Origin of the sequence: Rhodoligotrophos appendicifer (assembly GCF_007474605.1) — a bacterium.
Lineage (GTDB): Bacteria > Pseudomonadota > Alphaproteobacteria > Rhizobiales > Im1 > Rhodoligotrophos > Rhodoligotrophos appendicifer.
This window is the reverse complement of the sequence record NZ_VHKL01000008.1, coordinates 1-56,643: the sequence shown is the minus strand read 5'-3', so window position 1 is coordinate 56,643 and position 56,643 is coordinate 1. Positions and strand designations below refer to the sequence as shown.

Genomic DNA, 56,643 nt, shown 5'->3' with positions numbered 1-56,643 from the left:
AAAGCCCAAACGTGCCGGAAATCACGGAGAGGGAGCGGAGCAGCCGACGTTCTTCGGATGGAAGTAATTCGTAGCTCCAGTCAAGCGTGGCCCTCAGTGTCTTGTGCCGCGGGACCGCGGTACGACGACCTGTCGTCAGAAGGGCAAACCGGTTTCTGAGCTCGACTTGTACGGCCTCGACCCCGAGAGTTGCGGCTCGAGCCGCAGCGAACTCGATCGCCAGCGGCATGCCGTCAAGATGCCGACAGATTGAAGCAATTGCGGGCAGATCGTCATTCTGGGGTAACACAATCGGGTCCAGAACTTCCGTTCTCGCAATGAAAAGTGCAACTGCGCTGTGAGAGCGGAGTTGGTCCACCTCCGTCTGTTCCACGTCCGGTACATCCAGCGGCGGCACGCGATAGATGTACTCACCGCTGATCCGCAGGACTTCGCGGCTCGTCGTGAGGATCGTAAGATTCGGACATTGGCGAACAAGCGCCTCGGCGAGGGATGCAACTGCATCGATCACATGTTCACAATTGTCGATAAGAAGGAGAAGTTTCGTGGTTCCAATCGATCTGGCGATTGCCTCCCCCGAATTCGCGTCTCCCAGCTTGAGGCCGAGCGCAGATGCGATGGTCGATGGAACAAGGCTAGGATCCGATAACGAGGCCAGCTCGACAAGCCAGGTGCCGCCAGGGTAGTCCGAGAGCAACTCACGGGCGACATGCAATGCAAGGGTTGTCTTTCCTATTCCCCCCGCGCCGCTGAGCGTGACGATCCTGTACGCAGAAAGCAGGCCGCAAACATGTGACAATGCGGCTGCTCTACCGATCAGGTCTGTGACGAGCACCGGAAGATTGGATGTTTCCTTGGTGGTTGGCTCCTGTTGCGATTTGTTTCGGGCAGATGATGGCTGTTGAGCAGCCTCTAGCTCGATAACCCAATCGCCGAGCAGTCGGTAACCTCGCCCTGATTGCGTTTTGAGCAAGGAACGGTAGAGACCCAACGCTTTCCTGACGGCCGAAATGTGAACCTGAAGCAGGTTTTCGCTGACCGTAGCCCCGCCCCAGACTTCGTCCAGCAATGCATCTTTGGTGACGAGTTCTCCACGCACGCCACTCAGGACCTCGAGGATCTGAAAGGCGCGGCTACCGATTGGCGCAGGAACTCCAGCTATCCTGAGCTCACGCCGGCCAAGGTCGATCTCGCACTCGCCTAAAAAATAGATTGGCCGGGTGCTGTTCAATGGGGGCAAACCTAAAGCCGCAGTTGCGGTTTAAGGATAGTTCATAAAATTTCAGGTTGTCCATCAATTCAACCGGAAAGGAGCGCGATGCCTTGCGCAGTGCCCAGCGCATCAGAGCAAAACCCAACTCCGCTGCACTTGCTCTTTCGGGATCGTCGAGCATGTAGCCGAGGATCAGTTGGCAGGCGCTCTGCAGACTGGCAGCAGTGGTCCCTCACGAAATCAACTTTTTGGTGACCCCTGTTCCAGCTCTGGCTCAAGAGCCTTGGCAAGGTAACCCATGAAGTCATGAATCTCCCGCTCCAGCCAGCTGAGAGGGCCACTGGAGGCCAGTGGCGCAAGAGAGCCCTTGTAGATGCCTTCGACGACAATTCTGTCCTCGGCATTGACTTGATCGAAGAACTGGATCAGGGGCGCCAGATGAGCATCGAGGTCGTTGATGGCTGCATAATTCTCTGGTGCCAACGCAACGCCGACGCGGACCTGGACCTCGCCGGGACCCTTCGGTCTCAATGAGAGATGCCAGAGATAATCCGGCGAGCACGAGAACATATGCGAGGGAAAAATCGTGGGCATAAGAGCGGTTCTGCGCCAAAGACCCTCCAGCCGCCTGTTGTCGGGATGGGCAGTGCCGTAGGGCGCTCCTTCGGGCTTGGTGAAGGTTGAATAAGTGAATGCGGTTCGTCGTTCCTCAGGGAACCGGGTTTCCTCCAGCTTAATTCCGGCACCGACCGTGGCCTTGTGAGCAACGGGTCCGTGATAGCCCTCCATGAAGTTTTCCGTCAGCAGCTTCCAATTAGTCTGCCAGACCTGATCCTGATGGATCACCGGCACGTAGCTTGCCATCCCATAGCGGGCCAGTAAGGGATCCAGGGGGGCAAGTTCCTCCGAAATGCTAGGCGCATCGGGGTTCAGCGTGATGTAGATCCAGCCATTCCAAATTTCGGTGCGAATTTCGGGCAGGCAATATTCCTTGCGGTCGAAGCCGGTGGTCTTCTGCATATGGCCTGCGCCGATAAGGGCGCCGTCGAGATCATAGGTCCAGGCATGGTAGGGGCACATGATCTTGCGTGTGCTACCGCTGCCTTCCAGCAGTATCATCATCCGATGGAGACAGACATTCGAGAATGTTCGGATAGCGCCGTCCCTGTCACGGATGACAAATACCGGCTGATCGACAATTGAATAGGTGATGTAATCACCTGTGTTAGGGATATCGGCGGCAAATCCGGGGCAAACCCATCCCTTGCCGAAGATCTGCCGCATCTCGAGGTCATAAATTTCCTGGCTGTTATACGCGGCCGGCGGCGTGGTGCGTGTCGCGTCCAAAGGTTCAGCGGCGTAGCGGCGAAGATCAGCCAGGAGAGTGGCAGCCTCAGACGACAGGCGATGATCCGGCACCGATGCTCTCGCTTTTTTAAATATCGACCAATCGGTTTAAATTATGGTGTCTTGGTGGCTAGGTCAAGAAGTCTTGATCACTGGGATCGCGACCAATGGGTGGCTGCGAAATGCTTCCTCGATTGTTTCACGTTCGACACCTTTGGTGATGAAGACGATCCGCGATGAGTGATCTTGATCAGGCCATGCATCCAGCAAGACCGGGGGGTGCAATAGATGCTGAACAGCGTGAAGGACGACGGGCTGAGACTGACCGGAGAGGGAGAGAATGCCCTTTATGCGAAGCAAGTCCTTGCCGTGCCGAGAGATTATTGAACGAATGGTCTTGACGAAGGCGTCACTTTCGAAGGGAGCGTCGAAGGTCAGACAGAAGGACCGGATGTCCGCTTGATGAGCGGCATGGTGAGCCAAATGGTCATGATCCCTGGAGCCATCGGTATGGTCACTGTATGATTCGATTGCGAGCCAGCGCCGAACATCAGTGCTCTTCGTCTCTGGGTCGTAATAACCCGCGTTAAACAAATCGCTGGGCGCGACGACACCGTCAATTGCCTCCAGGATCGTGGCGGCCGGGTTGAGCGCCTTCATGCGGTGACGAAGGCTGCCATCAGAGAGATCCGAGGTGAGATCGGTCTTTGTCAACAATAGGCGGTCCGCCATCGCGACCTGTTTGACGGCCTCCTCGTGAGCCTCGAGCGTGGCGGCGCCCATGGCAGCGTCGACGGTGGCGAGTACGCCGTCAAGACGGTAGCAGTCGGCCAGTAATTGATCTGTGAGCAGACTGTGAATGATCGAGGCGGGATCGGCTAGTCCGGTCGTCTCCACGACCATGCGATCGAATGGGGGGACCTCGCCCGCCGCTCTTCGCACATGCAACTGCCGCAAGGTGCGGATGAGGTCATCCTTGATCGTACAGCACAAGCATCCGCTATCGAGCAGGACGGTCTGATCGTCGATCGTCCTGCCGATCAGGTGTTGGTCGAGACCGACCTCACCAAACTCATTGATCACCACAGCGGTGCGCGCCATCTCCGGCTGGCGAAGCAGATGACGCAACACCGTCGTCTTGCCGCTGCCGAGGAATCCCGTGAGAATCGAGATCGGTAGCGGACGGTTGAGATCGATCTCAGGCGACGACGGCAATGGCATCGATCTCAATCAGAAGTTCCTTCAGTACCAGATCCGCTCTCACCGTGGCGCGCGCCGGCGGGTGATCGGCAAAATAGGCGTCGAAGGCCTTGTTGAACCCTTTGTAATGCTCAAAATCAGTGATGAAGCACGTCACCTTCAGCACATCCGAAATGCTGGCCCCGGCCGCTTCAAGGGCAAGCTTGAGATTGTTCAGAGTCGCTGTCGTCTGGGCCTCGATGTCCCCGATCCCGACGATCTGCCCGTTCTTGTCGATGGCAGCCACGCCAGCGGTCGCGACGATATTGCCGCGCCGTGCAGACTGGCAATAGCTTCCAAACGGCTTCATCATTGTCGGCGGATTATGACGCGCAACGTCCATTGGCTGTCTCCTCAACTGATGGTCAACACGCGGCGGGGATTCTCGATCATGATACGGTCGATATCAGCCTGGGACAGACCTTTCCGACGCATGACCGGGATCACGTTCTCTATGATGTGCTGGTAACCCTCGCCCCCATATGGCTTCAGCCGCAGCTTGGAATCGACGTCGTGCGAGACCAGCACCTGGTCCAAGTGCCCTGCATCGGCCAGCGCCATGATGTTGTCGACCCGAATTGCGTCATTGGGCATGTCGATGTCTGACAACGGATAATGGCGTGTCTCCCAACCGAACAAATCCTGCTCGCAATAGCAGCCGGTCTTGGCAAGGCTGAGAAAGTCCTTCGTCTCGAAAATCGTCCTGTCCAGATGGCAGATGATCGTCCGCGTAGGATCTCCGCCTGCCTCCTCGACAATCCGGATCGCCTCCAGCGGTGCCTGCACGTCGCGTCCAGGATGTATGCTCAACCCCAGTCCGGTGCGCTGCTGTGCCTTGGCGGCCGCCCGCAATGCCTTGATCTCCTGGGGATGCATGGGCCAGGCCATGCCGATCTCGCCGACGATACCGGGACGGACTGCGGGTGAGCCAGCCCCCTCTTCAATGTCCTTGAGGATGACGTCAGCGATCGCCTCCTCATCCATGGTCGCAAATTCCGGCGGTTGGAAATCGCGGACGTAAAAGCCCGTTCCCATCACCACATGCAATCCGGTTGCTTCGGACATCTTCCTGAGCATGCCAGGATTTCTGCCGACACCGATCGGGGTTACCTCGACCACACAACTGCCGCCGGCTTTACGATAGTCCTGCAGAGCCGCCGTTACCAAATCCACATCCAAAAGCTGCATAGCCTCCTTCAATAGGAAGGGATTGCGGCGGACGGCATAATAATTCGACAGCGAGATCGGCTCGAACCAATCGATACCGACACTGTCGGCGCCCGCCACGGCGGCAGCATGACTCCCCTGGGCATCCAGGCCCACGGCCAGAAAATCAATGATCATATGCTCGTGCATCTGGGTGATGCCGATCGCGTCAGGCTCCACGGGGCCGAGCACGGTCATTATCTTGCCCTTGTTGGGATGCGCCATGAAATTCTCCATAGATTAAACTTTACATGCTTGCCTTCAAAGGGCCGGGAACCGACACCTGAGTTGGATCGGACGCGATGGTAGCCCCGGTCATGGTCTCGCTGGCGTTCGCCCTCAGCGGCACAACCACCGCCCGGTTCACGTCCCAGGAGACGCCAACCTCTTCGCCGAGAACGATGGAAAGCGCGTCCGCATCATCGGCGGGAGTCCGGATCAGGGCCGTCTGCCCACCCCTTAACGCCACCACATATTTGCGCGTCGTCCCCAGATAGACATGGCTTTCGACGCGCCCTCGCACTGTGGCCATGGTGCCGTCTGAGACCGTAGCGCCGACCGGCCTCAGCCGAAGCATGTCGGGTCGCAAGACGATGGCGGCGGCGTCGCCATCCCGGAGGCCGACACGCCGAACCGCTCGGTCGCCGACCGGCAAAGTCATTCCACCGCAGACCAGCGACCCGGATTGCAACACGCCTTCAAAGGTGGTGGACTCACCGATGAAGGTAGCAACGAAGAGACTTGCGGGCTTCTTGTAGACCTCTTCGGGCGTGCCGATCTGCTCGATGCGACCAGCGTTGAAGACGGCGATCCGATCGCTCATCGCCAATGCTTCTTCCTGGTCGTGTGTCACGTACAGGGCCGTATGGCCGACATCGCGGCAGATCTTCATGATCTCGATCTGCATAGATTCACGTAGTTGCCGATCGAGCGCGCCGAGAGGCTCGTCCATCAGCAGAAGTTTCGGTTCGAAGACCAGCGCTCGCGCCAAGGCGACCCGCTGCTGCTGACCGCCCGAAAGCTGCTGCGGCTTGCGCTTACCGAAACCGGAGAGATGCACGAGTTCGAGCGCCGATTCCAACTTCTGCCGGATCACCGCCTTCGACAGGCCTCGCATCTCGAGAGGGAAGGCGATGTTCCGCTCCACGGACAAGTGAGGGAACAAGGCATAATTCTGAAACACCATCCCGATGTCGCGCTTGTGCGGGGGGACGTCAGTCAGATCAGCATCATCCAGGACGACCTCACCGCTCGACGCCGCCATAAAGCCAGCGACGATACGAAGCGTCGTGGTCTTCCCGGAGCCGGAGGGTCCGAGCAGAGTAATGAATTCCCCAGCATTTGCCTCAAGGGAGACATCGCGCAGGATCTGCAGCGATCCAAAGTGCTTGTTGAGCCCCCTGATTGAGAGTTTGCCGGTCGTATTCATGAAGCCGCTCGATCGCTTGCCATGACACTGAGCCGACGGCCCGTCAGCACCGCCAGAAGCAGGATCAGCGTCACTGCGGTCAGCAGACTTGCGGCTGCGGCAATCGTGGGGTCCATGGTGAAATTCGCCTGCTGCCACATGGTAACAGGCAGCGTGCGCAAGGCCGGGGTGGTGAGAAAGAGTGCAATGACGACTTCGTCCCAGGATGTGATGAAGGCGAACAGGGCGCCGACCATGACACCCGGCATGATCAGCGGCAGAGTTATTCTGATGAAACCGCGAAGAGGGGTCGCGCCGAGGTTCTGCGCCGCGCGCTCCAAGTCTGGGTCAACGCCGTGCAGAGAAGCCGCGACGGTGATTACAACAAAGGGCAGGCCCATCACGGTGTGGGCTGCAACCAAGCCGGAGTAGGAGCTCAGTCCATAGCTCTGATAGGCGAAATACATGCCGATGGCGGTGACCACCAGGGGTGCGATCATTGGGCTAATGATGATCGCCTTGATGGCACTGCCTCCCCAAACCCGGCCGCGAACCAAAGCATAGGCAGCAAGAGTCCCCAGCACGGAGGCGATCAATGCCGACACTGCGCCGATCTGCAGGCTATTCAGGGCCGAGCCGAGCCATTGTTCAGAGCTGAAGAAATAGGCGTACCATTCGAGTCCGAAACCCGGCGGCGGGAAAGAGAGCAGCTTGCCAGCGGAGAACGACATGACAACGATAATGATCGATGGGGCGATGAGGAAAATTCCGACAAAGGCGCCAAGGACGTAGAGCCACCATTTGGGTGCTGTTGACATCGGCCTATTTCTGCCCCTGGTCGAACAGAGTTTCCAGACGGACCAGTCGGCTTCCCAGCGCCACAGCCGCTAGTACCACCAGCAACAGGATCACACCGAGGGCGCTCCCAAACCCAAAATCGAGAAGCTTGTTGACCTGCATCACGATGAGAAGACTGAAAAAGGCCGTGCGGCCGCCCAAGATGGCAGGGGTGATGTAAAATCCAACCGCCAAGACGAACACCAAAAGGCATCCCGCAAGAACACCCGGCAGGCAGAGAGGAAAGAATATGCGCCAGAATGCCGTCAATGGTGGTGCTCCAAGGCCGGATGCCGCTAGGAAAAGATTTTCATCAAAGCGCCGCATAGCCGCGATGATCGGAAGCACCATGAAGGGAAGCAGGACGTGGGTCATCCCGACGACGATCCCCAATGTGTTGCCCATCAATTTCACCGGACGATCGATGAGTCCGGTGCCGATCAGCGCCCAGTTGATCAGGCCCGAATCTCTCAACAAAATGGTCCACGCATAGGTCCGCACCAGAAGGCTTGACCAGAATGGCAGAAGAACGAGGACGATGAGAACCCACTGCCAGGTCCCGGCAAGACGGTAAGTGAGATATGCGTAAGGGAAGCCGAGCGCGAGGCATAAGGCCGTCACCAGGGCCGCCATCCATAGCGTGAAGAACATGGCACGCGGGTAGACAGAGGATTCAAAAAACCTGGAGTAGTTTTCCGGCGACGGGTCGAAGAGGCTGCGTTCCACCATCACCAGCAGCGGGATGATGAAGAAGGCCACCACGAACATCATCGCCGGCAAAATGAGCCAACCGGACGACAGGCGAAGCTTCCAATATGAGCCACGCTCTCTGGTCACCGCATTGATTGCCGGGTAGCTCACGGATCGCGCGCCCCTTCGTGTGCCGAGAGGTCCTCTCCCGATATCGGGAGAGGCTGAAGAAGTCTCAGTTCACACCGGCCAGCCATTCAGTCCAGCGTCTGTTCACTTCGGCGCGATTTTTATCATACCAGGCATCGTCCAAGAATACGGACTCCTCAGTGTAACTTGATTGTAGAAAAGGTTTTTTCTCTGGGTCGACCTTGTCGAGCGACTTGATGTTTATGGGACCATAATCAATGAAGTTCGAAAGTGTCCCATTATTGTCTGCCGCCGTGATAAAAGCGGCGAGCTTCATTGCGAGATCCTTGTTCTTGGTACCCTTTGGGATCACCAAGTAACCAGGAGAGACAATTCCTTGGTTCCATTCGACTGCGATGGGTGCTTTGGCATTCTTCATGAGATCCGTAAAGCGACCGGTCCAGCAGCCGCCCATGACGGCTTCTCCAGATGCCACCAACTCAGCGCAACCCTGATAACTGGGTGCAACGACCAGGTCATCACCGAGAGCCTCAAGCTTCTTCACTGCGCGATCAAGATCTAAGGGATACAGATCCTTTGGCGCGACACCATCACCAAGAAGAGCCTGCTCGAAGACATAAGAGCTGGCGTCGTTCATCAGCACACGCTTGCCTGGCACCTTCTCGGTATCGAAGAAATCAGCCCAATTCTTCGGCGCCTTGTCGGCAGGGACCTTGTCCGTGTTGTACCCGATCGCGAGGCCAGAATTTGAATGACCTGCGCGATAGCCTGTCGTCATGTACTTGTCGGGCTGAAGTTCGGCGCACGGGACAAGATCGCAATCAATCTTTTCAAGCATTGGTGCGTCGGATTCCATGCCGAAGTCATTTGCTACCACGGCCAGATCCCAGACGACATTTCCAGACTCAACCATGGCTTTTAGCTTGGCATAGTCAATGATGTCATAGACGATTTTGACGTCCGGATTGGCTTTCATGAAGGGCTCGAGCCACGCCTGCTGTTCTGCCTTCTGCAGGGCACCGCCGAAGCTCACATAGGTCAGTACCGTTTCGGCAAAAGTGGCAGTGGTAACGCCAAAAAAAAGAACACCTGCGACTGCGGAAGAAGCGGCAAGACGCCGGGCAAATAGACGAACTCCGCTAGAAAAACTGCTCATGGCACACTCCCCATTTCACCGACGTCGGAGTTTTTGCATATCGATCATACGGTATAAAATGCTAGGCAGGAGTTCTGATTTATGTCAAGTAACAAAGGGTGGTCGTTTTGCGAACACCACAGTGCTTCTTGTTAGAAAATCGATGTCCAATCGGCCCGGGCCAAGGGTGGGTGCTTGCGAAATCCTCGTGTGAAGATCGTGCTGAATTAGCCGGGCGGTGTTTTCCGAAAAACCGGGCATCAAAATCGAAACCGGCGCAACGGCAAGGATGGGGCGGAAGAAGGACTACATGCCGAAGCTTGGAATGGAACCCATCCGGCGGGATCAGATCAGGAAGGCCGCCAGCAAGATGATTGCAAAGCGCGGGTTCAACAAAACGACACTGGCTGACGTCGCGAAGGCGGCAAAGGTGAGTACCGGAATGGTCAACCATTACTACAAGAACAAGACCGTTCTGATGGTCGATACTCTGATCTACGCGTCCGAGTGGTTTCAGTCCTCCATGAGGACTGCGATGGCAAGAGCTCCGACACCTCTCGACAAGCTGTCCCAGATCTTCAGGGTCGGCCTGCTGGATCAAAAAGGCATGGGTTATATCGGCTCTAAGATCTGGGGCTGGGCCTTGGCGGAGGGGATGCACTCAAAGGAACTGGCGGCAGTTATCAAAGAGCGTCGGGATCTATTCGAGCAAATGATCATGGAGCTGATTTACGACATAGACCCCACGAGCAGGGCGCGGAAGACAGAAGTGCGGGAACTCGTGGCCGAGCTGGACGCCTATGTGAACGGACTCGCTCTGCACAACGTGACTGGTGCGCAAAATCTCAACCCGAGGTCCGTCGAGCGGTCACTGATGATGCTGGTCATGTCACGACTGTGTTTAGACGAGTCCGTGGTGAATGCCAGGCTTGATGGCCCTGAAACGGCGACCCCGAAATCATCATCGTTCGGAGTTCGGCAAGCTCAGGCCAGCTAGTTCATACCGGCAAACTCTCGCCGCAGACGACCTAATCCTGATCGAGCAATAGAAAGAGTCAAAGAAAGGCCAAATCTTGAAAAAACTCAGTATCATGGTGCCGGATCTCTACGATGCCGCACCCTATGCCCATGCCGTCAGGATCGACGAGATCGTTTATACATCCTGTATCGAGGCTCTAGATCGGAACAACCGGCTTATTGCTCCGGGAGACATTGTCGCCCAGGCGCGCCAGATCTACGCTAACCTGGACCGAATCCTGCAAACTGCGGGCGCACAGTGGCGAGACGTCGCGAAGGTGAATCACTTTTTCGCCCCGCCCGGTGCATCGACAGAAGAGTTCGACGGTCTAAAAACCGTCATGGCGGAATATCTGCCGCTGCGCCAGCAGGCTGGAACTGATATTTGCTTCGGGCTTGCCAAAGCTGGCAGCCGCCTCCAGGTCGAGTTGATTGCCCATGTCGGTTCCGAGAAGCGTGTCCTCGGTTCGACGGTTGACCACGATGGGCATGGCCGTGCCTGGGCTCCGGGCGTGAAAGTGGGGCGCCACGTCTATGCCGGCAGCCGCCGCGCCTACGGACAGGGTCATGGCGAGCGAGGTACCCTGGCAGCGCAAACGGCGACCATCTATGGGGAATTCGACACCATTCTGAAGGAAGCCGCGATCCCATGGCGCGATCTGGTTCGCGTCCGACAGTTTATCACCGACACCAGCGTAGACTTCAATCATGTCCGGGAAGGGCGACAGTCCTTCGTACCCGCGGGAAGGTTTACTTCCACCTCGGTGGCTTGCGACGGCTCGGATCCCAGCGGACAAGCTGGTCGAGACTGGATCATCGCCGTCGACATGGAAGCGGCCAGTGGAACGAAAGTCAGCGTGAACACCAATGCCATGGTCGATACGCCAGGGGTCCCGCATGCCCTGAAGATCGGCCGCCTGGTTCATTTGCAGGCAGAAATCGCGAATGACGACAAGGACGAGATCGTCTTTGTCGGCGACATCGAAGGACAGGCGCGCCACGTTCTTCAGTTTATGGACAAGATGCTGGACGCCGCAGGTTGCGGCTGGTCCGATGTCATCACCAGCCGCATTTTCTGTCGCGAGCGAGAGCATCTGGACATTGTCCGGAGGATCGAGCGCAATTGGGCAGGGACGGCAACCTATGCACGCTCGGACCTGTTGTGCCGTTTCTTTCATGCAGAGGCTCTGCTGGAAATCGAACTGACTGCCCATCGCCGCTGAGAGGCCCCCATGACGAATGCAAAGCTCGTCGACACGTCCCTGGAGCGCGAGTTCCGGCGCCGCACGCCCAAGTCAGCTGACTTTGCCGAGCGCGCGTCGCTGGTCCTTCCCGGCGGCAACACCCGGACCACGGTCTTTCATCCGCCCTACCCGCTGTCCTTCGCGCGCGGCGATGGCCCCTGGCTCTGGGACCTGGACGGCAACAGGTATTTCGATCTCTTCTACAACGGACTCAGCATCATCCACGGCCACAACTACGCGCCCATCAGAGAGGCGATCGCCGCAAAACTTCTCGACGGAAGTGCCTTGGGGAGCGCTTCCATTGAACTTGTCGAGTTTGCAGAGACGCTGCAGAGGCGGCTGCCCAATGCTGAATTGCTGCGATTCACCAATACGGGATCGGAGGCGGGCATGATCGCGGTGCGCGTGGCCCGTGCCGTCACCGGTCGCCCATTGTTGTTGAAGGCCGAAAGGGCATATCACGGCAGCTACCCCGACCTGGAGGCAGGCCTCTATGGCGTCGGCGACATGCCCGGACGTTCGCTGGTTGCGCCCTTCAACGATTTGCCTGCCTTCGAGACCGTCATGGCCGAGCACGGCTCTCGAGTTGCGGCCATCATCCTCGAGCCCATCATGTTCACCGGGCGCGTGGTGCCGCCGGAGCCCGGATTTCTCGAAGGGGTGCAGGCCCTCGCCCGGAAGCATGGCAGCCTCTTCATGATCGACGACTGCCTGATGTTCCGCCTTGCGGTGGGCGGTTCCGCCGAAAAATTCTCGCTTGATCCCGATATCACCATTCTGGGCAAGTTTGTCGGCGGCGGAACGCCTGTCGGCGTGGTGGCCGGCCGAAGAAGCGTCATGGAGTCGCTCGATCCCACGAAACCCGGCGCGATCTTTCATGGCGGCTCGTTCAACGGCAATCGTATCGGGGCAACCGCTGGCCATATCGCCATGCGAGATCTGACGGAGGCTGCAATCACGGGCATGGATAAGCGCATGGAGCGTCTGCGCCACAGTCTCCAGTCGAAGGCGGATGCGATCGGCTTGCCCGTGGCAGTGACCGGGGAAGGATCGGTGGCGGGGATCGCGTTCCTCACGGATCCTGTCCGTCACGAAGACGATCCTTCCGCACTCGGCCTATCGGTGCTGTTTCAGCTTGCGTGCTTCAACAATGGAGTCTCCGTCGCCCCGGGCGGCGTCATGGCACTTGCCACGATGGTGGACGACGACAGCCTCTCATTCGCGATCGGAGCCATGGAAGACGCGTTGGAGCACGTGGCGGATCTGGGTTGATGGACTATCCCAAGTGGAGAACCCCGCTACCTGACAATAAAGAAGAGGCCCGAGCGGGCGTTCCTGCTGCATCGAACGGCAACAAACGCCACGGGTTGTTCCAATAGGAGATTATTCCTCTCACTCTCGATTGGCACCGCCCATTTAAAACGAGCGCGTATGTCTGGTCGGCGATGCCGCCCAGATCATGCTGATCTTCTATACACGGGGGCATGAAAAGCTGCGCCCAAACAGTTTAGCATGAGCGGCATCATCCTGTTGCCCATCGCCGTTTCTCATCGGCAAGCATCACTCCCGATATGCACAGCCCGAATCCTGCCAGAGCTTGCCAGCGGATGTCTGAGGCGCTGGTCCGAGGCTAAAGCTCCATTTAAGTACTAAAGGCGACTCTTCTTAATTGATCGAGGCGAAGATAAGCTCACAAAATGGCTAAGCTTTAAGCTGCTTAGAAGGCAGATAAGGACGATGCGCCACGGCAGTTCTCCTGAACACATGCGGCAGGTGATCATGTGGGCTGGGATAGGGGTAATTCTCCTTATCCCTCTGCTGGCCATGCAGTTCACGGATGAGGTATCCTGGACAAGCTTTGATTTCGCCTGTGCTGCCGTTCTCCTAGGCAGCGCCGGGTTACTTTACGAAGCGGTGGTGTGGAAGACCCTAAGTAACAGATACCGTAAGAGTATCGGTGCTGCGATCATTGCCGCTGTGATCGTCATATGGGCTGAAGGAGCAGTGGGAATTCTCTAATCAATTCCCCAAGAGCCCCTATTCACCGACTGATGCCGGCATCCTTGATAAGCCGCAGCGACACATCCCAGAGCTTGGCGGCATTGCCAGGATCGAGAGCGTAGCGGGCGTATCCCCCTGTAAAATCGGTTGGACGCTTGGCGACGGGTTGAGCCTCGTTGCAGTCCTCGAAATAGCGCCCGCTGACCCCATCCAGTACAGGGGAGGCGGCCAGCAGTACAGTTGTAGCGGCGCCCTGCTCAGGCGTCTTCCGACGCTCGACTGGGGTTCTCAGGCCGCCGGTATGCTTCTGAAGTCCGGTCGCGATGGCGCCGGGGTTGAGCGCGTTCGACAGGATACCATCACCGGTCCAGTTTTGTGTGATCCCGACCGAGAGGAGCGCGGTCGCCGACTTCGACTGACCATAGGCCCCAATCGGGGTGTAAGGCACGAAGTCAAAGCCGAGGTCATCGAAAAGGACCGGGGAGAAAAAGTGGCCGCTGGAACTGACCGAGACGACGCGTGCGCCATTCGCTGCCGCCAGGAAGCGGTGCAGCCCCTGCGCCAGCGCGAAATGACCGAGATAATTGGTGCCGAATTGCAGCTCGAAGCCCTGCGGTGTCCGCTCGAGCTCCGGCACGGCCATGATACCGGCATTGTTGATCAGGACATGGACCGCGCCGGCCCAGTCATCCACAAATGAGTGGACGGAGCGGAGGTCCGACAGATCAAGCTGCCGCACCTGAATTGCCTGGTTACCGGTGGTTCGGCGCAAGTCCTCGGCGACTTCAAGCGCCGCCGCCGGCCGCCTTACAGCCAGCGTGACTTCGGCACCTGCACTGGCCAGGACACGGGCGGTCTCGAGGCCGATACCGGCGGCACCACCGGTGATGATGATCCGCTTGCCGGTGAGACCAATGTCGGCCGCAACTTCTGTGGCCGTCGACTGAAACCCGAAAGAGGTCTGGAACCGAATTGTTTCCGCGTCAGCTGGCATTCGTTCACTTCGCTCTTCATCGCCTAAACAGTCGACGTTTGATGCAGGTTTACTGAAGTGTCCTTGGCATTTGAGGGTTCGGCCCTCATCGCTCCTCGATCTCTTTCATTTTCAGCGCAAGTTCGGTTGGCGTGAGAATTCCCTTCCTGAAGAGGATATTGGCGAAGGCCACGATCCAGCGCTCATAGTAGCTGAGCTTTCCTACCATCTCGGCGCCGAGAGCCTCGACGCCGTAGCGCTTTTCTTCGGTGTTTATGATTTTGTGGAAATCCAGGACGTCGGCCAAGGCATGACAGCGCTTTTCCCAGGGCTCGAGTTCGTGATCAACCTGCTGAACAGGATCGGCCGGCAACCCACCGATATCGTTGGGCAGGCGGCGCACAATATGCTGCGTGTCAGTCATGGTGGACCTCACTGCTCAAGTCTGACGGGGATCACGCCAATCATCGCATCGCGCGTGACAAGATCGGCCAGTTGCTGCTCGCTATAGTCTCCAGTGCCGTCCGGCCGCATGGGCAACACCAGATAGCGCACGATGGCTGTTGAATCGCTCACCCGAACTTCGACGTCGTCCGGGATGTTCGTCCCGAATTCAGCGAGAACGGCGCGGGGTTCGGACACAGCGCGTGCTCTGTAGGGTTTCAGCTTGTACCAATCCGGAGGCAGGCCGAGAACAGGCCGTGGGTAGCATGAGCACAGGGTACAAACGATCAGATTATGGACGTCGGGCGTGTTTTCGAGAACGATGAGTTGGGTGTCGTCGTAGAAGCTGATGCCGAGTTCCTCGCATGCGGTGCGGCCGTTCTCCAGAAGACGCACCTTGAAGGCTGGATCAACCCAGGCCCGGGCGACGACTTTTGCACCGAGCGCCGGGGTCCTCGAGTCGATGACTTCGATCTGGCCTCGGATTTCCTCTGCACGGATCAGCTTTCGCTCGATCAGAAGCTCACGGACAGCCGTTTCCATGATGTCGTAGTAGCCTGGCTTGCCGGTCAGCGAGATCTCGTCGTGATCATGATCATGATCATGATCGCCATGGCTGTGGTTATGATCGCCCTCAACCATATTCAGATCCTCTCAAGCCAGGTCTCGAAGACTTCGATGCGCAGCCCGTCTCGGGCTGAACCCGCATAGGCGGGCCATATCTCTGTCATCGGAACCGCCACGCGATAGTAATGCCGCTTCGACCCGGCATTCCGTCCGAAGCCCTCTTCTTCGTTGTCGACTGCAGCCGGCTCGATCACAGCTTCAATGGATCCCTCCTTTCCGCGCAGATAGATCGGCACCCGATAGTGACCGATCGGATGACGCGTGAGTATCCGAACGCGCTCTCCCGGCTGGAAGCTCGGTGCTTCGCCCAAAGCGCGAACAACACTGAAATCTTCATTTCTCGACGGGTCATCCAGGGTTGGCATCCTCATGTTTTCCCCCTCTTCAATCCGCGGAATACGCCGACTGCTCGCTCAACCGCGCCTCTTTCTTCGAAAAACTGCCGACGAGTGACAAGATCCATATCCACAGCACCCACCTCCTCGATTAAGATCAAGGCCGGACCGGAACTTCGAAATGCACAGTCTTGCTGTCAATGACATGATGGGTCGGGTCGGCAAGCTCGACCAGTACCTTATGCTGACCAGGCTGCAGCCCGACCACGATGATCGTCTCTCCACTGGCATCGACGAAATGCCAGGGCGCGTCATCAACGGTGATGTGGACATGGCCGATGCGCGGCGAAACGTCGAGGGCGCCTTTCCCGAAGACCGGTACCACACGCAGATTCTCCGTGCGGTACTGAATGAAGACGAGGCCACGCGACAGGGGCTCGGACAATGGCGGGTCAACATAAAGTTTTGGGGCAGGCTCGTTTTCAATGGCGACGAGCGGTGACGGGCCCACGACCTCTTTCGCGGACTGTGCAGAAACCCCGGTGGTCATAACAACGCTTGCTGCCACGGCGATCAGATCCTTGAAAAAGAGTGTCATCGTGACATCCTTCGTTTGAGAAGTGCGGCCGACCTAGATTTGTGCCGAGCCGCCATCGACGAACAACTCGCTTCCGGTAACGAAACTGCTTTCGCTCGACGCAAGAAAAAGCGCCGCGCTAGCAGTTTCCTCTGGGTTGGCAAGTCGACCCAGCGGCGTCGTCGTCGAAACAAAGCGCATCATCTCGTCACGCTCTGATGGAGAGGCGGCAAGGCCATGCCAGCCGGGGGTCGACGTTGCTCCCGGAGAAAGGACATTTATTCATATCCCTCTGCCGCTTAGATCGAGGATCCAGCTCCGGGCAAAGTTCCGGATCGCGGCTTTGGAGGCGCTATAGACGCTGAAGTTCGGCGTCCCCATCGTGCCCGCCGTCGAACCGACAAGGATGATCGAGGAATCGCGAGTCATCAGCGGCAGCGCCTTCTGGACCGTGAAGAGGGTTCCCTTCACATTGGTCCGGAACGTTTTGTCGAAGTGCTCTTCTGTAATATCACCAAGAGCGGCAAATTCACCGCCGCCTGCGTTCGCCACGAGAACGTCGATGGCCCCGGCTTCATCCTTTACAACCGCAAACAGGCGGTCGAGATCGGCCATGTCGGCGACATCCCCTCGAACACCTCGTGCGCCATGGCCAACCTCAAGGACCGCTGCGTCCAGCTCCTTTGCTCGGCGACCAGTCAAGAAGACGCGCGCGCCTTCCCTGGCAAAACGTTTAGCCATGGCCAGTCCGATGCCGCTGGTGGCACCGGTGATGACCGCAACTTTTCCGTTGAGCCGAGCCATCACACGCCCTCGTAAACCAGTCTGGTGAAGAAGGCCGGGTCGATGACGAAGTTGCCGAACTTGGCATCGAACGCGGCCGTGGGTTTCGCTGCAACGGTCTCGTCGCGGGTGCGGCCCTCCCGCTTCAGCTCGGCGACACTGTGCCTGATCGAAACAAGCATGTCGCGGAACTCCTGAAGCTCCCTGCGATTGCTGACCGGTTGACCGTGCCCGGGAATGATGATCGTCTTGTCGGTCGTCGCAGCCAGGTTGGCATCCGATGCAGCGATCATTCCGTCGATGCTGCCGCCCGTCGAATAGTCGATGAAGGGGTAGACGCCGTTCCAGAATGTATCCGCCACGTGGACGACATCCGCCTCGGAGAAGGTGACGGAGATGTCGCTGTCGGTGTGGGCAGGACCGTAATATTTCAGCGAGATGGAGGCGCCATTGAGCTTCAGTTCAAGGTCATCTTCGAAGACTTCGCTCGGGAGACTGTCAGCCGCGAGAGGCAGGAAATTGTAGTCCCATTCCTCCACGCGCTGGACCTGCGAAAGATACTTTCGCGTGTTGTTCTGCCCGATGATCTTCGCCCCATCCGGGCCCAGCCAGGAATTTCCGTCCGCATGGTCGAAATGCCAGTGCGTATTAATCAGGTGGGTTACTGGCTCGGCTGAAATCTCCTCCAGCCTCATTGTCATCTGTGGCTTCGAAACGCTGATCCCGGCATCCACAAGCAGCTTGCCGTCCGGCCCGGTCAATACCGCAACATTGCCCCCGGACCCCTCGAACACGCTGATGTTGTTGCGGAGTTTGTGCACGGTGATCGGTGACTTTGCTGCGCTGTCTTTGATCAGGCTGACCAGTCCACGTGCTTCTGCATACGCTTCGCGCGGGCTGAGCCATCCCCCCGTGGCAGCAACAGCCGAGGCGCCTACGCAGCAGAGACAGAAGCCGCGACGTGACAGAATATGTCGGCGTGGATTTGGCACTGGTTTGATCCTTGGGCTCGCGTAAATATGCGGTGTTTTAAGAAGGTGCCGTGACGTGGCATCTCAGCAAGTCTCAACTTTTGCTCTTCGGTGTGGTCGCCACCTTGCGATCCAGGAAGTTGCGGATCAGCGGCGCCATCTCGTCGAGCTTGTCCTCGAGCGCGAAATGTCCCGTATCGATGAGATGCAGCTCTGCTTCCGGGAGGTCGCGCAGATAGGGACTGGCCCCATCAGCCGGAAAGATCTTATCGTTCTTGCCCCACACGATCAGCGTCGGCGGCTTCCGTTCGCGGAAGAATGCCTGGAAGTCGGGATAAAGCGGGACGTTGGTGCCGTAGTCGTGAAAGAGGTCAAGCTGGATGTCCTTGTTGCCCGGGCGATCGAGCAAGGCCTGGTCATGAGACCAATTGTCTGGATCGATGCGCGACAAGTCGGACACGCCGTCAGTGTATTGAAACTTCGTGGTCTCCGGAGCGACGAGGAAACTTAAGGCCTCACGGTGAGCATCCGATCCGTCCGCCCAATAGGCCTTGATCGGATCCCAGAACTGCTTGAGGCCTTCCTCATAGGCATTGCCATTTTGAATAATCAGACCAGTCACCCGCTCAGGGTGCTTGAGCGCCAGCCTGTAGCCGACAGGTGCACCGTAATCCATGACGTACATCGCATAGTTTTCCACCTTGAGCTGACTGAGTAGGCCCTCCATCAAGTCAGCGTAGTGGCCGAACGTGTACTCGAATTGCTTGTGATCGGGCGCACTGCTCAGGCCGAACCCTGGATAGTCTGGAGCGATCACATGGTACCGGTCTGCAAGCAAGGGTATGAGGTTGCGAAACATGTGCGACGATGTCGGGAAGCCGTGCAGCAGCAGAACAACTGGCCCATCGGCGGGGCCAGCTTCGCGGTAGAAAATGTTGACACCCTGGACCCTCGCGGTGCGGTAATGGATGGTCGGCGGAGCTACTTGTTCGGCAGAGTATGCGGGGTTCAGGCCAAATGACATCGGCGCCGTCGTCGACGAGAGAAGAACGGATGCGAACGCCAGAGCGGCAGTCCTCGAATTCAACGTCATGATCTGCTCCTTGCCGGCCAGCGCCCGGCGATCGTTATCCTACGGGCCGCCATGCGACGGTTCGCCCGGCGCGAATGGCGCCGACTGTAGGCTTGTCAAGATTTGATAAATGCGAGCAGCTCGTCATTCACCCGGTCCTTGAGAGTGGTGCACATTCCGTGCGGCGCGCCCTCGTAGACGACGAGTTTCGCGTCCTTGATAATCCTGTGCGAAAGAAGAGCCGAGGCGGCGATTGGGACGATCTGGTCGTCATCCCCATGCAGGACGAGGGTTGGGACATCGAAGCGTTTAAGGTCTTCGGTGAGGTCGGTTTCAGAGAAGGCCTTGATGCAGAAGTAGGAGGCGGGGAGGCCAGCCATCATGCTCTGCAGCCAGAACGACTGGCGGACTCCCTCCGAGACTATCGCGCCGGGGCGATTGTAGCCGTAGAAGGGAAGGCTGAGGTCCATCCAGAACTGCGAACGATCCGCCACAACGGCAGCACGAAGTTTGTCGAAGGCCTCCATTGGAGTGCCGCCTGGATTCTTTGCGGACTTGATCATGACCGGCGGAATCGCGCCAATCAGTGCGGCCTTGGCGACGCGTTCGGTGCCGTGCCGGCCGACATATCGCGCCACTTCTCCGCCGCCGGTGGAATGACCGATGTGGATCGCGTCTTTGAGATCGAGCGCAGCAGTCAGTTCGGCAAGGTCATCCGCATAGGTGTCGAGGTCGTTTCCGTGCCACGGCTGGCTTGAGCGCCCATGCCCACGCCGGTCATGCGCAATGCAGCGGTAGCCACGGGAGGCGAGGAAAAACATCTGATCTTCGAATGCATCCGACGAAAGCGGCCACCCGTGGCTGAAGACGATTGGCTGGCCCGATCCCCAGTCCTTGTAATAGATCTCAACGCCGTCCTTCGTCGTGACTGTGTTCATTTGTGCGGGGCCTTAATGGTGCGAGCGAACCGTTCTCGTCGGAACGGCGGCTGAAGCCTTTTGTGAAATGGAGACGCTCGTCGCTGACTTTTCTGGTGGATGAGCGTTAGCAGCCGATGTGTCTATCGGCAGTGCCGCTAATTCCGAAGTCGCGACAAGACTGCGGACCATCCTGCTGCGGCGAGGCATAGCCCAGTCGTCTCGCGGGCTGTTGTTTGGATAAGTCATGCAGAACCTCCGGCCGACACATTCGTACCGCGTTGAAGTGGAACCTGACAGGCGGTACAATCGAGAGGCAACTTCCCGAGATTTGGAAAGGCAGGACGCAGATGGACCGCCTAGAGGCGATGTCGGTGATCATCGCCGTGACCGAGAGCGGCAGCATCTCGGCCGCATCGCGTCGTCTAAATTCGCCTGTCGCGACCGTCAGCCGGAAGGTCGCGGAGCTCGAGGCACGCCTAGGAGCCCAACTTTTTCAACGCACCTCGCGGCGGATGACGTTGACCGATGCCGGACGCTCCTACATCGACGCCTGCAGGCGCATTATTGAGCAAGTTGATGACGCGGAAAGGGAGGTATCTGGCGAGTACCGAGTTCCCAAAGGGGGGCTGGCGGTGACCACGCCTTGGGGCCTCGGGCATACGCATTTGCTGCCGCTTACAGTCGAATTCCTCGAAGCCTATCCAGATATTTCGTTGCGGCTCATGTTGACCGATCGGATCGTCAATACGACGGAGGAGAACATCGACGTCGCCATACGGGTCGGCCCCCTCTCGGACAGCACCATGATCGCCACTCGTATTGGCTCGATCCGTGTCGTCGTTTGCGCGAGTCCCTCATACCTGAAGGCCCATGGCGAGCCGAAGCAGCTCAGCGATCTGGCAAATCATCATTGCATCGCCATCGATGATCACATGATCCCTTCAGCCTGGAAATTTGTACGGGGCAGACGCACCATAACAGCGCCCATCAGCTCGCGGTTGTGTGTAAATACTTCCGAAGCAGCGGTTCTAGCAGCGATCGAGGGCGCCGGATTGGCTCGGGTCATGTCTTACAAGATGGCCGCTGCGAAGCGCGCCGGAGAACTCGCTGTCGTGCTGGAAGAGTTCGAACCGGAGCCTCTTCCAGTGCATATCATTTACGCGCCGCGAAAGCCGCTGCCACTCAAGCTGCGTGTGTTTCTCAACTGGATGACGCCGCGGCTCAAGACCCGACTGACCTTGGGCTGAGGGACGAGGTCATCTCAAACTCTGAAGCACGCCACCACACATCCACAGCCCACGCGCGCAGATCGTTGCGCATCCTGCCAATCCAGCATTCAAGCCACCAATGCACTGCTGCAGCAACCGTCCGACTGTGACTATTACCACTTACAGATCCTGAGCTTCGGCAGACCCTGCTTCCGCTTTGTCAGCGTGCCGCACGGGGGTCTGTTATGTCGAGCGCTCTGGAGTTTTCTACTCTTGGATCCTTCCCGATCTTCCTGGCCTACTTGCTCTATGTTCTCACGCCTGGACCCATCATGCTGGCAATCGGCTGCATGTCATCGATGCGCGGTTTCAGGGCAGCAATGCCAATGGTCTTTGGCATCTGCCTTGGCACCTTCTGCCTGGCGCTCCTGGTGGCCATGGTAACCGCTCACGCGGCCACTATGCTCTCCCCGACGACTCTCTATGTCGTAGCGTCACTTGCGCTGTTATGGGCCGCCTACCGGATTGCACGATCTTCTCCCGTGGAAGTCGACAGCGGCCGTGACCTTGTTCTCCCAGCGGTTTCGCTGGTTTCGGCCGGGTTGCTGATCGCTGTTTCAGATCCCATGACGGCAGCTTTCATGGCGGCGACATTCACCGGACCTCATCTTGAGCAGAGGAGCAGCATGGAGGGAATGGCGATTCTTGCCATGATGTTCGCGCTTCCCAAATTAGGCTGGCATGTCATCGTCGCCCTGACATTCTCCCGACCCCTCGCCCGAGCCGTCGCCCTGCGTCGTCAACTCGTCATCCGGTTGGCCGCATCAACGCTGCTTGTCGCCGCCGCCGCCTCCTGTGCCGTGAAAGCCGTGGGGCTGCCTTGACGGCAGTTACAGAAGAGTGGCTCGCCTATCTCAGGCTCAGCACTGCAGCGGAGAACCGTGTTAGGCCGCCGGGTTGAACCGGCGAAAGTGGTTCACTGTTTCTGACGGGACCCGACAGCGTCAGCCGCACAAGACCTCGCTCCTGGTCGAATTGTAAGCTGTGACAAGGTGCTCGCCACCAATGGATTAGTTGACGAGCTAAATATACATCCAGTCCATATCCAACCCAGAGTCCTCAAAAGCAACAAAGGCTGCTGGACAAGGGTCGAAGGGAAAGCTCAACGCGCGCCGGCGGGCCGACTCTCGAGTTTCCTCTACGCCGTGCCATCTGCAATGCTGCCGGAACTTCCAGTCCCCTAGTGGAATTCTGCCTTCAGAACGTGAGGCAAAGATTAACAGGAGAAGTTTGCATGGCTGACGACGACAAGAGCAAGCGAGGACAGCAGGACCGTAGCAGGGTGGCTGGTGAAGAAGCCTACGAGGTCCGATACTTCGCTGAAAAGCACGGTCTAACCACCGAGCAGGCCGAAAAGCTGATTGCTGAGGTGGGAAACAATCGAGATGAGCTAGACGCCGCGGCGGTGAGGTTAAAGGCCTAGCTTTTAGGGGCGAATAGCCCCTAGTTTGAGCGAAATCATCTGCCCTGAGTATGGATCTCCCATCCCACCGGAAACCGCAATCCAAGCCACAATACCTGCCTCCGCCCCGCAACGGGCTGCTGCGGCCAGGCAGGGGCTGCTGCTGGTCTTCGGCGCAGCACTGGTCTGGAGTTTTGGGGGAGCCATCGCGCGCGGGCTTGAGGTCTCAGACCCTTGGACGACTGTGGCGTGGCGATCCTTCTTTGCCTCAGTTTTCCTGCTGGGATTCATGCTGTGGCGCGACGGCGCCGCCGGGACCATGCGGCTGTTTCGCACCATTCGGTGTGGCGCTTTGCTTCGCCATCGCCTCTATCTCCTTTGTGGTGGCGCTCGGTTACACCAGCGTCGCCAACATTCTCCTGATGCAAGCCGGCGCACCGCTGATCGCAGCCCTGCTTGGTGTGATTTTTCTGCGCGAGGGAGTGGACAGGATCACCTGGGCGGCGATTCTGGCGGTCATCGCTGGAATAGCCGTGATGGTGTCCGATTCCTTTGCTGCCGATGTCTCGTTCATTGGCGACGGGCTGGCTCTCCTGATTGCCGTCGCCTTTTCCTCCGCAACAGTGATCACGCGGCGGTTTTCCAGCGTGCGGATGACGCCAGCTGTCTGCCTCGGCGTGATCGTCAGCACCGTGGTGGGCGTGATCTTCTCATCCGGGCTGATCGTCAGTGCCGTCGATTTCGGTCTCCTGTTCCTGTTGGAGCCTTAAACCTGGGTCTCGGCATGGCACTGTTCGCCACCGGCGCGCGGCTGATCCCATCGGCATTGGCGGCGCTGATCTCGACCCTGGAGCCGGTGTTTGGCCCGATCTGGGTCTGGTTAATCCATGCGGAGGTGCCAGCCACCCGGACAATGATTGGCGGTAGTATCGTGTTCCTGGCGCTGATCAGTCAAATCCTGTGGCATTGGAACTTAAACCGCCGCACGACATTACAGGTCCCGATCCGACCTCTTTGAAAAACGAGAGCACCTTGGGGGCCTGGAGCGCCATCAGCCGCGCCCTGAACCCGCTCATGCCCCACTCCCATGAGAACAAGAGCGGAGCGGCAAGGAAAAGCTCTGTGCCAATTTTGTGCTGATCCAGGGGGCACGTTCTTCCCCCGGTCTACTTTTCCATGAAATGAACTCCGACATAACTCTTGCGAGCTTCTGAGGTTTTCCTTAAAGACGGCGGTGGGACACCCCTCCCCACCGAGGGGCTGCTGTCTGAAAGGGTAGCTGCAGATGATGGACATGAAGAAACCGGCTCGGCGGCCGGCAAATCCGCTGTTTTCTTCCGGCCCCTGTGCGAAGATTCCGGGCTGGACCCCCACTCTCCTCAACGAAGCGTTTCTAGGAAGGTCGCACCGAGCCAAGGATGGCAAGGCGCGGCTGAAGCGAGCGATCGACCTCACGCGCGAAGTGCTGCAGGTGCCCGACTCGCATCTGATCGGCATCGTTCCGGCCTCGGATACCGGCGCCGTCGAGATGGCCCTCTGGACGATGCTTGGCGCCCGCGGTGTGGATCTTCTTGCTTGGGAGAGCTTTGGCGAGGGCTGGGTGACCGACGTGGTCAAGCAACTGAAGCTTGCTGAGGCGCGAGTCCTGAAGGCGCCTTACGGCCAATTGCCTGACCTGGCCGAGGTCGATTTCAACCGTGATGTCGTCTTCACCTGGAATGGCACGACTTCGGGCGTTCGTGTGCCCGATGCGAACTGGATCCCGGCGGACCGTGCTGGACTGACCATCTGTGACGCCACCTCTGCGGCCTTCGCACAGCCTCTGGATTTCGAAAAGCTCGATGTGGTGACCTTCTCCTGGCAGAAGGTCCTGGGAGGCGAAGCGGCCCATGGCATGCTCATCCTGAGCCCCCGTGCGGTCGAACGACTCGAGACATATACGCCTGCATGGCCGGTGCCCAAGGTCTTCCGTATGACGAAGGGGGGCAAGCTGATTGCCGGCATCTTCGAGGGCGAGACCATCAACACGCCGTCGATGCTCTGCGTGGAGGATTACATCGCAGCCCTCGACTGGGCAAAGCGGCTGGGCGGGCTCGAAGCGCTCATCGCTCGTGCCGATGCCAACGCCAAGACCATTGCCGATTGGGTCGCGGCGACCGATTGGATCGACTTCCTGCCTGAAAGCGAGGCGATTCGCTCCAACACCTCCGTTTGCCTGCGTCTCTCCGACAAGGCTGCGGCAGGGCTCTCGACGGAGGATCAGGCTGCGATCACGAAGGCGATCGCCTCCACTCTCGACAAGGAGGGAGCGGCCTTCGACATCGGTGCCTATCGCGATGCACCGCCCGGACTGCGGATCTGGTGCGGAGCGACTGTGGAGCGCGCCGACCTCCAGGATCTTCTGCCCTGGCTGGACTGGGCCTATGCCACGGTCACCGCTGCGCGCCGAGCCGCCTGAACATCCGATATCCCTGTTCCCATTCAAAGGAGGCTGACATGGCCCCTCGTGTTCTCATTGCGGACAAACTGTCCGACCGTGCCGTGGAGATCTTCCGCGAGCGTGGAATTGAAGTCGACGTGAAGACCGGTCTCGATCGCGACCAGTTGATGGCGATCATCGGCGACTACGACGGACTGGCCGTCCGCTCAGCGACGAAAGCCACGGTCAAGGTGATCGAAGCCGCAACGAAGCTGAAGGTGATCGGCCGCGCCGGGATCGGCGTCGACAATATCGACGTGCCCGCCGCAACCGCCAAGGGTGTGATCGTCATGAACACCCCCCATGGCAACGCCATCACCACCGCCGAGCATGCCATTTCGCTCATGATGGCCCTCGCGCGCCAGATCCCGGAGGCGAATGCGTCGACCCAGGCCGGAAAATGGGAGAAGTCGCGCTTCATGGGCGTCGAGCTCACAGGCAAGACCCTGGGTGTGATCGGCTGCGGCAACATCGGCTCCATCGTCGCGGACCGGGGCATCGGCCTGCGTATGCGGGTCGTTGCCTACGATCCCTTCCTCTCCGAGGAGCGCGCCCTAAGCCTCGGCGTCGAGAAGGTCGAGCTCGACGACCTGCTGCGACGGGCCGATGTCATCACCCTGCACACGCCGCTGACCGACAAGACCCGTAATCTCATCGATGCGGCAGCTCTGGCCAAGACGCGCAAAGGAGTCCGCATCATCAACTGTGCCCGCGGTGGCCTAGTCGTCGAGGCTGACTTGAAGGCCGCACTCGACAGCGGCCATGTGGCGGGTGCAGCCCTTGATGTCTTCGAGACTGAGCCCGCGACGGAAAACGCGCTCTTCGGCATGCCCAATGTCGTCTGCACGCCGCATCTGGGTGCCTCTACGGCGGAGGCGCAGGAGAACGTCGCCATCCAGGTCGCCGAGCAGATGTCTGACTATCTCCTGCAGGGCGCGGTCTCCAATGCAGTGAACATGCCCTCGATCACCGCGGAGGAGGCCCCGCGACTCACCCCCTTCGTCAGACTGGCGGAGCAGCTGGGCCTGTTTGCGGGTCAGTTGACGGAGAGCAGTCTGCAGGGAGTTCGCATCGAATATGCGGGCACCGTCGCCGAGATGAACATCCGCGCCCTGACCAGCGCGCTCCTTGCCGGACTGTTCCGGCCGATGCTGTCGGACGTGAACATGGTCAATGCACCGGTGATCGCCCGTGAGCGCGGTATCGCCGTCGACGAGGTGCGCCAATCGAAGCGTGGAGCCTATGACAATTACATCCGGCTGACCGTGACGACCGCTCGGCAGGAGCGCTCAGTGGCGGGAACGGTCTTCTCCGACGGCAAGCCGCGCATCATCCAGATCAAGGGCATCAACATGGAAGCCGAGCTCGGTGCCCACATGCTCTATGTGACGAACGAGGACAAGCCGGGCTTTATCGGGGCCTTGGGGACTCTGCTCGGCACCTCGGGCATCAATATCGCCACCTTCCATCTCGGACGCCAGGCGCCCGGACAAGATGCCATCGCCCTGGTGGAGATCGACGAGGCCATGCCCTCGGAGGTGCTGGCGAAGGTCTCCGCCCTGCCGCATGTCCGCCAGGCAAAGCCACTGGCGTTCTGAAGGGCGGGGCTCCAGGGGTGATCCTTCGAGAGGCAGCCTCTCGAAGGACGAAGGACGAGGGTGTCGTGGGAGCCTATCTCACATAGCGCAATTCGAGCGCGCCCACCCCGAGAGCGACATTGGCGCCGGTCTGGATCGATGCACTGAAAGGCTGCAGCGTGAACGACCGGTTGCCTCCGCCCACAAGCGCGTTAGCGCCGACGCCGCCACCGACCGTGGCTTCTCCTGTGATGCCTGCATAGGTCCCGGCCAAGGCTCCGCGGCCGAATTTCGTGCGCGGCGCGAAGACGACCCATTTCACATAGGCCTTCTTGGTCGTCCCGATATCGATGCCGAATTTTTTGAAGGAGCCGCGATAGCGTTCCTTGCGGCCGTTGCCGACAAAATTGCAGGAGACCGCCTTGTCCGATCCGAGGATGAAGCCGGTGCCGCTGGCGACGGTGCAGGTCAGGACGCCGACCTTCACGCCCGCAGCGCTTGCGGGGGAACTGAGAAGGGCAAGGGGGACGAGCACGGCGCCAAGGCCGAGAAATCTATGCGCACGCATGAAAGCTATCTCCGAAAATAAATCACCGCACCGTGATTGTGAGAGTGATAAGCGCTGTGAACACGACAAATTCGTGGCGTATGTGGCTTACCGCCTGCGGGTTTTTGGCGGCTCCTCGCGATAGGGGATCCTGGCCCTCCGATCCGTGTCGTAAAGCTCTCCCCCGTAATTGCGATTGTACTGTTTCGTCGCATCGAAGAGGGGCTGGAAATCCCACGGCGTGACCTTGCCGGTCAGCAGCGCATCCTGCACCAGAAGGCGGGCCTGTTGGCTGGCGACGACCTGGCTTCGCAAGGCGCGCGAGTCCCAGCGTGCATCAGCCGCCGCTGCGAATTCGGCGGCAAGGCGGGTATGCGCAGGGTCATCCGCCAGGTTCACGAGCTCGTCCGGGTCGGCCTCGGTATCGAAGAGCTGGGGAGGATCACCCGCGGCGGTCACGAACTTGAAGGTGCCGCGTTTGATCATGAACACGGGCTCCGTCGTCCCCTCGGCAAAATACTCCCCATAGACAGTATCCGGCCAGCCCGCAGAGGAGCCTTGGGCAAGGGGCAGAAGGCTGGAGCCGTCCACGGGTGCGGCCAGCGGAGGCGCTTCGGGGCCGGCAATGTCCATGAGGGTGGGGAGCAGATCGACCAGCGAGGCGTTCTCCTTGACGCGCCCAGCTGTGAGCGTTCCGGGCCAGTTCATGATCAGCGGGACCCGGATCGAACGCTCATAGAACACCATCTTGAACCAGAGCCCCCGCTCCCCGAGCATGTCGCCGTGATCGGCAACGACCATCACGACCGTATTGTCGGTGAGGCTGAGATCCTTGAGGGTGCGCGTGATGCGCCCCACCAGGTCGTCTGCATAGGAGGTCATGGCGTAGTAGCCATGCCGGGCGGCCCGAATATGCGCGTCCGTCACTTCGTATTCGCCGCGATCATACAGCTGCCACATGCGTTGCGAGAACGGGTCGCGCTGCTCGAGCGGAAGGGCGGCGACCCGCGGCATGTCGATATCCTCCGACCGGTACCAGTCCCAGAAGGGCCGGGGAGCCAGATAGGGGTCGTGCGGATGCATGTAGGAGACGGTCAGCATGAAGGGTCGCTCGTCCTTCGACCGCGCCGCATCATAGAGCCACCGCGAACCTTGCCAGGCGACCTCCTCGTCGTAATCCATCTCCAATGTCCGGTCATAGGGGCCCGCCTCGGTGACGGAGAGCATGTTGTGGAACCACCAATGGACGCGCTCGGGGTCATCCCAGGTGGGCGTCCAGCCGTAATCGCCGGGATAGACGTCCGTCGTGACCCGATCCTCGAACCCGTGCAGCTGGTCGGGGCCGACGAAATGCATCTTGCCGGCCAGACATGTCCGATAACCCGCCAGCCGCAGATAATGGGCGAAGGTCGGGATCGCTGCGGGGAAGTCTGAGGCATTGTCGAAGGCGCCGATGCGCGAATTCCTCTGCCCCGTCATCATCGAAAAGCGCGACGGGCCGCACAGGGCCGAGTTGCAGTAGAAATTGTCGAAGACGACGCCCGTCGCCGCCAATGCGGACAGATGCGGCGTCTTGACGAGCCCGTGGCCATACATCGGGAGCGATTGCGGTGCGAGCTGATCGAGCATGATCAGGACGATATTCGGTTGCTTGCCCATGCGACTCCCCTGCCGTGACGAGGCGATGATCGCAGATCGGGGTGCCACGGCAATGGCGGGAGCGACATGCTCGGCCCGTCACCCGACATCATCGCTTGGGATGCCTGACGATCCGCGCTATAGACGGCGCCGTTTGCAGAGACGTTTGAAGGAATGTTTTGATGGCCAATGTGGTCGTGGTCGGCGCCCAATGGGGCGACGAAGGCAAGGGCAAGATCGTGGACTGGCTCTCGGAGCGCGCCGATGTCGTGGTGCGCTTCCAGGGTGGCCACAATGCCGGCCATACGCTGGTCATCGACGGCAAGGTCTTCAAGCTGTCGCTGCTGCCCTCGGGCATTGTGCGGCCGGGAAAGCTCTCGGTGATCGGCAATGGGGTGGTGGTCGACCCCTGGGCCCTGTGCGGTGAAATCGAGCGGCTGCGGGGGCAGGGGGTCGAGATCTCCCGGGACAATCTGCGCGTCGCCGAGAACGCCGTGCTCATTCTGCCGCTGCACAGCGAGCTTGATGGCATCCGCGAGGAGGCGGCAGGTAAGGGCGCCATCGGCACGACGCGACGGGGCATTGGTCCCGCCTATGAAGACAAGGTCGGGCGTCGCGCCATCCGGGTCATGGATCTCGAGCGTGTCGAGGAACTCGAGGGCAAGATTGCGCGGTTGCTGAGCCACCACAACGCCCTGCGTCGCGGCCTGGGCGCGCCGGAGGTTGATCCCCAGGCCCTGCACGACGAACTCTGCGCGGTGGCACCGAAGGTTCTGCCCTATGCCGATTCGGTCTGGATGCTCCTCGACGAGCATCGCCGCGCCGGCAGCCGCATCCTGTTCGAGGGTGCACAGGGTGCTCTGCTCGATATCGATCACGGCACCTACCCCTATGTGACCTCGTCCAATGTCGTCGCCGGTCAGGCAGCGACCGGCTCGGGGCTGGGACCGGGGGCCATCGGCTATGTGCTGGGAATCGTGAAGGCCTACACGACGCGGGTCGGGGCTGGACCTTTTCCGACCGAGCAGCTGAACGAAGTCGGCCAGCGCCTGGGCGAGCGCGGCCATGAATTCGGCACCGTGACCGGCCGTAAGCGGCGCTGTGGCTGGTTCGATGCCGCCCTTGTCCGCCAGACCGTGAAGACCAGCGGCATCAACGGCATTGCGCTCACCAAGCTGGATGTGCTCGACGGCTTCGAGGAGCTGAAACTGTGTGTGGGCTATCGTCTGGACGGCAAGCGCATCGATCACCTCCCGGCAAGCGAGGCCGCGCAGGCGAGGGTCGAGCCGATCTACGAGACCGTGGAGGGGTGGTCGCAATCGACGCAAGGCGCGCGCAGCTGGGCCGATCTGCCGGCCCAGGCCGTGAAATATGTGCGCCACATCGAGGAGCTGATCGAGTGTCCCGTGGCGCTGCTGTCGACGAGCCCCGAGCGCGACGACACGATTTTAATGACGGATCCCTTCGAGGATTGATAGAGCGGACCCCCCTCGTCTGGTCGCACTGCTTCTGCTGTTGCCTACCCAAATCGCTCCAGTCACGTCATCATGAAATCCGTTTCGGCTGTGTACAAGGGTAAGTTTTTGAGCGCTTCCTTGATTTGGTCCGAATGTTGAGACAAATTACTCATCATGCTTTGAAATTTCGGGTCGTCGACGTTCCCTAAAAAATCATTAATTTGATTCAGATTATCTGGAATTTTATTTAATCTACTGTTTAAAAAACCTTTCTGCCACTCCAATTGTTTGTCAATTGCGCCACTCCATGAATTTAAATGAAAATATTTCTCTGGTTACATTCATTATAGTTCCAGACAACACGGTTGTTTTGAGTAAGTTGGGCGTCTCATCGTATTTATTACCGAAGTTTAATTTTAAATAATTCATGATGTTGTCGGTTTCTATAAGAAAACCACTTATATTATCTTGAACTGCAATGTGAACTGGTGCAACCCTTGTCATGGAAAATCTCCTATTGGCAAAATGGTGTTACAGCTTGAGACGGGATCATCGCCTAAAACGCGCCAATTTAAATAGGAAGGGATAATATCAACCTTGGGTTGTGTTGTCCAGGAAGTCCGTGGCAGTCCGAGTCCTCCCTTTCTTGAGACTTGCCTCCAGCGGCTCTATCGCCCACACTGAAACCTCGTTCCGAGGGGTGCGCCTTAACCGGTGCTGAGATGCTCGGAAGCCTGATCCGCTTCCATCCAGAGCAAACCCTTCGAACCTGATCCGGGTCATGCCGGCGAAGGGACTGGAACACGCCGTTCATCCAGCTCGACGTCTGTCTCCCGGATCTCCTTGTGCAACAGGACCAGGAGATCTGACATGAACAAGCCCATCAAGCCTGCCGATCTGACGGCCCCGACGGTCACCACGGGGCCGCTGCCGGCCAGCACCAAAGTCTACACCCATCCCGCGGCCGACACCGATCTCGCGGTACCGTTCCGCGAAATCGCGCTGCATGCCAGCGCCAACGAATCGCCCTTGCGTGTCTACGACACCTCCGGCCCCTTCACCGATCCCACGGTCTCAATCGACGTTGAACAGGGCCTCGCCCGCAAGCGCACCGACTGGCTTCTCGAACGCGGCGGCGTGCGCGCCTATGACGGCAGGACCATCACGCCGGAGGACAATGGTGGCGTCGGGGGCAAGCATCTCGCCCGCTTCTTTCCCTTGACCCACAGGCCGCTGATCGGCGACGGCTCCAAGCCCCTGACCCAGTTGCAGTGCGCCCGCGCCGGGATCATTACCAAGGAGATGGTCTATGTGGCCGAGCGCGAGAATATCGGTCGCAAGCAGGCCCTGGCGGACGCCGGCAAGATCCTGGCCGATGGCGAGCAGTTCGGCGCCGAGCTGCCGGAATTCGTGACCCCGGAATTCGTGCGCTCCGAGATTGCGCGGGGGCGGGCGATCATCCCCTCCAACATCAACCACGCCGAACTTGAGCCGATGATCATCGGCCGCAACTTCCTGGTGAAGATCAACGCGAATATCGGCAATTCGGCTGTGACCTCCTCGGTGGAAGAGGAGATCGAGAAAATGGTCTGGGCCATCCGCTGGGGCGCCGACACGGTCATGGACCTGTCCACGGGTCGGAACATCCACAACACCCGCGAATGGATCATCCGCAATGCTCCGGTGCCCATCGGCACGGTGCCGCTCTATCAGGCCCTGGAGAAGGTCGACGGCGATCCCGTGAAACTCGACTGGGAGGTCTACAAGGACACCCTCATCGAGCAATGCGAGCAGGGGGTGGATTACTTCACCATCCATGCCGGCGTCCGTCTGGGCTACATCCACCTGACGGCCGACCGGGTGACCGGCATCGTCAGCCGCGGCGGCTCGATCATGGCCAAGTGGTGCCTCGCCCATCACAAGGAGAGCTTCCTCTATGAGCGTTTCGGCGACATCTGCGATCTCATGGCGAAATATGACGTGTCGTTCTCTCTGGGCGACGGCCTGCGCCCGGGATCGATCGCCGATGCCAATGACCGCGCCCAATTCGCGGAGTTGGAAACGCTGGGCGAGCTGACGCAGGTGGCTTGGGCGAAAGGGTGCCAGGTGATGATCGAAGGGCCGGGCCACGTGCCCATGCACAAGATCAAGATCAACATGGACAAGCAACTGCGCGAATGCGGCGAGGCGCCGTTCTACACGCTGGGCCCCCTGACCACCGACATCGCGCCAGGTTACGATCACATCACCTCGGCGATCGGCGCGGCCATGATCGGCTGGTTCGGCACCTCCATGCTCTGCTACGTCACCCCGAAGGAGCATCTTGGGCTGCCGAACCGCGATGACGTCAAGGAGGGCGTGATCACCTACAAGATCGCAGCCCACGCCGCCGACCTCGCCAAGGGGCACCCGGGCGCCCAGATGTGGGACGATGCCATGTCCCGCTCCCGTTTCTCCTTCCGCTGGGAGGACCAGTTCAATCTGTCCCTGGATCCCGAGCGGGCCCTGAAGTTCCACGATGAGACCTTGCCCAAGGAGGCGCACAAGGTGGCGCATTTCTGCTCCATGTGCGGCCCGAAATTCTGCTCCATGAAGATCACTCAGGACGTCCGCGACTATGCAGCCAAGCTAAACGATCAGACGCAGGGCATGGCTCAGATGTCGGAGAAGTTCATGGAGCTCGGCGCCGAGGTCTATGTGCCGGACGGGCATGCATCGCGGCCCTAACTGCTTGCTGCGGACCCCCAGGAGCCAAGGCGGTGCGTTTCTCGCGCCGCCTTTTTTCATGTCCCTGCAGTTCCGATGCGCGTGAATGCGTTCACCAATCGTCAAGCATGCAACCTTAAATAGTATAGAGATGTATTTACAAGACGCCGTTGACTTTTTATGGACTGTACGGCAAATGTTTGTGGATCAAATTTTTGAATGGTCCGCTATTATTATCAATTTCATCAGTCAAATAATCCTCTGATCATAACAACTATTTAACTTACATAAATTCCTATAATTTATTGGAGAGTAAGAGTCATGGAAACGTATGGATTTCTGTTTCTTAGGAGATCGACCAACCGCTCTGCCTCGACGTTGCTTTTGGCGGGCACCAGCTTAAGTGCCTTGATTGCCATTTCATCTGCGGCGATGGGGCAGACATCTGCGGGCCCGCGCGCCGACAAGGGGGCGACGGACCGGGTCGGACCGCTCGCTTGCATCACCCGCACCGTCACCGGCAGCCATGGAGCGACCGAGACGGCGACGGCCTGCGATGGCCGCGAAGGAAAGGGGCCGACACCGTTTAATGTCGCCAATCCGCTGGGCGCGCTTGGCATCGGCTATAATGTGAGACTGGGTCAGAACGACCTCGTGCTGGGCTCGAATGCCTTTGGCAACGGGAACTCCACCACCATCGGCAATTCCGCCTTCAGTTTCGGTGAGAATACGGTGGCCGTCGGCAGCAACGCCGAAGCTCGAGCTTTCCAGGGCACGGCCCTTGGCGAAGCCGCGAAATCGCTTGCGGAGCAGTCGACATCCATCGGCGCGGAGGCTCAGGCTGGACTGGCGACCGACGCAGTGGCCTCCGACAGGACCAAGGAGTCTCTGAGGGGCAAGAGGTCGACCGCCATTGGCTTCCGCGCCTTGACGCTCGATGACGACGGGACGGCGATGGGTGCCCACGCACAGGCAGGACTGGCGGCGACGGCGATCGGGCCTAAGGCCAAGGCGGGGTTCCAGCGATCGGTGGCGATCGGCGACCGGGCGGAGACGACTGCCGACTATCAATTCATGTTTGGGACGGCGGAGAATGCCTATGTCATGCCGGGGCTGTCGAATCGGGCCCGCAGAGAGCTCGGCGCGGATGACGGCTTCGTCTTCGCCGATCCGGTGGGTAGATTGTCGGCGGTCGGTTATGACGACGTCCTCGCCAAGTTCAGGGCGGACCTCGCCAAGGACGGAGCCACTCCCTTCAACCTGCCAGATGGGATGACGCTCCAGGGGTTCCAAACCGAACTTCAGCGCATCCGTGACAACACTGGCCAGCACGCCCGCTCGATCGCGGATGCTGTCGACGATGTGAAAGCGCGCGCCAATGAGGCCAACAAGCTGGTGGCGGATCTGTCCACGCGGAGGCAGGAGGTCGACGGCTTCGTGAGCACAGCCAACCAGGCCGCCGACAAGGCGGGCCGACACGCCCTGGCGGCCGAGCTCTCGGCCCAGGCGACCAAGGAGTATGAGGACGCCGCAAAGAAGAGTGCCGACAACGCGCGTTCAGCCGTCGCACCCGTCAACGCCGAACTCAACCGGGCGAAGGGTTATGCCGACGAGGCGCAGAACCATCTCGGCCGCACCGTGAACAGTGCAAATATGGCCCAGGAAAATCTGCGCGACATTGAAGCCACGAAGAGGGGGGCCGACAGCGCCGCGCAAGAGATGAACCGTCTCCAAACGGCGGCAGGGCAGGACGGGGCCTTCATCACCGAGGCTAGGATCAGAGTCTTGGAAGACAAGGATAAGATCGCTGGTTATGCGACGGAGGCAGAAGGCTTTAAAAGCAACGCCGAAGGCAGCGCGAACGCGGCGGATTTCGCAGCGCGGGAGGCCGACGAGGCCCTGAATCGTGCCAAGCGCGGTGGTGGGGGGACCGAGCCCAAGGGGCAGGGGGACCAATCGGGCGGAGACGCTCCCGGCATTGCGGCGGTGAATGCTCGCCTTGGTGTGAACGACCGGGCGGTGAGCAAGCAAGTCGGAGTGATCGGCGAGATCAATAGCCGCCTTGGAGTAAACGATCGGGCGGTGACCACCCAGGGTGACAGGCTCGGCGCGGTGAATACCCGCCTCGGTGCGAACGATCGGGCGGTGACGACCCAGGGCGACAAGATCGGCGAAGTGAACACTCGTCTTGGTGTGAATGATCGTGCTGTGACGACCCAGGGCGAAAAGATCGGCGGGGTGAACACCCGCCTCGGCATCAACGATCGTGCTGTGACGACCCAGGGCGACAAGATCGGCGAAGTGAACACTCGTCTTGGTGTGAATGATCGTGCTGTGACGACCCAGGGCGACAAGATCGGCGAAGTGAACACTCGCCTTGGTGTGAACGATCGTGCTGTGACGACCCAGGGCGAAAAGATCGGCGGGGTGAACACCCGCCTCGGTGTGAATGATCGTGCGGTGGCGACCCAGGGCGAAAAGATCGGCGCGGTGAACACCCGCCTCGGCGTCAATCACCGAGCGGTTGAAAAGCAAGGTGGGCGCATCACCGTCCTGAATGGCGAGATCAAGACCAATGGAGAGGCGATCGGCCGCCAGACGACGACCATCGCGGAGCATGAGGCGATCCTCACCGGCAACGGGAAGGCGCTCGATTCGCACGGCAAGATCATCGAGAACCATAAGAGCCGCTTGGACGGCCATGATGATGACATCACGGGGATCAAGGCCAAAACCGATCAGATGGAGGTCAGCAACGGCAACGTCGCTCTGGGAACATCCGACAGCACGCACAGCCTGCGCGGCGTGACGTCGCAAAAATCGACGGAGGCCCAGAAGGGCGAGGTCAAAATCGTCACCACCGATCAGGATGGCAACCTTGCAGCGCGAGACTTCAACGAGTTATTCACCTCGGCGGCGCTCGGCCCGGTCAATGCGCGCATCGGCACGCTTGAGCATGGAATGGATATCCTGAGCGGGCGGATGGATCGTCTCGATCACCGGATGGATCGGGCCGAGGAGGGCATCGCCATGGCCATGGCGATGGCGACCGTGCTGCCGGCCTTCGACAAATATGCCTTCTCTGCGAATATGGGTGGCTTCGGAGACAAGCAGGCCATGGCCTTCACTGCCGCTGCCCGTATGCTTCCAAACCTGATCGTATCCTCAGGATTGGGGGTCTCCGCGCAGAGTGGTTATGTGAGTTACCGGTTCGGCGTGGCCGTCGCCATGTAGCTCTGCCCGCAGGCCAGTGTGTTAACCTCTGGTCATGATTGAGACGTAATACAACCATAGGATGAGTCGATCTCATCCTATGGTTAGAGTTTTTCATGCGTCGCTCTTTCATCGCCGTCGTGGTTGTCTGCGGAGGGCTGCTCCACGGCACAGGGACCTTCGCCCAGGTTTCTGCCACTGCTGGAGGGATCGAACGGTCCCAGGACATTCCTCAGGACCGGGAGCTGATCGCCATCATACGGGGGACCGTCACGGCCTTCGATCAGGCGAACCGCACCGGGAATTACACTGTCTTCAGGCAACTGGCTTCCAACCCGTTCCAGGACGAAAACTCTGTGGAGAAGCTCTCCTCCATCTTCAAGGAATGGCGCACCGGCGGGTTCAATCTCTCCTCGCTCGCGGCCCTGGACCCGATCATGACGCGCAAGCCGATGGTGGATCGCCGCGGCCTTCTGCGGCTGGCTGGCACCTATAAGACGAGTTCCGGCGCGCTGACCTTCGACTTGGCCTTCGCTGCCGATCCCGAGCGCGGCTGGGTTCTGTTTGGATTGACCATGACGACGGACATTCAGGACCCGTCCTACCGGGACAAGCGGCAGGCGGCTTCAGGCAAACAGCTCATACGCATCCCGGACCTGCCGATTCCCGCCAACCCCTCGCGCCGCAACTGATCGACGGCCGGCCGTGAACTCATAAAGGCGGATGACCGGGATCGTGAAAAGCCGACGTCGGGGAAACGTCAACGATGTTGCCGAGACTCGATTTCCGCGGCCCTCAGTTTCTGGATTTGCCACAGCAAGGATCGCGGACAGGGACGATCCTACATGTGAAGGTGGTAGAGCTTGCTGACGATCTTCCACTCTCCGGCGATCTTGAGCAGGGAAAGATAATCGGTGAACCTCATCTCCCCGAACTCGTCCTCAACCTTCACCGTGGCGGCATCGACTGTAATGTCGAGCAACGAGACTTTCCAGTTGGGGCTGCTGTTCGGTGCCAAGCCAGCCCCTATCACCTCTCCCACATAGGCATCGACGCTCAGCCATTCGACTGCCCCTTGGTAGTTGCCGATGATCGATGCTGACGCGTGAAACGCCGCACGCAGCTTCTGCTCGTCGGCAGTGGACATGGCCAGTACGTAGGCCTCTACAGCAGCATTGATTTGGCTCTCGTCGGTCCGCGACATCAGAGCAGCTCCAAGCGTTCCCCAAAATCATAGCCCAACCAAAGAGCATCCGCCACTCAAGCGCGCCGACGGCCCCCTTAAGCCTCCAGCCGCTTCAGGTACCAGTTGATCAGCTTTTCCCAGAGCACGTCCTTCTCGTTCAGATCCTCGATGCCGTGATTGAGATCCGGATTGTCGTTGACCTCGATGATGTACAGCCCCTTGTCGGTCTGCTTGAGGTCCACGCCATAAAGCCCGTCGCCGATCAGCCTCGCGGCTTCGACGGCGGCTTTCATGACGTCCTTCGGCACCTCGCCGAGCGGCAGGGTCTTGAAGCGACCCTCGTCCGGAGCCTTGCCGGGCTCGTGCTTGACGATCTGCCAATGGCGATGCGCCATCATGTATTGGCAGGCATAAAGAGGTTCGCCGTCCAGGACGCCGATCCGCCAGTCGAAGGCGGTCGGAATATACTCCTGCGCAATGACGAGATCCGACTCCTCCAGCAGCGCCTTGAGCTTTGTCTTGAGCGCCTCGGGCGTCTCCGTTTTGAACACGCCGCGACTGAACGAGCCGTCGGGAATCTTCAGGACGACGGGCCAGCCGAGCTTGCCAGGAAGCTCCTCGGCTTGGCGGATGCTTTGCACAATGACGGTCTTCGGAGTCGGCAGCCTGTTGGCGGTGAGCAACTCTGCGAGGTAGACTTTGTTCGTGCAGCGGATCATCGATTGGGGATCGTCGATGACCGGCATTCCTTCCTGCTGGGCCCGTCGCGCGAAGCGATAGGTATGGTTGTCGATGGAGGTGGTTTCCCGGATGAACAGGGCGTCGAACTCTGCCAGCCGGTCGAGGTCACCCTTCGTGATCGGCGCGACCTCCAAGCTGTGCTTCTCCGCGACCTTCGCGAAATGCTTCAGCGAGTGCTCTTTCGACGGCGCAAGTTCCTCCTGCGGATCATAAAGGACCGCCAGAGTGTATTTGGCCGGTACCCGGGTCCGTGCCGCGCGCCACGCCCGCCTCGTATAGGCATCGAGTGCGGTGCGCAGGAAGTCCATCTCGCCGCCTTTGAGGGCGTTCAAAGGCTCGAGCGCGATCTTCTTGATCTGCTTTTTTTCGCCGCCCTCATATTGAACGCGCAGGATCGGAGCCCTGAACCAGTCAAAGAGCAGCCGGCTGAAGGGGCTCAGGACGGGATCAACGGCCATTCCGAAGCAGGCGAGGAGGTCGGCCTCGCCATTCTTGGCCTCGTGGCGCCCGTTGCATCCATTGCCGTTGGACTTCTCAAGGCAGCGGTTCAGCACGTCTTCGAGTTCAGGAAGGGCGTGCTTGTAGAGCGTCTTCTTCGACAACTCGACCATCGTCTCAACGGCCGGGATGATGCGGTGTCCCCGGGCCTCGGCAAGCAGAGAGCAATAATAGCCCGACGCCTGATAAGAATAGTTGCGGGACAGGTTGATGATCTTCGGCTTCATTTCGCCGAAAAGCTGGGGGCGGGAGAGATAGTCGCGCGACGTCATCACCTTGTGAGGGGTGTCCGCATTCGCGAAATCTCGGTTTTGGTCGACGATGATCAGCCAACTCATCTGCGCTCGAAGGGCTCCACGATCACGGCCGCTCTGAGGCGCGGCTTTCCATACGCGCTCATGCGGTCAAACTCATCCACCGGGATGGCGACGGCCGCCTTGCTGACGGCAATTTCATAGGAGTCGGGGTCGACCCATGGATCATGCGCGAACACGAAATGCTCGTCGCAATCATAGGCGAGGATCCAGTGGGGATAGCGCTCGTGATACATGCGATAGGCACTGACGAGCACGATCGCGGTGGCCCCGCGTTTGAGGGCGGTCCGGAGCTCCTGGAGCGACAATGGATAGCGGTGGATCGGCACCTGCAGCGCCTGCGCCTGTTCGAGGAACTCTTCCTGAACCGCGGTCATGACCTCTTGCTTCCAAGGCGTCCGGACGCTGTCCAGGAACAGAGGTCCTGTCTTGCTTACGAAAACGGCCGTTTTGAGTCCACGCCTCGCAAGCGCCACGGCCATTCCCAGGGGCTCGCAGCCGCCGAGGCCCGAAGTCATGAAGATGGTCGTGGCTTCTCGCCAAAGATTGATCTCGACGCGCCGGGTAAAGGTGCCGGGCGCACCGGCCCCTGCCATCGCCATCATCATGGCGGCAGGGCCGCATGTGAACTCGGTGCTCTGCGGATAATAGGGCACCTGACGCGCGATCTGCGGCGCATGCGACAACAGCGATTTCTCGAACCGCAACGCGTCGGAGTGGTCGCCATAATAGTCGAGAAAACGACCGAAGGCGCGGTAACCCAACCGCTGATACAAGGCGATCGCAGCATGATTGTCGGGCCGCACCTCGAGGCGCATGAACAGGGCATCGCGCCCGACGGCGGACGCTTCGACGGCGGCCATCAGCTGTTCACCCACATGTCGGCCGCGAGCCCATTCGGCGACCGCGATGGAATAGAGGCGCGCGACCGACGTGCCGCGACGGAAAAGGACCACCGCGTATCCCGCCGTCTGCCCATCGATCTCCGCCACACGGGTCGCCGCGGAATCGGACCTCAGCAATTCCTTGAAGCTGCGCGGGCTGATCCGGTCGGTTTCGAAGGCGGCATTTTCAATGGCGACCAAGCTGGGGATATCGGCAGCCACGCCGGATCTCAGCACGGCGGGACGAGTGTCCCGCGCCTGCGAGGCCATGGCCGACATCATGCCCATGCGAAGAGGCTCCATGGGACTGGCGATGCGCCAGCACCAGCGCTCACTCTCCCTAGACGGGCTCATATCGCGCTGTTTGGTGGCGAGTTCAAGTGCCCAGTGGGATTCCTGGCCAGCTAAATTCCACGAAGGCGCAACGTCGCTCCGAATGATCGTCCGCGCGCCCTGAAAGGAGGTTGTGGCGTGTCCGTGAAAAGGCCTGAAAAAGGCCTTCTCCTGGCCCGAACCTACACCGACCAAGTCGATCTCGCGTCAAGGAGATGCCATGGCAAACCAAAGAGATCCGCTGATTGTCCTCACGACTGAACCCGACGAATCAAGCTGGGCTGACGCCAAGTCCGGCACAGCGTTGGTGATCGTCCGCAGCAGCGTTCAGGTCGACGACGAAACCGTCCATTCCCAGAAGCTCACCACCTACCCGCTAAACAGCCAGCGATCGCTTCAGGCGGTCATCGATGAGGTTCGCGCCAAGAACCGGCAATGCCAGGATGACGATGCAGCCAGAGAGGATCAGTATCGCGTCGATATTGTTCGTACCCACACCAAATTTGAACAATCATACGACCAGTACGTCGATACCTTGCCCTTGGACATTCAAGAGGCAAGGTATTCCTCTGTGCTTCATTATTGGACGTGTACCCGAAGTGACGATTACTCTTTGCACACATGAAAATGGCGCGTCCGAAGACGCGCCATTTCAAACATTGCGTGATGTGACGGTTACGCCAGCGCCGCGTGCGCCTCTCCTGAGGAGGTGAGGGCCCGAATGGCATCGCTCTTCACCGCCTTCTGCACCTTCTCGAAGGCTCGCACCTCGATCTGCCGGATTCGCTCGCGTGAGACGCCGAACTCTTTCGACAGATCCTCCAGGGTCAGCGGGTCCTCTGCCAGGCGACGGGCCTCGAAGATCCGCCGCTCGCGCTCGTTGAGCTTGCCGATCGCATTGGTGAGAAGCCCGTGGCGAACCGACATCTCCTCCATGTCGGCCAGCCGGGTCTCCTGATTGTCCTGGTCGTCGACCAGCCAATCCTGCCATTCACCTTCGGATTCGGCTCTCAGCGGAGCGTTCAGCGAGGCATCGCCCGACAACCGCCGGTTCATCGAGATCACATCCTCCTCGGGCACGCCGAGACGGGTCGCGATCTCAGTCACCTGATCCGGCCGCAGATCGCCTTCTTCGAGGGCCTGAATCTGACCCTTGACCTTGCGCAGGTTGAAGAACAGCTTCTTCTGGCTTGCCGTGGTCCCCATCTTCACGAGGCTCCACGACCGCAAGATGAACTCTTGTATCGAGGCGCGGATCCACCACATGGCGTAGGTGGCCAGGCGGAAGCCCTTATCCGGATCGAACCGCTTCACCGCCTGCATGAGCCCGACATTGCCTTCCGAGACGATCTCGGAGATCGGCAATCCGTAGCCGCGATAGCCCATGGCGATCTTTGCCACGAGGCGGAGATGGCTCGTCACCAGCTTATGCGCGGCGCCGCTGTCGGCGTGTTCGCGCCAGCTCTTGGCGAGCATGAATTCTTGATCCGGATGCAGCATCGGGAATTTGCGGATCTCCTGGAGATACCGCGACAGTCCCCCGTCGCTGGTCAAAGTCGGAAGCATTTGCTTGCTCATTTAGTCCCCTTTCCGAGGGGCGGCCCATGAGGCCGTTCGTCCTCTGTCATCATGCGCGAAGGTCAGCCTAGGTTCCGTATATGTCCTTCCTAAGGCGACCCGCTTTTCACGCGTCGTAACTATCTACGCAACGGGGTCTGGTTTGGATCAGTTCCGTGAATTAAATGTAATGATTGGGCCAAAGCTCTGAAGTCTTCCGGAAACGGGCTGTTGAATTCCAGCTTGTCGCCACGCGTCGGATGGTGGAATCCAAGCGTCTCTGCGTGGAGCGCCTGCCGGGCGAGCCCTGCCAGTGCCTCTCGGGCAGGGGCTGACAAGCGGCTGGCCCGGGACGCAAAGCCCTTTCCATAAGCCTCATCCCCCAGCAGAGGATGGCCGATATGGGCCATGTGGACGCGAATTTGGTGGGTTCGGCCGGTTTCGAGGCTGCATTGGATGAGCGAAGCAATATCGTCGCTGCCTCGAGCGATTGTTTCGTAATGTGTGATGGCAACCCGGCCGCCCGTCCGCAGGACGCCGATTTTTTGCCGGTTGGCATCCATCCTCCCGAGCTGCGTGCGGACTGTGCCACGCATCCTGTCGGTGACGCCCCAGACGATCGCTGCATATTTGCGGATGAGGCGGCCGTCCCGCCCATGGGCGGCGAACTGAGCTGAAAGCGCGGCATGGGCGGCATCCGTCTTGGCGACCACGAGAAGCCCGCTGGTGTCCTTGTCCAACCGATGAACGATGCCGGGACGCTTGACGCCTCCAATGCCGGAAAGGCTCTCTCCGCAATGGGCGATGAGGGCGTTCACGAGCGTTCCCGTCCAGTGCCCGGCGCCTGGATGGACGACCAGGCCAGCCGGCTTGTCGATGACGATGATCTGCTCGTCCTCATAGATCACCGCCAGGGGGATGTTCTCTCCCTCGGGTTCTGCGGGTTCCGGAGGAGGCAGGTCGAGGACGATGGTCTCGCCGGATTTGACCCGGTAGCGGGCCTCGCCTATTTTGCGGCCGTCAGCGGTAACCCTGCCGGCTTCGATCAAGGCTTTGAGCCGCGATCGGCTGAGGTCGCCGCAATGGGCGACGAGCATCCGGTCGAGCCTTTCCCCCGTCTCGGCAGTGTCGACGACGATGCGTCGTAAATCGTGAAAGTGTGTTTCCATGACCATGCAGTCGCCGACATCATCTCGCATAAACAATCAAGACCTCCCGCCCGAACCTTCGGCACGCCGGGTTCGCATATTGAAGGCGATCTGCATCGGCCTCGGTGTGCTCATCGTCGCATCATTGGCAGTGGTCGTGGCCACCATAGCCTTTCGCGGCGCAAACCGCACCACCGGTGATCGGGCGCCGACCGAGAGCGTCGTCGACCTCGCGATCCCGACGGGCTCCACGATCAGCGCAATGAGCCTCGATGGCGACCGCCTGGCCATGCATGTGACAAGTGCGGAAGGATCCCAGTTCATTGTCGTCAATACGCATACGGGAGCGGTTCTCAATCGGATCAGACTGGCCCCCTCGTCAGGGCCGGCGCCACAGACTGTCGACTGATCGCCTCGGCTTTCCTCTTGCCTTCGTCCGCCTCTCCGCGCTATAGGACCCGCTCGCGCGAGGCCGAAGCCAGCGCGACCGCTCCCTTCGTCTAGCGGTCAGGACGTCGCCCTCTCACGGCGAAAACAGGGGTTCGATTCCCCTAGGGAGCGCCACCCTCTTCGAGAAACCGTTCATTTCCGACCCTCTCCAGCGTGGTTTGCCACTCCTGCCAAAGTGGGTTTGCCACTAGGTGTTCCTGTTTGCTTCTCGATCGCCTGCCGTGCGAGGCGTTTTTGGTCCGCTGCTCTGGTGTAGCGCTCGACCTCAGCAAGGGTCTTGTGGCCGGTTATGGAAGCAATCTGATTGGCGGAGCATCCCGCCTCAGCCAGCCGTCTCGCGGCAGCCTTTCGAAGCCCATGTGCGCGGCATTGAAGTGGCAGACCGGCTTCCCGAATGGCATCGGAGATCATGTTTCCGAAACCCTTTACGGTGAATGGCTTGCCGTACTCTGTAGCAAGGACGGTCACATGCCTGCGCTTAGCCAGGCCGAGCTCAATCTGCAGCTCGGGATGTAGGGGGATTTCCAGCTTCTCCCCCGTCTTCTGTTGGGAGACGCGTATAGTGTCGCCGGCGATATCCGACCAGGTCATGCGGTGTGTGTCGGAGCCGCGCTGACCGGTGTAAAGCAGGAGTGCGAATGCCAGGCGCTCTCTGGTTCCAATCGCCCAATATCGCTCATAGTGGGCTATCTGTTCCTCGGACCATGTGTGAATTTCTGTTGATCTATAGCTGGTGGCGCCCGCTGTCGGATCCTTGCCGATCCATCCGAGAGATACCGCGTACCTGACAAGCGTCCGCAGTCGCTTCAGCAGGACTATTCCAGCCCCTGGCTTGGATGCAAGCTTCCCTACAATGATGTCGACATGCTCGCGCGACATCTCGGAGACAAGCCTGTGGCCGTGCTCGACGAGAAAGCTATCTATGACGCGCTTGTAGTTTATGCGGCTGCTGACCGCCAAATTGCGGTATTGCGGTGAGCCGAAGTAGCGGATGGCCAGGGCAGAGAAAGTGCCTGGGCGCACCACGGGCCTAGGATCTACCTTGGGAGCGGGCTGATCTTTTAGGGCGACTGCGTAAGCATCCATGAACTCTTTCGAGCCGGGAAGGCCAGGAAGTGGCGTGCGGATGCCATTGCGGCGGAAGTAGTACCGCATCTCATTGTGCCGGTCCCTGAACTTGTGGATGTACTTTAGCCTGATCACGCCACGTCCTCCCACGTGTTGGCGACGTTCTCATCAGGCAGCGCATCGAAGTACATGTCCAGGGCTCTGAGATCCCAGACATTGCGGCTGTCGATCCGCTTGGCTTTTGGCATCCGACCATCGGCCACCAGCTCATCAAACTTCGATGGGCTCAAGCCGACATAGACAGCCGCCTCCGTCCTGTGCAGTCCGCGGCGCGGCAGCGTTGACGCTCGGAGGTCGGCGGCCTTAAGTGCCATCCTCTTATCACCCACATCGATCAAATTGCTGATCATTTCCGTGCTCCGGAAGATCAGGGGCAGCCCAGAGCTCGAAGTGCCCGAAACGGAAGGAGATCAGCAGGGCATCGGCGTCACCATCGACGATCAGACCAAGGCCGAACGTCTGCTTGAGGGCGAGCTTGCCGATACTCAGCGAGCAGCGCTTGCTGGGGCGGGGATGGGCTCGGTCATAGGTTTTGACCTCGGCCCATATGCCGGGGCTTGCCGGCGCACCGAAGTGACGCAGTTTATCAAGAACGGACAGGCGGACGCTGAGGTTCATTCGTCCAAGACCCATAAAGTTTCACCGAAGGTAAATTGCGATAATCGCGATTAAAGGTCAACGGCGACTCCGTAGTAATCGCAATTTAGTTTGCAGATGTTCGATTTCTTCGAGGCAGAATCAATTTCTGGACTCCGCCGGAAAAATCGGGAATCAATGAGAACAATAAGAGAACAGAGGAGTGTCATGCAGAGGCTTCCACCCGATGCGCGCCGGCTGTTGTCGGAGATCCTCAGCGTCTACGTGGCGTGTGATGATTGCGGGCGAGAGCGCGAGATATCGATCAGCCGACTGAGGGAGATCCAGGCCTTGGGTATTCACACATATGGAGATTTGTGCCGCAAAGTTCGGTGTGGCGAGTGCCCGCGGCTACCTGTGAGGAATAGAAACCTCACAATTCGCCCACGGTGGAGAACCCTTGAAAACTATGCAGGGGTTGATTTAAAGCAGCTGCGAAAAGACGATTTTGTGAATAGAAAAGACTTGGCTTGCGGGTAATTGGAAAATTTCCTCCTCACCTTCCGGCGGATTGAGTTGCCGTAGCACCAAGTGTTTTGAATTTCTCGTGATGAACTGCTTGACATATCCATGCAGCAGCTCGTCTCCTTCGATCGTCAGCTGGACAACGACATAATCGCCCTTCTTCACGGGCATGTAAGGGTGAAGCCAAACGGTCTCCCCCGCTTCGAATTTTGGCGCCATAGAGTCACCGTGCACATACACGGCATAGGCGCCTTCCACATCGGCAAGAACAGGTGGACAAAAAACGCTAGAGACCCGCTGACCGTTCAGCACGAAGCGGCCGTCAATGCCGCCTTCTGCCTGCCCAAAGACTGGTAGGGCCCGATCGGGGAACGGGCGATAGCTGGGAGGTAGTGTGGCGTTGGACGCCAGCGATCGTTGAGATTGCTCCGGAAAAGGTGTTCCAAAAAACTCGGCAATTCGCGAGAGTTCATGCGCCTTTATGAGGCGCGTTTCCTTTCCGCCGGGATTGAGCATTCTCGTTATGGCATCTGGCCGCACTCCCAAATGTGTTGCGAGAGCCGCCTTTGCTCCGCGGCCTCGCTTTGCCAACTGGCCTTTAAGCCAATCACGTATCCGATCATTTTCAATCATCACGCAATCTTTGCGATTTTCGCACAGAATGAAATCGCGAAAATCGCATTGACCAAAAGCCGCGATTATCGCAATTTAGACTCTAAGGGATCGTACTAGAGCCGGCGGTGCTGGTGATCGACAGATTTTGCCTCGAAGGCCGCTGAGGAAGGCCCGTGAGATGTATGAGGCGTTCGTCTCCTGGTGCCATGCCAATGCGGTCAAGACCATGGAAGGAGGCGACCTTCGGGCGGGTGATGCCGCAGAAGGGCTTCCTCAAGACCTCGGAGCGCATCCGCCGCTAGCTCGATGTGTGGCTGCCATGATGTGCCGGCGCGGAATGAGGGCCGTGCGCCTGAGCCGCCGCATCCGGCCGATGACGCCTGATGCTGCGAGGGTTGCGAGGCTTTGCGAGGGATTGAACAAACCCTCGCGCAGCTGAAAATCGTTTCGGGCGAGTGACTTAGAGGATCTCTGCGAGGGTTGCGAGGGTTTCGCGCGTGTCACGCATGAGAGAGTCTTAGAGGAGGGATAGATGGAAAGTTTCTATACACACACGGGAGAAAAACCCTCGCAAGTCTCGCAAGAGACTTATAACGATCTGAAATCAAAAGAAAAAAGTGCTGCGAGGGTTGATCCCAAACCCTCGCATGACCCTCGCAACCCTCGCAAGGCGGATCTGCGGCGGGAAATCGATGCCTGGTCATTGCTGGTGTGGGCCTACAAGGACGAATGCGTGCGGGCTGCGGCCGGTGGTACCGAGGATTGGTCGCTGCGGCATGAGCGGTCCTCGCTGTGCATGGCCGAGCGCCGCGGCGGTCTGATCAATGGCTGGCTGCAGGTGCACGAGGACGCGGTTGCCGTCGATGCCTGGGCTCGGAAGCTGCCTCGCAACGATTACTGGCTGATCGTGGATCACGCAGAGAAGGGGGGGATGCTATCGCCTAGAGGAATGTTCCATAGCTTTTCACACCATTTAGTTGAAACTAGCCAGCCGCTTGCGAAATGGCTGGTGAGCGAGCCCTGGACCGAGAAGCAGGATCGTGTCGGTGCTGATCTTCGTGCCGACGGTGAACGACACGCCGCGCTTCGACTTCCTCGGCATCGTCGCCTGCTCGATCCGCCTGAACGGATCGCGCCTGATCCAGCCTTGATCGAGCAGGCCCTCCCCACGATGCGGTGGAGGGGCCCCTGGAGAACTGGCTGCCATCGGGTAATTCGGGCGGTGAGTGTTCGCCAGTCTGACGGCTTTTCAGAAGCCTAAACATCTGACTTTACCTCTAAACACGAGGCCGATTTTCAGCGTGAGCAAAGCCAATGACCCTGGCATCGTCTCGAAGGGCGAGCTTGCGGGGCTTTCTAAAGTGACGCCGGGAAGCGTGTCGCAGTGGTTTGCTGAGGTCAAGATCCGCGGACCCGCGATCATCGGACTGGACGGAATGCGCGCATCGATCTCGAGGCTGCCAAGTCGCAGCCCAGGCTGCGCCTCGATATCGGCCAGCGCTTAGGCAACGTGGCGGGGACGGATCTTCTGCCCGGCATGGCCGCAGCATTCGCGTCGCCTCTGCGGCCCGTCGACCCGGTTGAGGATCGCCTTCGCCGCGAGAAGCCCGCTAGTTAGATGGCCGCTGGGAATCAGCCTGCTCAGGATAAAGCGGGTGGGCTCGCATCGGTAGGAAAAACGCCTCGGACCTGAGATCAAGTCGGGCGATTACGCCAAGGAGCTGCTAGGCGAAGGCGCTGGTCTAGATCGCCGACTGCGAGAGCAAGCGGGCAGGGGTGGCAAGGGTTCTGTGGTGATGTACGGAGGGGGGTGGCAGGAGCCGAGTGATCTGCTTTGCAACTCTTCACCATCTCTACCGCAGCGCTCCAGTTGATCTGCGTGCGGCTCCAGCACTGGCGTATTTGCGCTCAACCCGGCCATTCGGGGCGGATGCCCCTGCTCCTGAAAGCTGACATACCCGAAAGGGGCCTCGCAGCCCGCTAGTCCAAGCAACCCTTCGAGACAGAAGGTAGGAGATTGGGAATACACGCGTTCTGGCCTCTTTCAAAGATGCCGGCAAAGATTTTCCGCGTGGCTTTTGTTGGGTTGCCGCGCCCGGGACGATCGCACAGGTTCCCACACGTGAATGGTCTCGCAACGACACTAGAGGTGAAGGCGAGGATGCGCCCCGGCAATAAATCGGCCTGTTTGCAGATGCACAAAGAACGCGTCTGTGAGCAGGCGTAGGCTCTCCTTGTCGCCAACGAAGTCTTGCAAGGAGAACCATCATGTTCACGCGTCGTCAGGCAGTGCTCGAGGGTGTCGCCGCCGGGACCTTGGCCGTCATCCTCCCGAACTCGTCTCGGCGGCTCCCGTGCCCGCGAGCTTGGCTGCCGGTGTGCCTTTCGGCGGGGACCCTCACGGCGGCGGCAAACGATCACCGCAACCCTTCCGTGCGATGCCTGACCCGCTACCGCGAGGAGGCCGCATCGAAGCGGTGCGCCGATCCGGCCCCGAAGCCGCGTGGTCACTGGAACTGGACGATTTCATGCCTGACGAGCCGGATCGCAGTGCCTTCGACGAGATCGCGGGCCTGTTCCAGGATATCGCTGATTTTGCCACTTACGGCGCGACCGCGGCCACCCTGGCCTCCCGGAAGGGGAGCGCGTGATGTCCGAAACAGCGACGACTCTCCCCAAGAGCGGAACCTACTGAATGATAGAATGCCATCATTGTCCGTGCGCAAAGATAGCGGAGAAGACCGCGACGACGATGGCACTTCCATTCGAAGCCGCATCTCGTTAAAAGTGGCATTGGAGATACTACAATGATGAGCCGGCCTGCCGCCCAACTCCCGCCACCAGTGGATGAACGCCCGGTCGTTCATCCGGACGTTGATCGCGACTTCATCGGCCGCCTAGTGCGCGACTTCTACGGACGGGTGCGCCGTGACCAGCGGCTCGGGCCGATCTTCGCCGCGGTCGTCGAGGACAATTGGGAGCCGCATCTTGAGAAGATGACGGACTTCTGGTGCTCTGTGATCCTGAAGGACGGCTCCTACAGCGGCCGGCCCGTGCCCGCCCACCTGAAACTGAACCAGGTGCGCGAGGAGGATTTCGAGATCTGGCTTCGCTACTTCCGCGCAACCGCTGAGGAAACCTGTCCTCCCGGGGTAGCTGCTACCTTCATCAACCGGGCCGAGCGAATTGCCAGGAGCCTCATCCTGGCGATGTTCTTCAGGCTCGAACGCCCGGCGCGGGATGGATCGCAGGAGGTGGCATGCGCCTGACGTACCATACCGACTATGCGCTGCGCGTGCTCATCTACCTGGCGGTCAACACAGGGAAGGCGACGCGTGTGTCGGATGTCTCTGACAGCTACGACATCTCGCGCAACCATCTTCTCAAGGTGGTCCTGCGCCTCGGACGTCTCGGTTACCTGACGACCGTGCGCGGGCGTTCCGGTGGGATCGCGCTTGCAAGGAAGCCGGAGGAGATCAACCTCGGGGATGTCGTGCGGCAGATCGAGGACGATTTCGGGCTGGTTGAGTGCATGCGCTTCGAGGGCGGTACCTGCGCGATATCTCCCGACTGCCGGCTGAAGAGGGTTGTCAGGAAAGCGGTCGAGGCATTCTTGTCCGTCTTCGACGACTATTCGCTGGCGGACATCGCCGGGAACAGGGAAGCTCTGGCAGAGCTGCTTGGCCTCATGGGCAAGACTTCCGAGCAAGCGTGATCGACTTGCAGAGGGCATCATGATCGAGAAACTCAGTTCCACCGAACGGTAATATGCGGCGGTCGTCCTTGTAATGCTGTCCGCCGCCGGGATTGCGATGGCCGCGCTCGGCAGGAACGGCGCCCTTGGAGGTCACGGCCTGCGGGTGATTCTCTTCGCAGGAGGACTGCTCTACCCGGTCCTTTCCCGGTTCTACGAGCCCGAGCCGACCGAGGACCGCAAGGCTTCCTACTACTACGACCCCATCAAGCCCTCGTCTGGATAAAGAACAAGGTTGACCCGACGATTGCCTTGCGCCGCTCGTGCCGCGAAGACGTGTGCGGTTCCTGCGCGACGCGTATCGAGGGTACGAACTGGCTAGCCTGCACGCGGTTCATTTCTGACATGAGCACGCCGGCCGCGGATATACCCCTCCTTCGCATCGCGGTCGGCAGCTGGCGGCGAAGCTTACATGCATGCGGGAAGCCGCTGAGAGGATCCAAGAATGTTCATAGATCAGATGGTGCCCACCGCACGCGGCAGGCTCGTCACCATTTCCAACGACGCCCCGCTCATCGAGTCTGCCAGGCTCCAGACCCACAGACGATCAGGAGGTCGATGTTCGACAACCCCAGGGATGGACGCCTGTCGGCCGTAATCACAAAGACGGACGGGCCTCGGCGAGTTGCTCCATCCGCAAGGGTTGGGCATAGCCCTCCCGGATAAGCGCCACCGCCTGACCGATCCGCTTGTCATAGCTATCCGCAATGCCGAGCGCGCGAATGGCCGCCCCATAGCGACCGGCCAGAAGCCAGAAGTGCAGTTCGCACCAACTGGTCCCGCAGCACCGGGAGCGCCTCCTTCAAGCGGCGTTCCTTCATGATCGCCCAGATTTCGGTGACCAGATCGGTCGTTCGGCAGGAGACGAGGTCGTCGGTCATTATGATGGAGACCGAGACCGTGCAGCTCGAACCCTGGCAGCTCCTGATCTGGCGAACCACGTCGTTGGCGCGGTAATCGATCTCGCGCGGCGGCTCGGTAAAGCGACGGTAGCCGAAGGTATAGAACCGAACAGCAGGCGAGGCAGCTTGCCGAGCAGGGGTGCGACCTCGGGCAAGGCTTCCTGTTCGGGCATGCAGTCGAGGCGCGCCAATTAGAGGAGACACTGCGTCTAACCTAAGCGCGCGATGGCGTGCAGTCTCCATCTGATGAGCAAGGATGTTGGTAACAAGCTGCGGCGCGCACAGGTCAGGCAGTTAGCAATTGCTGGTAGGCCTTGTCGCCTGGATTTGCCGGGGCCATTGGTTCCACGTTCTCAACTGTAAGCCGATGGGAACGTCCGTCTCGCGCAGTCCAGTCGATGGACTGGCCAGCCGAGAGTCCAATCAGGGCCGCGCCAATCGGAGTTAGAATCGAGATCTTGCCTTCTGCGATATCGGCTTCGCCTGGGAAGACCAGCGTAACAGTTCTATCTTCGCCGCTGTTGGTGGTAAAGCGCAGGGTGGACCCCATACGGACGAAGTTAGCTGAGATCCGTGCGTCGTCAACTAGGCGGGCGCGCTCGAGCTCGATGAAAAGCTGCTCAGCGACTGCGGGGTTGGTGGCGGAATACGACTCCGCTAGCCGGGATAACCGGTCGTGGTCGGATTGGATCATCTTGATCATGGGTTTGTCACGTCTAGTGCCTTCGGGAGCCATCATGGCCTCCATGAAATGCTGCCGAGGGTGTTAAAACGCCGCCGGCACGATCGAGTTCTGGATTTTAGTCGCAGTCTGCTGTCCCGCTGCATCCGCAGCCAAGGAAGCTATGCCCCTCGCCCGCGACGCGACGCGTCCGGGCCGGAGGGGGTCAGTGGCCTGCGATAGGGCACACCCGCTCTATGAGAAGAATGGAGCACTTTGAAAACATGGCGAGAACGTGGGACGCCGTGGACGGAAAGTCAACCTCGATCATGATACTGGACCATTGGCAGGGGTGAGCTAGTCTTAAGATCTTACCCAGCGACCAGCCATCGGTTAGAAGGCCAACGCTCGCTGGAGAGATCTTATGGCCGCCGTATTCTCCCAAGAAGACTTGAGGCCGATCCATCCGGTTCATGCGACTCTTCTGCATCTGCTTCCCATGTTCCCCGACGCGCTTACCAGTGCCATGGCCTGTTGGACAAACAAAGCTACAGGGTATTTTTTCGCGGCGTGTTTATGGGAGAACATGGAAGCTGGATCCGGAGCACGCTCGTCGGCAGACGATCTGGGACAATACGGTAGGGCGGATCATCCAGCCCCAAAGGCGGCGGCCTTCGCCTCTTGAGCAGACGGGGGGACCCTGGTCCTCCAGTGACTGGGGGCAGAACCGGAGTTCACAGAGATGGCTTGCAAAGAGGGGAATGGAGACGGATAGCGTCGTGGCGCCTGATCAAACTAACATCAGCAACCAGGTCCTTTCACGTGATGTTCGATGCTTTTACCTCTATTCTGGACTGGGTCGGGATTGTTGCCTTTGCGATGACCGGAGCCCTTGTGGCCTCGCGCAAGGAGATGGATATCGTGGGGTTCATTCTCCTTGGAACTGCAACGGGTATCGGGGGCGGGACCATCCGCGACACGCTGCTCGGGGTGTTTCCCATATTCTGGATAGCCGACCCCTCATATCTTGTTGTTTGCATCCTAGTGTCCGGGGTGACTTTCTTCGTCGCCCACATTCCTCAATCTCGCTACCGGCTGTTGCTATGGGTAGACGCCATTGGCGTGGCGGTATTCGCGGTCACTGGCGCGGAAACAGCCCTAGCTGTCGGTGCAAACCCAATAGTCGCCATCGCCATGGGTGTTGTCACTGCCACCTTTGGAGGGATCATTCGGGACATACTCGGCGGCGAAAGTCCTGTTATTCTCCGCCGTGAAGTCTATGTAACCGCCGCGCTTGCCGGTGCTTGTCTGTTTGTAATTTTGTCCATTTTGAGCTTACCGCGAGAGGCTTGTCTGGGGAGCGGCCTGGCCGCAGCTGCCACTATTCGATTTGCGGCTTTACGTTGGAACTGGTCACTGCCCAGATACCAATCGCGGGCCGGCCGGGAAGGCAGCGCTGCGCCACCGAGCGACACGAGGGTGGACGGCTTGATGAAAGGTGATCTCGAACGTGAGGGGTGATTGAGACACCACGCTTCTCGAGAGTGCCGTCTAGCTACAAAGACTGCTTTTGCACTGGAACTGGATAAGGCCACCGCGCGAGGCCGCGCTCTCCCTGAAGTGAGTCGAAATGTCCTCAAATCCGGCGAAGGCTGTCGGCTTTTTAGGGCTCGTTATCAGGCGGCGATGGTATTCGGCCCTTGGCCTGTTTGATGTCGTGAACAGGCGGCGTTCCAAACAGCCGGCGATATTCGCGGGTGAACTGCAGCACGCGTTCATACCCCACTGCATACGCCACGGTGCTGGCGGGCGAAGTGACCCTCCGAAAATGCTGGTAGAAGGAAGAAGGGCGCATGCCCACACGGGATGTATAACTCTCGGGAGGTGATAGTTCCTGCGCAGCGTTGCGCGGCTCGGGCTTCTGCATTCCGTTTCCAGGGCGATAGGAAATCTTCTGGTGTGAGCGGTAGCGGCTACGCGCTACGGCGGTGGCGTGGCGGTGGAGCAACCGCGACCTGATTGCGGCCGGCAGATTTCGCCCGATAGAGCGCTTGGTCCGCCCGAGCAATTAGATCGGCCATCGCTTCTCCCGGCGCATATTCGGCAATCCCGAAGCTGCTCGTCACTTCGCCGACTTCATTGATGCGCTTGTTCGCGATCAACTTACGAAGCGTTTCCGCGACATGCCGGGCCTCTTCCGTGTTTGTGTCTGGCAGGACGAGCAGGAACTCCTCTCCACCCCATCGAATAAGATAATCGGAAGCCCGCAGTGAAGTCCTCACGGTACCGGAGAGCTCTGTGAGCACTTTGTCGCCAGTGTTGTGGCCAAACCTATCGTTGATCGCCTTGAAGCGATCGATGTCATACATCACGACAGAGAGCGCGCTGTCGGTGCGATCAACTCGCGCCATCTCGTGGGGAAGTATGTCGTTCAGTCGCAATCGGTTTGAGAGCCCAGTCAGCGGGTCTGTAGTCGCTTTGATGTTGAGATCACGGGCGATATCTCGGAGCTTCGACTGGGCTTCAAGCTGAGCCCCTTCGTGCATCCAGCGCTCCTTCCCGAGGAGATAAATTAGCGCGACGATCGTTACGAGTAGTGTGATGATGATCCCGACAAAGCGAGTTGCAAAGATCTCACGTGTGGGTTTGAGGATGATCAGCGACCAGTCACTGTCGGCAATGAACTGTCTGCGAACGTACTCACGTGAGCCGGAGATTTCCGTCCAGGTCGCATCCTTGATTTCTTCGCGGGAGATCGGACGAGGGTCTAAAGAGCCAAAGCGGGCGGTTAGCGCACTCTGCTTGCTTGGGCTGATCGGCCAGAGCGTGCGATGCTGAGACCTGCGCAAGTTTGACATTGCCACGATGCCATTCGGATCGACGAAGTAATAGGGTCGATTCAGCCCCTCTAAATCCTTTCCGAACGCTTCCACCGAGACCATGAGCACCGCCGTGCCAATAGGACGAGCCTTATCATCGGTGATGCCGCGCCTCGTGTAGTAGACAGTCGAACGTGTGACCGCATCGCAGACAAAGCCGGACAGTGCGGAACCCTTTTTGTCGTAGCTTCTCTCCAGCATGGCAGCCGACGGCCGTTGAGCCAGCACGCCAGACACTGCGATGGCTCCTCCATCCTCATTTAGAAGGTACCCCGCCTCTGCGCTGCCGGCCACCACGTGCAGGTCCAGCATCGCGCGCGCTCGAGTCAGTGCGGGTTCATCCCCTCGCTCCAGCGCCTCCTGCGTCGAGGGACTCGCAGCCAATGTTTTAACCAACGCATCCGCGGTATTGAGTTCGCCTGCAAAGCGGCTCGCAAGGAGCTCAATATCGCCTTCAGCTTCAATTTGGACGTTGTGGCGGTAGATGTCACCCAACCATTCCGTCAACGTCCAGCCCGAGAGCAGGATCGCGGATATGATACACACGGTCCAGATGAACTGTCTGCGTAGGTAGGCCGAGAAACTTCCGGACAGAACCTCGGAGGCAAGCTGCTGTCCCCATATTGCCCACACTGCCGATGCGATCCAACACGCGAGGAGGCCACGAACGAGCTGAATAGGAACTCCCGTAAGTTCGCTGAAAGCGTTATAATTGACGACGTTCGCCGGCCAGAAGGGTGCCGCCGGTACGATTGCTCCTGCTGCAACAGCATAGAGCGCGAAGCCAATTGACGCGGCCCGTGAATAGGCCCGTCCCGAGCCGGTTAAGCGGCTCGCGTGAATCGAAAGAGCTACGGTCGCCGACAAGGATCCGAAGAAGCCCAGGGTGTAGCGCGAGGCGGTACCCGCCTCCACAAGCCCACCCGAATATCCGACCAGAGCGATCAGACCTAAGATTGGCAGATAGACCCACCGCCCTGGGATCCAGTTACGGCCAGCCATTTGAAGCCTGCCGAACTCTGCGAGAAACACGAAGGACGCGGTCATTACGCTAATGCGGACGGCGGCAAACTCAGCCGAGTCTCCGAGGATCAAGGCGCTGAGGTCGAGCCATTCGGCCAAGCCATGCACCAGACCGAAGGCCGCGAGGAGCGTCCAGTGACGCTCGTCAGCGCGTCGTCGGGCGATCGCCGAACTGGTAGCGCCCAGGAGCAGGAATGCTAACCCATAGAAGAAGAAAATAAAATCAAGCTGGTCGTTGAGAAATTCCGACATTTTTACTTTTGATCTTCATTGGAGCACGGGTCGATGCATTGGAAAATCGCTCACAGCCATGCCTAAAGATCAACCGGCAATTTCGTTACTTTCGCCCAGTTGCTCTGATCTAGCAGGATCTGTCTGTTTTTGCCAGTCGCGATGATGGGTATGGTTTCTGCCGAGGCAGCGTGGAACAGATTGAGCATTAGACAGGCTGACCTAGCTCCCCCACTGCGACAGCCAGCACTGACGCTTACCGGCAGCGCCTTCCGGGCGTGGATCCATCAGACCGGACGGTTTCTGTGCCCCCGGGCGTCTGTGGCGTGAGCTTCGCTATCGTTCGCCGAGTGACGAGCCTGCGCCTACGAGAATGTAGCAGGTGTAAGGCCAGGAATCCAAACTGAGCCCGCACGTGTGTCTTAAGGGGGCAAATGGCTGACATAGCAGCTTGGAAATCGATATTCGAAGCTAGCGTGGTTAATCCTCCATCGAAGTCACACTCCGACGCTGGCAGAGGGAAGGACATGGCGACCTCTGAGCCACGCGCCGGCACCTCAAGGCTGTCGTCGTCGGGATAGAGTAACCAACGCGGTTCGTCTCGTAGGAGCGCGGCGAGCTAGTGCAGACGGGGGAAGCCATCGAAAGGGCGCTGTGATGACAGCGCTGCGCAAATAAGCTTCGTGGATATGCACTAGTTGGAGCTGCCGTTCTGCCTCCCCAGACGCGAACTCAAGATTTTGCTGCTTCCCTAAGGAGCAA

At 59.4% G+C, this 56,643-nt stretch carries 55 protein-coding genes, 1 tRNA gene, 2 pseudogenes and 1 riboswitch (1 of these 59 only partly in view); of the genes and pseudogenes, 25 read left to right on the top strand and 33 right to left on the bottom strand.

Features of this window, described 5'->3' with window-relative positions; all coding sequences use genetic code 11:
- From FKM97_RS17780 to FKM97_RS17740, 9 genes are all read right to left on the bottom strand, one after another.
- Positions 1-1,231 carry the 5' end (the start) of an ATP-binding protein gene (locus FKM97_RS17780; RefSeq protein WP_144293784.1) on the bottom strand. It extends 1,655 nt beyond the left edge of the window, so the window shows 1,231 of its 2,886 coding nt (coding positions 1-1,231); the start codon lies at positions 1,229-1,231; its stop codon lies off the left edge, out of view.
- A gap of 222 nt (positions 1,232-1,453) precedes the next feature.
- Complete coding sequence (locus FKM97_RS17775; RefSeq protein WP_205015159.1) at positions 1,454-2,632, bottom strand: aromatic ring-hydroxylating oxygenase subunit alpha; 1,179 nt, start codon at positions 2,630-2,632, stop codon at positions 1,454-1,456.
- A gap of 63 nt (positions 2,633-2,695) precedes the next feature.
- Positions 2,696-3,781 carry a CobW family GTP-binding protein gene (locus FKM97_RS17770; protein WP_144293783.1) on the bottom strand — a complete coding sequence of 362 codons (1,086 nt, stop codon included), beginning with the start codon at positions 3,779-3,781 and terminating at the stop codon, positions 2,696-2,698.
- Entirely contained in the window at positions 3,759-4,142 is a 384-nt protein-coding gene (locus tag FKM97_RS17765) for a RidA family protein (RefSeq protein ID WP_144293782.1), read from the bottom strand. The genes FKM97_RS17770 and FKM97_RS17765 overlap by 23 nt, the downstream gene beginning before the upstream one ends.
- An 11-nt stretch (positions 4,143-4,153) precedes the next feature.
- The gene (locus FKM97_RS17760) at positions 4,154-5,230 is read right to left on the bottom strand and encodes a phosphotriesterase family protein (protein ID WP_170240977.1); all 1,077 of its coding nucleotides are present in this window, start codon (positions 5,228-5,230) and stop codon (positions 4,154-4,156) included.
- Positions 5,231-5,252: 22 nt separating this feature from the next.
- The gene (locus FKM97_RS17755; RefSeq protein WP_144293780.1) at positions 5,253-6,434 is read right to left on the bottom strand and encodes an ABC transporter ATP-binding protein; all 1,182 of its coding nucleotides are present in this window, start codon (positions 6,432-6,434) and stop codon (positions 5,253-5,255) included.
- Entirely contained in the window at positions 6,431-7,231 is an 801-nt protein-coding gene (locus FKM97_RS17750; protein ID WP_144293779.1) for an ABC transporter permease, read from the bottom strand. Before FKM97_RS17750 ends, FKM97_RS17755 begins: the two co-directional genes overlap by 4 nt.
- Positions 7,232-7,235: 4 nt before the next feature.
- A complete protein-coding gene (locus FKM97_RS17745; RefSeq protein WP_144293778.1) occupies positions 7,236-8,111 on the bottom strand; it encodes an ABC transporter permease in 876 nt (291 codons plus the stop codon).
- Positions 8,112-8,175: 64 nt separating this feature from the next.
- On the bottom strand, positions 8,176-9,246 hold the full coding sequence (locus FKM97_RS17740) for an extracellular solute-binding protein (protein ID WP_144293777.1): 1,071 nt from the start codon (positions 9,244-9,246) through the stop codon (positions 8,176-8,178).
- 289 nt (positions 9,247-9,535) lie between these two features.
- Between FKM97_RS17740 and FKM97_RS17735 the strand changes: the two genes are divergently transcribed.
- The 3 genes from FKM97_RS17735 to FKM97_RS17725 all read left to right on the top strand — a co-directional run bounded on the left by FKM97_RS17735 (position 9,536) and on the right by FKM97_RS17725 (position 12,758).
- Positions 9,536-10,222 carry a TetR family transcriptional regulator gene (locus tag FKM97_RS17735; RefSeq protein ID WP_170240976.1) on the top strand — a complete coding sequence of 229 codons (687 nt, stop codon included), beginning with the start codon at positions 9,536-9,538 and terminating at the stop codon, positions 10,220-10,222.
- A 76-nt stretch (positions 10,223-10,298) separates the two neighbouring features.
- Positions 10,299-11,465, top strand: a complete 1,167-nt coding sequence (locus FKM97_RS17730; RefSeq protein WP_144293775.1) for a RidA family protein — start codon at positions 10,299-10,301, stop codon at positions 11,463-11,465.
- 9 nt (positions 11,466-11,474) lie between these two features.
- Positions 11,475-12,758 carry an aminotransferase class III-fold pyridoxal phosphate-dependent enzyme gene (locus FKM97_RS17725; protein ID WP_144293774.1) on the top strand — a complete coding sequence of 428 codons (1,284 nt, stop codon included), beginning with the start codon at positions 11,475-11,477 and terminating at the stop codon, positions 12,756-12,758.
- A gap of 769 nt (positions 12,759-13,527) precedes the next feature.
- On the opposite strand, the gene FKM97_RS17715 is transcribed toward FKM97_RS17725, so the two are convergent.
- The 9 genes and pseudogenes from FKM97_RS17715 to FKM97_RS17675 form a co-directional block, all read right to left on the bottom strand.
- Positions 13,528-14,481, bottom strand: a complete 954-nt coding sequence (locus FKM97_RS17715) for an SDR family NAD(P)-dependent oxidoreductase (protein ID WP_144293773.1) — start codon at positions 14,479-14,481, stop codon at positions 13,528-13,530.
- Between the two features lie 85 nt (positions 14,482-14,566).
- A complete protein-coding gene (locus FKM97_RS17710) occupies positions 14,567-14,884 on the bottom strand; it encodes an SH3-like domain-containing protein (RefSeq protein WP_144293772.1) in 318 nt (105 codons plus the stop codon).
- Positions 14,885-14,892: 8 nt separating this feature from the next.
- Complete coding sequence (locus FKM97_RS17705) at positions 14,893-15,546, bottom strand: nitrile hydratase subunit alpha (protein WP_144293771.1); 654 nt, start codon at positions 15,544-15,546, stop codon at positions 14,893-14,895.
- Between the two features lie 2 nt (positions 15,547-15,548).
- The gene (locus FKM97_RS17700) at positions 15,549-15,902 is read right to left on the bottom strand and encodes an SH3-like domain-containing protein (RefSeq protein ID WP_246105143.1); all 354 of its coding nucleotides are present in this window, start codon (positions 15,900-15,902) and stop codon (positions 15,549-15,551) included.
- A 121-nt stretch (positions 15,903-16,023) separates the two neighbouring features.
- Positions 16,024-16,464 carry a DUF6130 family protein gene (locus FKM97_RS17695; protein WP_144293770.1) on the bottom strand — a complete coding sequence of 147 codons (441 nt, stop codon included), beginning with the start codon at positions 16,462-16,464 and terminating at the stop codon, positions 16,024-16,026.
- Positions 16,465-16,497: 33 nt separating this feature from the next.
- Positions 16,498-17,247: pseudogene (locus FKM97_RS17690) on the bottom strand (SDR family NAD(P)-dependent oxidoreductase).
- On the bottom strand, positions 17,247-18,218 hold the full coding sequence (locus FKM97_RS17685) for an MBL fold metallo-hydrolase (RefSeq protein ID WP_144293769.1): 972 nt from the start codon (positions 18,216-18,218) through the stop codon (positions 17,247-17,249). The pseudogene FKM97_RS17690 and the gene FKM97_RS17685 overlap by 1 nt, the downstream one beginning before the upstream one ends.
- A 73-nt stretch (positions 18,219-18,291) precedes the next feature.
- Positions 18,292-19,221, bottom strand: a complete 930-nt coding sequence (locus FKM97_RS17680; protein ID WP_144294010.1) for an alpha/beta fold hydrolase — start codon at positions 19,219-19,221, stop codon at positions 18,292-18,294.
- Between the two features lie 164 nt (positions 19,222-19,385).
- Positions 19,386-20,207 (bottom strand): alpha/beta fold hydrolase, encoded by an 822-nt coding sequence (locus tag FKM97_RS17675; RefSeq protein WP_144293768.1) that lies wholly within the window; start codon positions 20,205-20,207, stop codon positions 19,386-19,388.
- Positions 20,208-20,536: 329 nt separating this feature from the next.
- Here FKM97_RS17675 and FKM97_RS17670 point away from each other — a divergent pair, with 329 nt between their 5' ends.
- The 6 genes and pseudogenes from FKM97_RS17670 to serA all read left to right on the top strand — a co-directional run bounded on the left by FKM97_RS17670 (position 20,537) and on the right by serA (position 26,936).
- Positions 20,537-21,436, top strand: coding sequence for a LysR family transcriptional regulator (locus tag FKM97_RS17670; protein WP_144293767.1), 900 nt, complete (start codon positions 20,537-20,539; stop codon positions 21,434-21,436).
- Between the two features lie 206 nt (positions 21,437-21,642).
- Positions 21,643-22,281: a LysE family translocator gene (locus FKM97_RS17665; RefSeq protein ID WP_144293766.1), complete on the top strand. Its 639-nt coding sequence runs from the start codon at positions 21,643-21,645 to the stop codon at positions 22,279-22,281.
- A 410-nt stretch (positions 22,282-22,691) separates the two neighbouring features.
- Positions 22,692-22,880 carry a DUF3606 domain-containing protein gene (locus tag FKM97_RS17660; RefSeq protein ID WP_144293765.1) on the top strand — a complete coding sequence of 63 codons (189 nt, stop codon included), beginning with the start codon at positions 22,692-22,694 and terminating at the stop codon, positions 22,878-22,880.
- 91 nt (positions 22,881-22,971) lie between these two features.
- Positions 22,972-23,877, top strand: a pseudogene (locus tag FKM97_RS17655) (DMT family transporter).
- 267 nt (positions 23,878-24,144) lie between these two features.
- A complete protein-coding gene (locus FKM97_RS17650) occupies positions 24,145-25,317 on the top strand; it encodes a phosphoserine transaminase (protein WP_144293764.1) in 1,173 nt (390 codons plus the stop codon).
- A gap of 38 nt (positions 25,318-25,355) precedes the next feature.
- Positions 25,356-26,936, top strand: coding sequence for a phosphoglycerate dehydrogenase (serA, locus tag FKM97_RS17645; protein WP_144293763.1), 1,581 nt, complete (start codon positions 25,356-25,358; stop codon positions 26,934-26,936).
- Between the two features lie 73 nt (positions 26,937-27,009).
- Here serA and FKM97_RS17640 read toward each other — a convergent pair whose 3' ends face one another.
- Entirely contained in the window at positions 27,010-27,483 is a 474-nt protein-coding gene (locus FKM97_RS17640) for a DUF992 domain-containing protein (RefSeq protein WP_144293762.1), read from the bottom strand.
- 87 nt (positions 27,484-27,570) lie between these two features.
- The gene (gene betC, locus FKM97_RS17635; RefSeq protein WP_144293761.1) at positions 27,571-29,121 is read right to left on the bottom strand and encodes a choline-sulfatase; all 1,551 of its coding nucleotides are present in this window, start codon (positions 29,119-29,121) and stop codon (positions 27,571-27,573) included.
- A gap of 161 nt (positions 29,122-29,282) precedes the next feature.
- On the opposite strand from betC, the gene FKM97_RS17630 reads away from it, so the two are divergent.
- Positions 29,283-30,575, top strand: a complete 1,293-nt coding sequence (locus FKM97_RS17630; RefSeq protein ID WP_144293760.1) for an adenylosuccinate synthase — start codon at positions 29,283-29,285, stop codon at positions 30,573-30,575.
- A gap of 273 nt (positions 30,576-30,848) precedes the next feature.
- Here the strand turns inward: FKM97_RS17630 and FKM97_RS17625 are convergent, their stop codons facing one another.
- Positions 30,849-31,061, bottom strand: a complete 213-nt coding sequence (locus FKM97_RS17625) for a hypothetical protein (protein ID WP_144293759.1) — start codon at positions 31,059-31,061, stop codon at positions 30,849-30,851.
- Positions 31,062-31,243: 182 nt separating this feature from the next.
- Positions 31,244-31,371, top strand: a riboswitch (TPP riboswitch).
- A 56-nt stretch (positions 31,372-31,427) separates the two neighbouring features.
- Between FKM97_RS17625 and thiC the strand changes: the two genes are divergently transcribed.
- The 3 genes from thiC (at position 31,428) to FKM97_RS17610 (ending at position 37,168) form a co-directional block, all read left to right on the top strand.
- Positions 31,428-33,284: a phosphomethylpyrimidine synthase ThiC gene (gene thiC / locus FKM97_RS17620; RefSeq protein ID WP_144293758.1), complete on the top strand. Its 1,857-nt coding sequence runs from the start codon at positions 31,428-31,430 to the stop codon at positions 33,282-33,284.
- Between the two features lie 300 nt (positions 33,285-33,584).
- Positions 33,585-36,497, top strand: a complete 2,913-nt coding sequence (locus tag FKM97_RS17615) for a hypothetical protein (protein WP_144293757.1) — start codon at positions 33,585-33,587, stop codon at positions 36,495-36,497.
- Positions 36,498-36,592: 95 nt separating this feature from the next.
- Positions 36,593-37,168 (top strand): hypothetical protein, encoded by a 576-nt coding sequence (locus tag FKM97_RS17610; protein WP_144293756.1) that lies wholly within the window; start codon positions 36,593-36,595, stop codon positions 37,166-37,168.
- Positions 37,169-37,317: 149 nt separating this feature from the next.
- Here FKM97_RS17610 and FKM97_RS17605 read toward each other — a convergent pair whose 3' ends face one another.
- The 3 genes from FKM97_RS17605 to FKM97_RS17595 form a co-directional block, all read right to left on the bottom strand.
- Entirely contained in the window at positions 37,318-37,680 is a 363-nt protein-coding gene (locus FKM97_RS17605; RefSeq protein ID WP_144293755.1) for a nuclear transport factor 2 family protein, read from the bottom strand.
- Between the two features lie 77 nt (positions 37,681-37,757).
- The gene (locus FKM97_RS17600; RefSeq protein ID WP_144293754.1) at positions 37,758-39,239 is read right to left on the bottom strand and encodes a RimK family ATP-grasp domain-containing protein; all 1,482 of its coding nucleotides are present in this window, start codon (positions 39,237-39,239) and stop codon (positions 37,758-37,760) included.
- Complete coding sequence (locus FKM97_RS17595; protein ID WP_205015150.1) at positions 39,236-40,387, bottom strand: GNAT family N-acetyltransferase/peptidase C39 family protein; 1,152 nt, start codon at positions 40,385-40,387, stop codon at positions 39,236-39,238. Before FKM97_RS17595 ends, FKM97_RS17600 begins: the two co-directional genes overlap by 4 nt.
- A gap of 265 nt (positions 40,388-40,652) precedes the next feature.
- Between FKM97_RS17595 and FKM97_RS17590 the strand changes: the two genes are divergently transcribed.
- Positions 40,653-41,057 carry a hypothetical protein gene (locus FKM97_RS17590; protein ID WP_144293752.1) on the top strand — a complete coding sequence of 135 codons (405 nt, stop codon included), beginning with the start codon at positions 40,653-40,655 and terminating at the stop codon, positions 41,055-41,057.
- Positions 41,058-41,107: 50 nt separating this feature from the next.
- Here the strand turns inward: FKM97_RS17590 and rpoH are convergent, their stop codons facing one another.
- Both rpoH and FKM97_RS17580 read right to left on the bottom strand, forming a co-directional pair.
- Positions 41,108-42,010 (bottom strand): RNA polymerase sigma factor RpoH, encoded by a 903-nt coding sequence (gene rpoH / locus FKM97_RS17585; protein ID WP_144293751.1) that lies wholly within the window; start codon positions 42,008-42,010, stop codon positions 41,108-41,110.
- 119 nt (positions 42,011-42,129) lie between these two features.
- Positions 42,130-43,188, bottom strand: coding sequence for an RluA family pseudouridine synthase (locus FKM97_RS17580; RefSeq protein WP_428977919.1), 1,059 nt, complete (start codon positions 43,186-43,188; stop codon positions 42,130-42,132).
- 49 nt (positions 43,189-43,237) lie between these two features.
- On the opposite strand from FKM97_RS17580, the gene FKM97_RS17575 reads away from it, so the two are divergent.
- Positions 43,238-43,546, top strand: coding sequence for a hypothetical protein (locus FKM97_RS17575; RefSeq protein ID WP_144293750.1), 309 nt, complete (start codon positions 43,238-43,240; stop codon positions 43,544-43,546).
- Between the two features lie 80 nt (positions 43,547-43,626).
- Positions 43,627-43,701 (top strand) — tRNA-Glu (locus FKM97_RS17570).
- A gap of 18 nt (positions 43,702-43,719) precedes the next feature.
- Here the strand turns inward: FKM97_RS17570 and FKM97_RS17565 are convergent.
- Positions 43,720-44,790 (bottom strand): tyrosine-type recombinase/integrase, encoded by a 1,071-nt coding sequence (locus tag FKM97_RS17565; RefSeq protein ID WP_144293749.1) that lies wholly within the window; start codon positions 44,788-44,790, stop codon positions 43,720-43,722.
- Positions 44,787-45,065, bottom strand: a complete 279-nt coding sequence (locus FKM97_RS17560) for a helix-turn-helix transcriptional regulator (protein ID WP_428977916.1) — start codon at positions 45,063-45,065, stop codon at positions 44,787-44,789. The genes FKM97_RS17565 and FKM97_RS17560 overlap by 4 nt, the downstream gene beginning before the upstream one ends.
- 40 nt (positions 45,066-45,105) lie before the next feature.
- Here FKM97_RS17560 and FKM97_RS17555 point away from each other — a divergent pair, with 40 nt between their 5' ends.
- Complete coding sequence (locus tag FKM97_RS17555; protein WP_144293748.1) at positions 45,106-45,387, top strand: hypothetical protein; 282 nt, start codon at positions 45,106-45,108, stop codon at positions 45,385-45,387.
- A gap of 387 nt (positions 45,388-45,774) precedes the next feature.
- Here the strand turns inward: FKM97_RS17555 and FKM97_RS17545 are convergent, their stop codons facing one another.
- Positions 45,775-46,449 carry a S24 family peptidase gene (locus FKM97_RS17545; protein ID WP_144293747.1) on the bottom strand — a complete coding sequence of 225 codons (675 nt, stop codon included), beginning with the start codon at positions 46,447-46,449 and terminating at the stop codon, positions 45,775-45,777.
- A 514-nt stretch (positions 46,450-46,963) separates the two neighbouring features.
- On the opposite strand from FKM97_RS17545, the gene FKM97_RS17540 reads away from it, so the two are divergent.
- The 7 genes from FKM97_RS17540 (at position 46,964) to FKM97_RS27245 (ending at position 50,851) form a co-directional block, all read left to right on the top strand.
- The gene (locus FKM97_RS17540; protein WP_144293746.1) at positions 46,964-47,692 is read left to right on the top strand and encodes a hypothetical protein; all 729 of its coding nucleotides are present in this window, start codon (positions 46,964-46,966) and stop codon (positions 47,690-47,692) included.
- Between the two features lie 40 nt (positions 47,693-47,732).
- Complete coding sequence (locus FKM97_RS17535; RefSeq protein WP_144293745.1) at positions 47,733-47,936, top strand: hypothetical protein; 204 nt, start codon at positions 47,733-47,735, stop codon at positions 47,934-47,936.
- Positions 47,937-48,785: 849 nt separating this feature from the next.
- The gene (locus tag FKM97_RS17530; protein ID WP_144293744.1) at positions 48,786-49,082 is read left to right on the top strand and encodes a hypothetical protein; all 297 of its coding nucleotides are present in this window, start codon (positions 48,786-48,788) and stop codon (positions 49,080-49,082) included.
- Positions 49,083-49,238: 156 nt separating this feature from the next.
- Positions 49,239-49,700 (top strand): group III truncated hemoglobin, encoded by a 462-nt coding sequence (locus tag FKM97_RS17525; RefSeq protein WP_144293743.1) that lies wholly within the window; start codon positions 49,239-49,241, stop codon positions 49,698-49,700.
- Entirely contained in the window at positions 49,691-50,146 is a 456-nt protein-coding gene (locus FKM97_RS17520; RefSeq protein WP_144293742.1) for an Rrf2 family transcriptional regulator, read from the top strand. Before FKM97_RS17525 ends, FKM97_RS17520 begins: the two co-directional genes overlap by 10 nt.
- A 97-nt stretch (positions 50,147-50,243) precedes the next feature.
- Positions 50,244-50,411: a hypothetical protein gene (locus FKM97_RS17515; RefSeq protein ID WP_205015148.1), complete on the top strand. Its 168-nt coding sequence runs from the start codon at positions 50,244-50,246 to the stop codon at positions 50,409-50,411.
- A 26-nt stretch (positions 50,412-50,437) separates the two neighbouring features.
- Positions 50,438-50,851: a 2Fe-2S iron-sulfur cluster-binding protein gene (locus FKM97_RS27245; RefSeq protein ID WP_246105142.1), complete on the top strand. Its 414-nt coding sequence runs from the start codon at positions 50,438-50,440 to the stop codon at positions 50,849-50,851.
- A gap of 32 nt (positions 50,852-50,883) precedes the next feature.
- Here the strand turns inward: FKM97_RS27245 and FKM97_RS26575 are convergent, their stop codons facing one another.
- Positions 50,884-51,291: a CBS domain-containing protein gene (locus tag FKM97_RS26575; protein WP_205015146.1), complete on the bottom strand. Its 408-nt coding sequence runs from the start codon at positions 51,289-51,291 to the stop codon at positions 50,884-50,886.
- Between the two features lie 82 nt (positions 51,292-51,373).
- Complete coding sequence (gene rnk, locus FKM97_RS17500; protein ID WP_246105141.1) at positions 51,374-51,790, bottom strand: nucleoside diphosphate kinase regulator; 417 nt, start codon at positions 51,788-51,790, stop codon at positions 51,374-51,376.
- A 783-nt stretch (positions 51,791-52,573) separates the two neighbouring features.
- Here rnk and FKM97_RS17495 point away from each other — a divergent pair.
- Positions 52,574-53,269, top strand: coding sequence for a trimeric intracellular cation channel family protein (locus FKM97_RS17495; RefSeq protein ID WP_144293740.1), 696 nt, complete (start codon positions 52,574-52,576; stop codon positions 53,267-53,269).
- Positions 53,270-53,411: 142 nt separating this feature from the next.
- Here the strand turns inward: FKM97_RS17495 and FKM97_RS17490 are convergent, their stop codons facing one another.
- Positions 53,412-53,675, bottom strand: coding sequence for a helix-turn-helix domain-containing protein (locus FKM97_RS17490; RefSeq protein ID WP_246105140.1), 264 nt, complete (start codon positions 53,673-53,675; stop codon positions 53,412-53,414).
- Positions 53,676-53,721: 46 nt separating this feature from the next.
- Entirely contained in the window at positions 53,722-55,902 is a 2,181-nt protein-coding gene (locus FKM97_RS17485) for a sensor domain-containing diguanylate cyclase (protein ID WP_144293739.1), read from the bottom strand.
- Positions 55,903-56,643: the final 741 nt, after the last annotated feature.

Bases quoted from the DNA above. Each gene is read 5' to 3' on its own strand.
- FKM97_RS17525 (WP_144293743.1), top strand. From the start codon at position 49,239: ATGATGAGCCGGCCTGCCGCCCAACTCCCGCCACCAGTGGATGAACGC.
- FKM97_RS17670 (WP_144293767.1), top strand. From the start codon at position 20,537: ATGGACCGCCTAGAGGCGATGTCGGTGATCATCGCCGTGACCGAGAGC.
- FKM97_RS17760 (WP_170240977.1), bottom strand. From the start codon at position 5,230: ATGGCGCATCCCAACAAGGGCAAGATAATGACCGTGCTCGGCCCCGTG.
- FKM97_RS17675 (WP_144293768.1), bottom strand. From the start codon at position 20,207: ATGAACACAGTCACGACGAAGGACGGCGTTGAGATCTATTACAAGGAC.
- FKM97_RS17770 (WP_144293783.1), bottom strand. From the start codon at position 3,781: ATGCCATTGCCGTCGTCGCCTGAGATCGATCTCAACCGTCCGCTACCG.
- FKM97_RS17490 (WP_246105140.1), bottom strand. From the start codon at position 53,675: ATGCAGAAGCCCGAGCCGCGCAACGCTGCGCAGGAACTATCACCTCCC.
- FKM97_RS17765 (WP_144293782.1), bottom strand. From the start codon at position 4,142: ATGGACGTTGCGCGTCATAATCCGCCGACAATGATGAAGCCGTTTGGA.
- FKM97_RS17705 (WP_144293771.1), bottom strand. From the start codon at position 15,546: ATGGTTGAGGGCGATCATAACCACAGCCATGGCGATCATGATCATGAT.
- thiC (WP_144293758.1), top strand. From the start codon at position 31,428: ATGAACAAGCCCATCAAGCCTGCCGATCTGACGGCCCCGACGGTCACC.
- FKM97_RS17680 (WP_144294010.1), bottom strand. From the start codon at position 19,221: ATGTCATTTGGCCTGAACCCCGCATACTCTGCCGAACAAGTAGCTCCG.
- FKM97_RS17540 (WP_144293746.1), top strand. From the start codon at position 46,964: ATGGAAAGTTTCTATACACACACGGGAGAAAAACCCTCGCAAGTCTCG.
- serA (WP_144293763.1), top strand. From the start codon at position 25,356: ATGGCCCCTCGTGTTCTCATTGCGGACAAACTGTCCGACCGTGCCGTG.
- FKM97_RS17695 (WP_144293770.1), bottom strand. From the start codon at position 16,464: ATGACACTCTTTTTCAAGGATCTGATCGCCGTGGCAGCAAGCGTTGTT.
- rpoH (WP_144293751.1), bottom strand. From the start codon at position 42,010: ATGAGCAAGCAAATGCTTCCGACTTTGACCAGCGACGGGGGACTGTCG.
- FKM97_RS17590 (WP_144293752.1), top strand. From the start codon at position 40,653: ATGGCAAACCAAAGAGATCCGCTGATTGTCCTCACGACTGAACCCGAC.
- FKM97_RS17520 (WP_144293742.1), top strand. From the start codon at position 49,691: ATGCGCCTGACGTACCATACCGACTATGCGCTGCGCGTGCTCATCTAC.
- FKM97_RS17700 (WP_246105143.1), bottom strand. From the start codon at position 15,902: ATGAGGATGCCAACCCTGGATGACCCGTCGAGAAATGAAGATTTCAGT.
- FKM97_RS17665 (WP_144293766.1), top strand. From the start codon at position 21,643: ATGTCGAGCGCTCTGGAGTTTTCTACTCTTGGATCCTTCCCGATCTTC.
- FKM97_RS17515 (WP_205015148.1), top strand. From the start codon at position 50,244: ATGGCCGCGCTCGGCAGGAACGGCGCCCTTGGAGGTCACGGCCTGCGG.
- FKM97_RS17750 (WP_144293779.1), bottom strand. From the start codon at position 7,231: ATGTCAACAGCACCCAAATGGTGGCTCTACGTCCTTGGCGCCTTTGTC.
- FKM97_RS17715 (WP_144293773.1), bottom strand. From the start codon at position 14,481: ATGCCAGCTGACGCGGAAACAATTCGGTTCCAGACCTCTTTCGGGTTT.
- FKM97_RS17735 (WP_170240976.1), top strand. From the start codon at position 9,536: ATGCCGAAGCTTGGAATGGAACCCATCCGGCGGGATCAGATCAGGAAG.
- FKM97_RS17485 (WP_144293739.1), bottom strand. From the start codon at position 55,902: ATGTCGGAATTTCTCAACGACCAGCTTGATTTTATTTTCTTCTTCTAT.
- FKM97_RS17755 (WP_144293780.1), bottom strand. From the start codon at position 6,434: ATGAATACGACCGGCAAACTCTCAATCAGGGGGCTCAACAAGCACTTT.
- FKM97_RS17580 (WP_428977919.1), bottom strand. From the start codon at position 43,188: ATGCGAGATGATGTCGGCGACTGCATGGTCATGGAAACACACTTTCAC.
- FKM97_RS17605 (WP_144293755.1), bottom strand. From the start codon at position 37,680: ATGTCGCGGACCGACGAGAGCCAAATCAATGCTGCTGTAGAGGCCTAC.
- FKM97_RS17740 (WP_144293777.1), bottom strand. From the start codon at position 9,246: ATGAGCAGTTTTTCTAGCGGAGTTCGTCTATTTGCCCGGCGTCTTGCC.
- FKM97_RS17610 (WP_144293756.1), top strand. From the start codon at position 36,593: ATGCGTCGCTCTTTCATCGCCGTCGTGGTTGTCTGCGGAGGGCTGCTC.
- FKM97_RS17710 (WP_144293772.1), bottom strand. From the start codon at position 14,884: ATGACTGACACGCAGCATATTGTGCGCCGCCTGCCCAACGATATCGGT.
- FKM97_RS17600 (WP_144293754.1), bottom strand. From the start codon at position 39,239: ATGAGTTGGCTGATCATCGTCGACCAAAACCGAGATTTCGCGAATGCG.
- FKM97_RS17545 (WP_144293747.1), bottom strand. From the start codon at position 46,449: ATGATTGAAAATGATCGGATACGTGATTGGCTTAAAGGCCAGTTGGCA.
- FKM97_RS17725 (WP_144293774.1), top strand. From the start codon at position 11,475: ATGACGAATGCAAAGCTCGTCGACACGTCCCTGGAGCGCGAGTTCCGG.
- FKM97_RS17630 (WP_144293760.1), top strand. From the start codon at position 29,283: ATGGCCAATGTGGTCGTGGTCGGCGCCCAATGGGGCGACGAAGGCAAG.
- FKM97_RS17495 (WP_144293740.1), top strand. From the start codon at position 52,574: ATGTTCGATGCTTTTACCTCTATTCTGGACTGGGTCGGGATTGTTGCC.
- FKM97_RS17595 (WP_205015150.1), bottom strand. From the start codon at position 40,387: ATGGGCATGATGTCGGCCATGGCCTCGCAGGCGCGGGACACTCGTCCC.
- FKM97_RS17660 (WP_144293765.1), top strand. From the start codon at position 22,692: ATGGCTGACGACGACAAGAGCAAGCGAGGACAGCAGGACCGTAGCAGG.
- FKM97_RS17650 (WP_144293764.1), top strand. From the start codon at position 24,145: ATGATGGACATGAAGAAACCGGCTCGGCGGCCGGCAAATCCGCTGTTT.
- FKM97_RS17560 (WP_428977916.1), bottom strand. From the start codon at position 45,065: ATGATCAGCAATTTGATCGATGTGGGTGATAAGAGGATGGCACTTAAG.
- FKM97_RS17640 (WP_144293762.1), bottom strand. From the start codon at position 27,483: ATGCGTGCGCATAGATTTCTCGGCCTTGGCGCCGTGCTCGTCCCCCTT.
- FKM97_RS17625 (WP_144293759.1), bottom strand. From the start codon at position 31,061: ATGACAAGGGTTGCACCAGTTCACATTGCAGTTCAAGATAATATAAGT.
- rnk (WP_246105141.1), bottom strand. From the start codon at position 51,790: ATGATCAAGATGATCCAATCCGACCACGACCGGTTATCCCGGCTAGCG.
- betC (WP_144293761.1), bottom strand. From the start codon at position 29,121: ATGGGCAAGCAACCGAATATCGTCCTGATCATGCTCGATCAGCTCGCA.
- FKM97_RS17615 (WP_144293757.1), top strand. From the start codon at position 33,585: ATGGAAACGTATGGATTTCTGTTTCTTAGGAGATCGACCAACCGCTCT.